This is a genomic window from Lutispora thermophila DSM 19022 (assembly GCF_900142105.1).
In the GTDB taxonomy this organism is placed as follows: Bacteria; Bacillota; Clostridia; order Lutisporales; family Lutisporaceae; genus Lutispora; species Lutispora thermophila.
The window spans coordinates 1-57,671 of the sequence record NZ_FQZS01000021.1; the positions used below are offsets into that span (position 1 = coordinate 1).

Genomic DNA, 57,671 nt, shown 5'->3' on the forward strand with positions numbered 1-57,671 from the left:
CAGAAGCTCTCCTGCTATTTTATACATATTGGGAATCATTAGGAGCAATCCTTGGCTTGCGGTATAGGTAGAGGATAGAGCTCCTGCTGTCAGTGCTCCGTGAACAGCACCGGCTGCACCGGCTTCAGATTGAAGCTCTGTTACCAATACTTCCTGACCGAATATATTCTTCTTTCCATTAGCCGCCCATTCATCTACATGTTCTGCCATGTCTGAAGATGGTGTAATGGGATATATTGCAGCTACATCTGTAAAAGCATAGGATGCATATGCTGCAGCGGTGTTACCATCCATTGTTTTCATTTTTCTTGCCATCTTTTATCCTCCAATTCTTTTGCTAAGTTAAAATAGGTAGGGGTAACCCTACCTATTTTATGATAATCAGTGTACAAGTATCCTTCAGAGCCATCTTTAGTTATCCCTTAGTTCTAATTATAGTTTTATTTTTCTTAGTGCCTGGTCTAGGTCGTTGATGATATCTGCAGCATCTTCCAAACCAATAGATAATCTAACAAGGCCATCTGTTATTCCCGCATTCAACCTTTCTTCCCTTGATAGTTGCTTATGCGTCATAGATGCAGGATGTTCTATTAATGTTTCAGCATCTCCCAAGCTAACAGCTAATGTACATACCATTACGTTATTCATCAGTTGACTTCCTGCTTCAACGCCACCCTTAACCTCAAAGCTTACGATGGAACCAAAATCATTCATTTGCTTTTTAGCCAATTCATGCTGTGGATGACTTTCTAAGCCTGGATAATGAACTGCTTCTATCATAGGATGTTTTTCCAAGAATTTTGCAACTTCAAATGCGGTGGCTGTTATTCTTCTCATTCTGACACCAAGAGTTTTCATGCCTCTGATTATTAACCAAGCATCAAACGGACTCATAGCTGCACCGGTAGTGTCCATTATCCCGTCAAATCTAACTTTATCCAATATAGCTTTTTTACCAATGATGATTCCGGCAATAACATCTCCATGACCGTTTATGAATTTTGTTGCGCTATGGATTACAATATCAGCACCTAATTTCAATGGTTTTTGTGAATATGGAGAAGCAAAGGTACTATCTACAAGCAATAGAGCGCCATATTCATGGGCAATTTTAGCTGCTTTCTCTATGTCAACCAATGAGAGTACCGGATTAGAAGGAGTCTCTATATATACAATCCTCGTTTCCTTTCTCATTGCTTTTCTTATGTTTTCAGTATTTGTTGCATCAACAAAAGTCGTTTCTATGCCAAATCTCTTACAATGATTTCTAAAGAAAGAAAAGGTTGAACCATAAATAGAATTTGCTGAAACAATATGATCTCCTTGACTACATAAAGTCAATATTGTAGTAGTTACTGCTCCTACACCTGATGAAAATGCCAGCGCTGCCTCTCCACCTTCAAGAATGGCCAATTTATTTTCAAGCTGTTCTTGTGTAGGACTGCCAATTCTTGTATATAGATAAGTACCAGGCTCACCTTTATTGGCAAATTTTTCAGCGGCCTCTTCTGCATTATTAAATACATAGGTAGATGTTTGATAGATGGGCGTTATTAGAGATCCTGTAACAGGATCAATAACATTACCTGCATGTACTATTTGAGTATCAAATCCCAATTTCTTGATGTTTTCCATTTGTGATTCCTCCCATATCTTATAAAATATTGTTATTAATTTGTAATTATTTCCTTGCTGCTTTCTTTCATTTTTCCAATGATTCCACCTGCTATAAATCCCATTATTGCCGGTAGTATCCAAGCAAACCCATATTGACTCAATGGAATGGCTCCGATTATTGTTGATAGAAATGGTATATTTACTACAGAATTAAATGCTTCGATTAAACTAACTATAAGTGTCAACAGTACACCGCCCTTATAGGAAGTTATATTAGGTATATATTTATGGAATAAGCCAACAAAGGCTAATACAATACATGTTGGATACAATCCCAAAAACAATGGTGTTGAAATAAATACTATTCTGTCCACGCCCAATAAGGCTATGGCAGCTCCTATAATGCAAAACAATAAGGCTGATTTTTTATAACTCAATTTCCCTTTTGTAAATGTATCAAAAAACTGTGCGATAGCTGTTATTTCTCCAATAGCAGTTGTTAAACAAGCAAGCGTAACTGCAATACCTAATGCAAATAGACCTGCATTTCCTAATAAACTGTTGACTATTGAAAGCAATAATTCAGACCTGTCAATATCTTTAGGATATATGCCACTAACTGTAGCGCCTTGATACAATAACCCGGAATAGATTATAAATAGTAGTATAAATGCTATACTTCCTGCAAAGGCTATCATCCTATTTCTTTCTTTATCTGAGCTATATCCTTTTCTGACAATATCTCCTATAAACACGCCTCCAACCATGAAGCTTACAAGCAAGTCGCCGGTTTGATATCCGCCTAAGAATGCATTTGCAAATGCACCATTTATTTCAGTATCAATTGGTTTTGCTATTGGAGCAATGACACCTTTAACAATAATAAATACAAGTATAATAACCAGTGCCGGTGTCAAAATGGATCCAACCTTATTTATTACATTGTTTTTATCATTTACAAAGTAGTATGTTAAAGCAAAATAGAGAATGATAAAGACCGGTGAAGGTATAGACTTAACTATTGCCTGTATGCCTAATTCATATGCAACTGCACCTGTTCTAGGTACTGCTATGAATCCTGCAAACAACATAATTATCAATAGCATTATTTCAGAAAACTTTGGATGCAACTTATTAGTCATCTCTTCTACAGATCCCCCTGCATAGGATATCGCATATACTGCTGATATTGGTAATACAACTCCTGAAGCAACAAAACCTATAATACCTTTGAGCCAATCTGTACCCGATTGCAACCCCAACAATGGCGGGAAGATCAAATTGCCTGCTCCGAAGAAGGTAGCAAAGAGGGCCAATCCAATGACCACACCGTCTTTAAAATTTTTCTTCATCCCAAATCACCTCTTAAAATATTTAATTTGATAAAAAAGATATTAAAAATTGCACCTCCTTTTTCTAATTGCTCTTTAAATTTCACACTTTCATAAATAGCAATTATCGCGCCAAAATTTAAAAAGCCAGTTAATTACCCGTTTAAGATAAATTAACTGGCTTTTTATGAGGTTTTAGTAAAATTACATTTTACTATTTAGTAAAATATTTTTTACTTTATTCTAATTTATACTTTTTAAGCTTAAAATTTAATAGTTGTTTGGATATGCCGAGATTCTTGGCTGCCTGTGCCTTTTTATTGCCGGTGCGGGCCAGCTCTTTTATAATAAGCTGCTTTTCGTATTCTTCAACCATATCATTAAGATTATTCTTAGTTTTTTCAGGGATTCTTATGTCTGAACCCATATAATTTCGTATTCTCTTTGGAATATCATTTAATGTTATTTCCGAAGATGTTACATTGTTGTAAGCATACTCAATCACATTTTTCAGTTCTCTTATGTTGCCGGGCCAATCATATTCAATGAATCTATCCAATACTTCCTGTTGTATGTCAGTAATGGTAAAATTCATTTTCCTATTGTAAAAATCTATAAAGTTTTTAACCAATAGATAGATATCTTCTTTTCTTTCCTTTAGAGGCGGTAAATCAATTTGTACCACACCAAGCCTATAAAACAAGTCCTCTCTAAGTCTGCCTTCCTGTACAAGTTTCTCCGGATCTTCATTGGTTGCAGCTATAACCCTGATGTCAATGGGAATATATTTGTTTCCGCCGATTTTCCTTATCATCTTCTCTTCTATTGCTTTTAACAACTTGCTCTGCAAGCTTATGTCCAAGGAATTAATCTCATCCAAAAACAAAGTTCCGCCGTTTGCCTCTTCAAACAATCCCACAGTATTATCTGACCCGGTAAAACTACCTTTAACGGTTCCAAACATCAAGCTCTCAAATATGGTCGCAGGTATGGCTCCGCAATTTATGGAAACATATTGCTTGTTATATCTGTCACTCAGGTTATGAATTGATTGGGCTACCATCTCTTTTCCGGTACCCGTTGCCCCATATATCAAAACGTAGGAATCCGTCTTTGAAATTCTTTTAATTTGCTCTTTAATCTTTATCATTTCTTGATTATTTGAAATAATATTCTCTATCGTATAGATTGTATTGTTCTTTCTAAAAATTCTATGGGGAGAATAATTCTGTATCAAGTTAATATCTTCTTTTCTAAAATAAAAACGGTTAAATTCAACAGCTCCCAAAACTTCTCCATTGCCATAGATAGGAAATACCGAGTTTAATGTATAAACAATCCTTCCGCCTTTAGTCTTATGTACCTGCTTATTGTTAAGTATTTCCTTTCCAGTCCTCAGCACCGTCATCAATGTGCTATTCTCATCGGTCAAATCGGCCCAAACAGAGGTTATTTTGCTGCCAACCATTTCTTCCGGATTAATTGATAACAGTTTAATCTGATTTAAATCTGCAAAATCATAAAATATGACAATACCTTGCTTATCAACAATAACTATATTGTCGTAATCTGCCAAGGTCTTAAATCTTTCAAAACCTATTCCGTTAAGCTCTTTTTTGTCATAATCAGTATCAATAATTCCCATATACATCTTCCTTATCTACTTGGTTTAATTATTAAGCTGGGTAATACGATTCCAATATGAAGAAATATTATATCAATAAGAGTATATAATATTTTACGAATAATTCCGCATAAGCTTCTTTATGAATTCTTATTTATATTTCTGTATATTTTTTATCATACCTTCCACTTGTTGTAAAACGTCAACAATCGCCAAATTCTTTTAATATTCTACAAATACACAATATTCTACCAAACGTGTTCTATATACCTTTATTTTACACAATATAGTTTTGGTGAAGTATCCACATCCCATGGTATATATGTAAAAATGCATAAAAAAACATGGTCCATAGGATTTTCCTCATCCATAATAAACCATGCCTGCTGTAACAACCTTATTGACTTTTATTCCATCGCCATCATTTATAACTGCCACCCGTCCAAATAATATGTTTCCTATCAATATTATGTCTATTTTAAAATCCTTTCCATGAAATACTTCTCGTTTATTAATGGATAATCTTTTTTAAACATGAACTATTTTATATCCACTCTTTATCATTTCTGTTTGGAGTTTCCTCCCACATGCAGTGCCAGATTATTTATCTAAGTCAATGAGTCTTATTCCGATAATTTCAGCTTTTACCACTTTTCTCGTAAAATTTCTTCACGCTTTTTCTGGAATTCCTCTTCAGTAATCAAACCCTCATCCTTAAGCCTAGCTAATTTCCTAAGCCTTATTTCGAAATCATCATTTACAGATGGTGACTGAATATTATTCTCTTCATTGAATCCATTATCTATATCTATCTCCCATGAGGCAACCCCTTTATCTGCAAAAAAGTTGTAGGCTTGATATACTGTTATAATAATTGCAATAATAGTCCAGAACACACCGAAGGCACCAAAATTGGAAATAGCTTCAAACAATCCAATAAACACAAAAATAATACCTGCTATCATGCCAAATAATGATGATGGCTTACTTGGTTTAACTCTTACTCTTTTGGGCATATATCCAACTCCTCAAAATTAAAATTCTAAGCTTACATCTATTGACAAACACTTCACTGTCATCATCAATTTTATAAAATCTTATGTCTCTACTGCTTTCTCTTGTTCCTTTTACTTTTTAGCAATACAATCTTATTTTATAGTAAATGAAATTTACCATATTTGGCAATACCTTTTATTTATTCATAATCCCCTATTATCTGGATTTTGTGCAAACACAAGAAGCAAATCGAATAAAATCACTTTAGTAAAAACTCCCTGATAATTATCATTTATCTATAATCCCCATAATAAAATCCGTATAAACTATGATGCTGTCAAATAGCGGTTTTCTCGCAAATGGCCTTGCTGTTTCTCTATTGTATCTTGGATAATATCCGTATTTTAACTTGTATCTTGCAATTAAATATACTTCCAACAATTCAGGGTCAAAGTTAATATTGGAACATATAAAAATTTTTAGATTTCTGCTTTTAATTATCTCATTATTCCATATCTCTGGAGTGTTGTTATAAACTTGTCCATAAGGATAATTTTCAGATAATTCAGGGACCAAGTGGTCAAACAATCTAGTAAACACATCATAATCTTTTTTATCGCACTTCCCAATATATAAAACATTACCTTCATAATCTGCAATAACATATACACCGTTATCATTGGTTATTTCGTCATAATTCTTATAATCTGAAAAACCTAACTGTTGTTCATAAATATATTTATATATAGCCCCTATCCACCTTCTTTTATTACCTTTCTCTAGTTCTCTACTAATATCACTCACATAATTCTTTATGTCTTTAAACTCTTTAATTTCCGAAATATATCCATATTCAAGATTCTTATTCCTATAAAAAATCTCTTCTAAAATATTCTTAATATATTCTATCTGCATAAAATCCCTCCTTATGAAACTTTTTTTACTAATAACTATATTATATATTAAATTCCTTTACTATTAGGTCTTTATAATTTAAAAAAGTTTTTTAGCCATTCTCACATTGATTCAATTAAGACTTATCCATCAATTACTTAAAATAAAGTTATTAATAGAACTGGGACAAAAATAATATTTTAGAGGTAAGGATGAAACAAGAAAAAAGCCCATATATACAAGATATTGAAGAGTAAAAAATGAATAAAAAAACAGGAGATTTATTAGAATTAAACCTCCTGTTTTGAAAAGCTTATATTTACTTATTGAAGAACTTTATTTTATGGTGACAACAAGTTATGTAATCCAAACAAACTCCTTTCCTTTTTCAAATAAACTCCTTTCACCAACACCCCTCAAACCCTTGAAAATACTGGCTTGTTATTCTCTTCCAATTTCCCATTTAATTCCTTTTTCCTTATTCCTTACTTCCTAAAGTCCTTTCATTCCTCAATTTTTAGGGCAAAAAATGAAAATAAAGTGCTTTTAGGATTGAGGGTTAAGGGGGAAGGGTTAAGGAGAGATTTTACCCATTTTTCATTCCATTTTCTTTTCCATTCAATCTTCTAATCCATTGATTTTTCTGGCTTTTAGCCTTATTCCTTGTTCCTTATCCCTTAAAACTTCTAAACAAAAAAAATGGCTTACAGGGCTTTTCTTCTCCCTAATAAACCATGTTTCCTGCAAGAACTTTATTTTCTTCCTATCGATAATTTGCAAAATGATAGGAGTTTATTTAGGTTATACATAGATACAGGGATAAGGGATAAGGGCTTAAGGAGCAATAGTCAATTTTGTAACTACATACATTAATAAGATAATTACTTTTTAATAAGTAGGCTTACCAATTAGACTTTTTGCACTATCACATAAATTATCATAATGCAATAAAAGAATTTTTTGCTTATCTGAATATCTTCGTCTTTCCTTATATGTTCTTTCATTGAACTCATCTCTTCTTCCAGCAATAACCACATAGTGTATTCTTGTTTTATCAAGGCTAATAAATTCATTAGGTAACTGTTCATTTGGATGCTTATATTTTTGAAAAGTTTCCCTGAGTGATATATAATTTGCCTCAAGCCATTCGTCCCAATCATTTATCTGTTTAATACCCTTTCTAAAGACATCGCCTATGCTTCCATCCTTTAAAGTAATCTTTCCATATGGGTTTTCTAATTCAACAAAAACAAACTCATATCCACCTGAATTTTTGCCTATAAGTAAATAATCTACTTTATATGAATTACCTAACATAAACTCTGGTATAATAAATGCATCATGATGTCCAAAATTATAATTTGATTTTAAAATTGAAGCAATTATAAAATAGGCTTTATTATCTTTAATAAATTTTGCAATATCTCTTTCGATAATATTATCATTATCCAAAAAATCACAGAAATTAGAAATAAGGGCTTTAAGCATATCCTCATCTTTTAAATCTTCTATATCCAAATAATTATTAGGAAATAAACTCAAATAATGTCTGACTGCTTTTGGATATTTTCTAAACATTGACTTTCTAAAATTCAACTTCCCACTAGATTTTACTACTTCTTTTTGCCTCAATACTTCCCATTCGTTTACTTCATCTTCGGTTAATTTAGTATAATCTCTATTGTAAATTCTCATAGTTATTCTCCTAATATAATTTTATATTATTTAATCATATGAAGTACTAATCTATTGTTATTTAAGTTTTTAACTTACTTAATTTCTAGATTAACATTATTTCTATCAACTTGAGTCTCTAAAACGTTATACATAAAAACAAGTGAAAACTTTACCCCATCTTTTTCAGTTAAAATATCTTTAAGAAAGATTTTTTTATTCATACTATATTCTGTAGGGAAATTAATACTTATGTACGTCATTCTTTTATATTTTTGTTCCCAAAACCTATATTTAAATTCTTCTCTAAATTCATATTTCGTTAGAAATCGGTCTATAAACTGTGGTTTATTAGAATACAAAGTAATTAGCGATTTCTTAACCCAAATATCATCCCATTTATCAAAGTATGGAAAATGCAATAATACGTTTCTAATAAATTTAAACAAGTCTTTACCTACATCACTAAAATTTGGTCTTTTTTGATTTTTGATAACCCATTGTATAGGTGGATATTTCAAAAGTTCAAAATACGTTGCAAAGATTTCTTTTATTTTAAAAAGTCGGTATTCATCTTCTTTAAACCAAAACTCATCATTCATCATTTCTTCAAATAAGTCATAAAACCTATTATATCCTATAGTTAAAAATTCTTTTTCATCTTCATTTGGATGTATTTTTACTTCCATTCATCTCCCTCCATATATAAAATGGATATTATAATTTTCTATCTTTCATCATCTGTTTAAACATCTTGCTATTTATAAACTCCTCTTTATTTTCTATTATATTTTTAGCAATTTTTTCTTTCTGATGTAAATTTAACTTCAACTGTGATTCATTCATTTCTTTTATCCATTCAAAGAACTCTTGTCCAACTATACTTTTGATATACTGATTTTTCGCTCTAATTATTCCTCTGCAATTAAATATTTCTGTATTTTCCCAATATTCTTCTCGGTGCATTCTGTAAATTGTAATTAGAATTATTCCCATAAGGTTTGATATACTCATATATGTTTTTCTTTTAGAATTATAAAATGTATAGCCCCCTTCACTTCTGCTAAAAGCAACATGGGGATTCTGTTCTTTGAACTCCTTATATGCCTCTTTAATATCACCAAAGAAAAATATATGATTTTTAATATTACCTATATCATTTCTTTTTTTCATAAGATAATCTCTCATAATCTTTTCACTATCTATAAGAACTTGCAAATCATCAATTTGAATATCTCCGGCCTTTACAAAATCAATTATATCTAAATATAAATTTCTCCAATTCACTGACGTAATAAAATAATGAAGCCATTCATCATATTCAAATTCTTCTTTATTTTCTTTTAAGTATGGATAAAAAACTTTACTTGCAAAAAGTGTTTCTGCACTATTAAATCTCTCTTCACACTCTTTACATAATAAATAGTGTTTCTCTCCATCTTGCACAACCTTATTAGGATTATCAGTTCTTCTAATATTTCCAACAGATGTTTTCTTTAAATATCTGATTACAAATTTAGGAATAATATGGCTTAACTGGAGTTCTCTTTCTCTATAACATAATGCACATTTACCTATCATCTCTCTCATTCCCTTAAAACTTTTTACATTAAAATAAAAGTTTTATTTAATTCATAACTATTTTATAGTAATACCTTTAGCGAGAACCCCAAGCAAAGTTCAGTCTTATTATACCAAGGTTTATAGAGAGTCCTACATATCTATGGAATTTAATAATATTAAATATACTATTTAATTTCATAAGACATCCCTCCTTTAAGCCTATACTAGAATTAACATGGTTCTCGCAAGGTCTATTAGAATCCTCGCTCAAGGTATTAGTTCTGTGTATTTACAAGTAGATTGTAACATATCTATGTAAAAATATTCGTCACTTATTCCTAATTTCCTTTATTTGCTATCAAATAAATCTATTATTTAATCCTATAAAAATAGTCACATTAAGGAATTTTATCCTTACAATGACTCTTTTCCTACCATTTAAAATTACAATCATATCCCTTCTTATTTAATACCTGTTCAATTTCTTTATAAATTTCTTTCATATACTTCGGTTTAATCCCTGCTGTTTCTGCTAAATTCCATAACGTAATCTCTTTTCCCTGCATTTCTAGTTCTTCTACAGCCCATTTAATTTTTCTTATATGGAATTCTTCTATACTTTCAACTACAGAATCTATATATTCCCTTGTCAACGAAAGTTTCTCTTTCTTCTTAGAAAGCCATCCACTAATCCCTAATTTGCTCGCTATAGTTGTCCAAGTTATCCTTTCAGGCTTGCCTTCTTTCATTTCTTTTATCACTTCCTTAACTTTTGGAAGCAATTCAGCATCTCTTTTAGCCCAATCAACAGTGTTTACTGATGTTTTTATCCTACGGTAGTTCCCTTCCAGCCATTTACCATCATATTTTTTTAGCCAGGCATACAATCCATCATTATTTCTTCTTATCTTATTACTACTTTTATCGGGATATTGGACGTGAAGTTGAAGCCATTTTCTCCTGAATTCTTCTCGTTTTATATTAAATTCTTCAGTATCAGTATATTTTTGGTGGAGATATTTTCCTCCACCATTATACTTCCAGAATGGCTCAATCCCTAACCTATCAATCGCTTTTCTTATTGTTTTCGTAGATGCTTTTAAAATATCTGCTATATCTCTTATAGATAATCCTGACTGGGCAAGTTCTATCAGTCTCTGGTCCCACAGTTCCTGATACGCATCAATATTATTCTCATCTTCATCATTAAAACCAAGTTTTGTATTAAACAAATCAGTAACTGAAATGCCAAGAAACCTCGCTAATAATAGATATCTTACTGTATAAGTTATTCTATTATTTTTTCGTACCATATCTGATAGCCAACCTCCACTATTATTTAATACAGGAGATTGAACAAGTTGTAAATATTCATGACCGTAAAAGTCCACAAAGTCTTGTTTTAACTTCTTTTGATGAATATAGTTGTTCATTCTTGCATAGCCTTTTTCAACCAACTTAACCCGAAACTGACTTCTAAACCATTCGGGCTCCTTAAATCCAAACTGATTGTTTAAAAGTATTTCTGCATCCTCTGCCATCCAAAGCATCTTCTTCATTAAATCATTTGAATAACTTATTTCTTTTTCTACTATACAGTTCCCATGAGATGCGCCAATATACCTTTGTCTGTTTCCTGCTCTAATAAGTTCTGTACTATTATAAAGGGGCATTTTATGTTTTGGACATACAAATACCCCTGTAATTTGATGGCTTCTGTGCCAGTATGGTTCCCCAAATGTTTCTATATCTTCTTTGAAACACTCAGGGCAAAATCTAAAATACTTATTTAAGGTAATGGAATTTGATATTAAACCTATTCTTATGTAGGAAACAGCACCCTCACCATTTCTCATTGTCTCTATTATTTTATCAGCCCGCTTTTGGGGAATAAATGCTGCAAGAAACGGAAATAAGGTATGCTTATAGATAAAGTATTCTGCTGTATACTTTGTATTTACAGGCATATTTCTGATTAACGCATCCAGTTGCGTAGGCAGTTCCATTGCTGCTATACAGTTCCTTGTTCCAAATAAATCCTCAAAATTATGTATCTCTCTTATATTCCCGCTTCTCATGCAGTAGCGTGCCAATGTACTGTATAAAAGTTCGTCTGGATATGGTGTAGGAAAAAAGTTCACCATACCACCTCCCTGGAAAAAATATCATCTTTAAAACTTATAATATATCCCGCTTCTTTTAAGGACTCATAGGCACTTTTATTATCCTTTTTCCCCTGTTCAACAATAGTCCGGATATCAAGCGGATTTGCCGTACTCTGTTTTTCCTTTCTTCCTTTTACCTTCCTTATTCCCTTTTTCTCTGGCTCTTCCTTCATGCCTTCATCTTTAAGCAGCGCCATCGCATCTTCCACCATGCTCTCTGCACTTACATCCTGATTTTGAGAAAGCATGGTATCAATTATTTTCTGTGCCTTCTTAGCATCCATTCCTAAATCAACAAGTTTTAATACGGCTTCCTTTTTCTCCTCCATGAGGTTTTCCTGCTTCATTTTGTTCTGTCTTTTCTTTATTTCCTTTGCCCGCAAATCCAGGTTAATAGATTCTTTGGTTCGGGTTAAAAAGTCATTGAAGTCAATACCTGTCATGCAGATATCCTCATATTTAGCAATTTCTCTGATGTTGCCAGTCTTTAAAGCAGTCAGCATTGGCTGTACTAATTTTAAGTTTTCCTTGGCCACCTTTCTAATAATATATGGAGTTATCTCTTCCTTTCCTGATGAAATGGCGTAGGCTTGAGTAATGGCATAGACTTTTTTTAATAAATCAGGTATCCCCTGTGTTTCTTCATATAAAATACTGCTTATTTCAGGAGTAAAGGGAGTTTCTTTCCTCGTCCACTGGTAGTGCCATATTGAACTTACTAATAAATCCCACACCTCATCTTTTTGAATCCTGTCGCATACCATATCGCCGCCAAGACCTGACCCTCTTCGTGCCTGTCTGAAATCCCCCTGAAGTACCTTAACTGCCTTTGGGGTTCCCACTAAAATAACTGGCACCCCTACATTATTTACAAGGTTCACAAAGAAATTCAGCATTTTTTCGCTTCCTCCCGATTTAGCCATGCTTAAATGCTGGATTTCATCTATCACTAATAAGCCTAAAGAGCAATTTCTTACTACCTGATTCATTACTGTCATCATTGCATCTGCTGTTGCCCTTGTTTTCATCATCTTTTGATAATAGTTGGTTCCCAACAGCCTGTCTATTTCTGAAAAAAATTCATACAGCAATCCCTTGATAGACCCGTCATGAGGACACTCTAATTTTACCCATACTACCTGATACGCTGAAAAAGGGATGCCTCTATACTCCGAATGAACAATAACTTGTGGATACATATTTAGTATACGCTTTAATGAAGATGTCTTCCCTAATCCTGATATGCCTATAAGAGTAAATCCAAAGGATGATGGATAAAATCCGTCATCATCCTTTGGATTTACAGGATTCGTTCCATAGTAGTCTCTGCAAAAGCCCTGAGCCAGTTTACTTTCAAACGGATTTCGGAAAACATACCCCTGACGCAGGGTACGTGATATCTTTCTTTCCAGTTCTATATTCATTGGTAAGGGCTGAAAGACTTGAAAGAGCCTGTCTACCATATAAATTCTGTAGTGGCTGTCCAACTTCCTTTCATTTTGGTGGTATTGAGGATAAAAAGCCAGTTTTTCTACCACTTTATGAGGAGAAAGAAGATTTGGAAGTGCTTCTATGAAAGGATTATCCTGATAATCTGGTATCACCTGTTCCTTATATTGTGCCTCTTCTGCCATGCTGCCATTAGGAATTATTATCTTCTTCACCCTTCAGCACCTCCTTCTGCCTTTTAAAAAGCAACTGCAGGGTATTAATCCCTTCTTCAAAGTCTTCTTCATTAAATACACTGCTGTCATAATCTCCTTCGTTATTTCCTAGTTTAAATGCTTCTTCCGCCCTTCTTGCTGTTTTTTCAATCTTCCTGTTTCCCCTTATGTTTTTTACCCTCTGCCTGTCGCTCTCTGCAGTACTTGTCTCTCTTTTATAATCTTCGTCAGCCTGTTTTACGATATCTTCTATTTCTGCAATCAGTTTTGTTTTTGCTTGTGCCACCGAATCCTTATTCTTCTCTTTCTGCATTCTTTCTACCGCTAACAAATACTCTATTTCCTCAATTGCTTTATCTTTATATCTGGTACTGCTCTCTGTTAAAAAACATTTCTCATATTCATTTGGATTATCTCCACAGACATAAATACAGTTCATATTGCGTGTGTCATAACTTATCTTTACTCTCCATCTTCCATTTGTCCGTGCATTTGCAAATACATCATTTTTTAGCATGTTCGAAGATGCATAATACATATCTTTATATTTTATTCCTTTTTCAGTAACTACCGCTGTATCAGAAGGCATAAGGGCCAATTTAACAATGTCCTCCGATATACTCCGCAGGGTTCCTCCCCTGTTTGCAATTCCCCAGTTCCAAAGTTCAATGGGAATGCAGGGGACATCATCCTCCACCATCATTTCGTCCCGCTTATAGTAATCTAAGTGATAATAGTTATTGTGGTATAAAATGCACTTTATCATAATCTGTGTAAACTGGTATAAATCAAGTTTTGCTTTCAATCGGTAGTCCTTGTCCCCTCTTTCCCTGCCGTCTAAATCTACAGCACCAGGTAAAAATGGTTTTACTCTCTCATTGGTAAGGCCAAAGAACCGTTCTACCGCTGATTTCAAGTCTGCACGGTATGGAGGTGTATTCTGCACTTTTATATTCAGCATGTTTATAAGGTTTTCAATGTTTCCTCCTTCCAGTTCTCCTCTATCAGCAATAATAGCCTCTGGTAAGTAGTGGACTGGCCAATCCTTCTCCTCTATTTCAATACCGTACTGTCTGCAATATTCTACTTTATTCATAGTTGCATTTAAAAGCGCCATCATGGCACCAGTATAGGAACCGCTCTCCAGTCCTATATAGATTCCGCATATCATACGGCTAAACTTGTCAATTACTGCATAAATGGCAGGTCTGCCTATGACCCAGTTTCTATTAAACCTTGATACTAAGTAGACATCACCTACCTGGCAGTCTATTTCAAAAGTTCCAGGCTGTATTACTCCGCTTAAAGCACTGCCCGTTATGGCTCTGTACTGCTTTAGAAATTTCTTGTTGCTATAGCGGCTGGTTATCTCTTTTTTAATACTGCGCTCCTTCTCAAACCAATATCTGAACTGACCAAAACTCGGAATCTCTGATTGAGGTTTTATGACAGGTATCTTTACACCGTTTTCTTCTTTAAAGCCATCTGAAAAATATTCTTTTCTCATCAGTTCATATGTCAGCGTAAGAGAGTTTTTTGCTGCAGTGTAATAATATTTATTAACAGCAATGCGGAAAATTCTTTTAATGTCCTCGGTTACATTTACCCCTTCTCCATTTATGTCCTGATACTTCCTTGGCCTGCCCCTTTTTGCATTTCCAGCCTTCCTCTCTTTACCTTTTCCCCCGCAGTTCCTATAGTCTGGTATTAAGGCATTAGGTGTTTTCCCTCTTTTCCAGTACCGCTTAAGATACTCAAACACCCACAATTCACTAATGTTATATGCTTTAGAAGCCTCACGAACTGCCTTCCTTCTGAAATGAGACTCAAAAATTTCTGGTTCGCAAGCCACCATATCCTTAATCACTTTCCAAGCATTGTCCCTCATCTTTTTATGTTTTTCTGGAATATCTTCTTCTTTTAATATAACTGCAAGCGTGTCATCTTTTTTAATGACTGCCCTTCCATCTATCAGTGCACTATCTATGTCTGCAGTACTGCGCAGATATGGGGCGCTGTTTTTATTAACATCAATAACATACACTAATTCTTCATCCATCCAAAGTACTCTTTCTATGCTGGTACTTTCACTTTCATCCTTCCATTCGATTAGCGAATTAACTGTATACTTTAGCAACCTCATGCCCTCCTTTACCGCTTATTTCAGGCAGGCGAAGTGAAGAATCACTCTCATTGAGATTGATAGGCTTATCCATATCGAGGGCTATCCTTTTTCCCGCAATTAAATGCTTAAACAGCAGTAACCCTGCCCCCGCATCCAAAGAATAGTCCTTTTCAAATTCTGATATAATTTTCCTGATATTCTGCTGATTATCTATAAGCCTATATAAAAGTGCGTCTAGTAATTCATCAAAATCATCTTTAGAAAGCCCGTTGCAGTCATCGGAAGTCATCGCCGAATGAATCCACTCTATATTTTTTGCCCTAACATCGTTGATGTCCTTATTTGTCACAATACCCCAGTTAATTCCTTTAGCAGTCCAGTATCTTCTTTCAATCTCCAGTTTTTCAATTGTAGTCTTTTTTGATAATTCCGATGCATATTTTATGCTTCTTGCAGCGAAATTCTTTTGTCCATCAGGATTTAACAGCGTAATTAAAAATGTTGTAGTTAATATGTAGGGTTCTTTTGTTTTCTTATCTATAAACTTATCCAGTTTTAAATCTGCCGTATCTTCCAGTACTGTTTCCAGGTCTAAAAGCGGATAATGTTCCCTAATATCTACTACCTTCTCTTCCCAGTCTAATAGATAAAAGTATTTCAATTGAGAGTCAGAGAAGAAGTGGTGTATTCGCTGTGTAGTCCACCCAAATATCCTTGTTGCTCTTCCCATCGAAGGATAATCTTGTATAGTAAGCCATGGCTTATATTCCTTCCCTTCTCCCTGCCCCCTTCCTTCTTTTATCCATCTGCTTAATTTATTTGTATCCCAACTCGTATTTCTTTTAGCCATGCAAACACCTCCGTAAGTTAGAGTTTAGAAATAAAAAATGCCACTGACTCCAGGACACCTTTTATTAGATGTCTGTGTCAATGGCACTTAGTCCATTTATGCTGTGTATTTTATTTTAACATAAAACAACTTTATTTTAAACGTAAAAATCTCACTTGAAATAATATATGCTATTTGGATAAATTCTGTATTATCTTAATATAAGGAGGTATTCAAAATGAGGCCTAGTGTTTTTAAAACTGTGAAATTGCTCATCTTTGGAAACATATTTTTAATACCTTTTTCTATAGTCGTAAAAAATATAGCCATTCGTTTTATTATCGGCTCATTATCAGGAATTTCATATATTGTGATTTTATCCTTTATCACCAAAACAGAGGCTATATTCAAAAAGAATAAATTAAAGTAACGTAAAAAGGCATTGGTAGGATTCCATTCCTAACAAAGCCTTTTATATTTTAATTGGAGGTATATCATTATTTATTAATTTAACAATTTTTTATGAAATTCCAGTATGCATCTAATTCTTCACTATCTAACTTGCCGTAAATATCCTCCATCTGTTCAAAGAACTCTTTGTATACCTTTAGAAAACGAAAATTTATCTTAGTTTTCAAATGTATTAAAGTATAGTTGCAAAATACTATGTCCCTAAGCACTAGAAACTCCGATAAACTTACTGATAATATAACTTCCTTCATACCATATGGTTCAGCCGATAAAATAAATAATTTTGTCATTATCATCTCTGTATTATTTATATTTTCACGTACTGCAAAATTATTTATAATTCCCTTTTCATCATTTAATATATCATAGTGCCTGCTTACTTGTTGTTTTTTGCAAGATAAAATTCCTCACTTTTGCAAATTTTTTTCCCCAGGCACCGGTGGGGAAATTTTATGTAAACCTAGTTGTTTCACATATCTGAATTTACGTGTACAACCTGGCTTCCCGCATTCTATTGCTTTGGCCGAAAAATAGCAGTATGTGGCAGTGATGTAGTATCCGGTCGATAATTGCGCCTGTCATCTGCTCATCATAAAATACATTTACCCATCTTGAAAACTCTATGTTGGTATTGATAATCACCGGCTTATTCTCGTAACGCTCGGATATTACTTCGAATAGGAGCTGTGCTCCTATCCGATCCAATGGAACATATCCCCACTCATCACAAATCAACAAGTCAGATTTATTAATTTTTTTTAGAAAACCAGATAATGTTCCGGCTCTCTTTTCTTCTGTAAGCTTGTTTACAAGCGCTGATGTCCTGAAAAATCTTACCTCATAACCATTCCTGCAGGCTTCTACACCTAAGGCTATGGAAAGATGCGTTTTACCGGTTCCTACGTTGCCATACATGACTATATTAGTCTTGTTTTTGATAAATTCACACTCTTTTAGGTATTCCGGAGTAATATCACTAGGGAGTGTTACCTCATCAAATCTGAAACTATCAAATGTCTTGATAGTATAAAAACCTGCCTTTTTCAGTAACTTAGAATTCCTCGTTTTCTCACGGTGTGTAATCTCCGATTGGAGAAGTTTAAGCAAATATTCCTGATGACTGTCTGCTTGTATTTTACTCGACATTTCTACAATATTTCGGCTTAAACGAAGTTCTTTGCAGCATGTAGCAATTTCTGATGTCAGCATCTTTCTGCACCTGCCTTTCTAAGGCTTTTATCATAGGTAAAAAGATTGGGCTCATATCTTTTTAACTTCGGTATATATTCCGGTAACTGTACAGGCTCAACCTGTAGTACTTTTTCGTGGAGCCAACTGTGTAAGTTTATTAGGCTGTCTAAATCAGTAGTGCCATAGGACAGAGCGGTACTTACAGTCTCAACTGCCTTTTCAAAGCCGCTTTTCTGTGTTAAATCAGCAATGGCTTTCAATACCTTCCCCTTTTCTTGTTTGCTTACACTTTCCATATATTCTTTTAAAGGCTGTGGAAGCATCTGATATATTCCCGTATATTTTAATGCACCTGGACGCCGTGCCAGCTGGTTAAGATAGGGCAACCACTGCATGCTTTGCTGTTTATGGTTACCGTACAGCCTTTTGTGACGTAATATCTCACGATAGTTTTCATCAAGTATTATTACATGAAAAGCAGTCAACTTAACCAATACGTGTTCGTTCGCATATTTAGGAGATACAGAGTATTCATGCAATCCATTGTTAAGAAAAAATTTGCCATATCCATTTGTTTTTACTGTTATGTATTTACTCGTGTCAAAGCCTGTTTTGGACAGTTCCAAAAGAGCTGCCACATCATCTCTGAAAAGTTCTTCTATGTTTTTTTCTTTACGGTAATGCTCCCTTTTAGCATCTTCTTCACAACGAACCAGAAGTTCTTTGTTGAATTCACTTAAACGCTCAAACCGTGGTACAGGCACCAGCATGTTTCGTCTATGATAGCCTACCTTGTTTTCTACATTGCCTTTTTCATGGCCGGCATCTACATTACAAAAAACTGCTTCAAATCCATAATGCTCCATAAATCGCAAAAAATCATCCGTTAAAGTTCGGCCACCACCTTTTATTACCTTGGTAACTATGGTGCTTGTATTATCAAACCATATCCTTGTGGGTACACCACCTATGTGCTCAAATATCGTTTTTAAACCTTCGAATAAGCATTCCTGGTTTTCACCTTTAAATAGCTGAGTGTACCCCTTATTACTATAGGGAAATGACAGGTTTAGATATTTACCATTATATAATTTGCCGTTTTCATAAAAATCAGCATCCCCGAAATCCACCTGTGCTTCTCCAGGTATATGTTCTAAAGGCAAAAAGCCTTTTCTTTCACTAAAGATTTCTTTTTTCTTTATAGCCACATACGCTGCTACAGTTCTATATGAACAGTTAAAATCATTTTTGTATTTCTCTACTAACCGGTCGTATACTCGTTTTGCTGTGTGCCTTTGTTTACGTCTGGCTTTTTTATCCTCATTAAGCCAGGCATCAATATCGGCTTTAAATGGTTCCAGTTTTGTAAAAGCGAGTCCTTTAGTTACTTTTGGCAGGCCTTTATTCCAGTTATCTTTATAGATATACTCTCTAATTGTTTTACGGTCATGGCCGGTTTCTCTTGCTATTTGGCTTATATTTTTTCCTTCCTCAAAATACATTTTTCTGATATTCTTAATTTGGGTCATTGATAGCATCCTCCAATCCTCCTTGTACACGTTTTTCGCTCATGTACAAGGATATTATTTTGGTGTGGTGCCTTCAATGGCCTTTTGCAATTATGGGGAATTTACTGTTGCAAAAGTGGGGAATTTTTGTTTGCGACTTTGTCCATTTTTATTATGCAACAAACACTTGTTGCGATAAAATCAGTAACAGTTTCTTTGGAATCTTAATCTCGATATCATTCTCACTAAATTTCTTATAAATTTCTTCAGATTTTGATAACATATTAAAAGCCCTCCTTATAATATAAAACTTAATTTAAAAAATTTAAAATAATATAAGGAGAGCCCCACTCTTTTTCAAGTTTTTATTTTTTTACTATCCTATTGTCATTAAGTATTGCCCATATATAAGCAGGTCCTCTTACTAAGTCATTAATTCTGCCAGGACCTTCAACAGGCATTATATTAAAAACCTTTTTGATGTCATTTTTAGATAATATATAATTGGTTCTATTCGTTACTATACCATTATTTATCACACTATATATAAACTCTTTTCCCGTCTTTGTTTTAAAGATTTGTCCTTCATTAGAAACAATTCTATTCCATATTTCATCAAATGAAATAATTTCCATAGTAAATCTCCTAACAATTTACCTTATTTTTTCGATAAATCCTTCAAGCAGTTCAATAATCTCTTTAAGTTTTCCTTCCTTTAATACTGCCAAATCGTTATTCCTAATTATGTACTGAAAAAGATTGTTTCCTTCTATATAAAACTTCTTAATATTTGCAATAATTTCATCTCTAACTTTAAGGTAATTATCAATCTTGTAATGGTTAGTGCACTCACATGATTCTGATAATTTCAACCATCTAGTCTTCAATGATTCTTCCTTTTTTTCCCTATCCCTCTCTTTCGCATCAGGGAATCCTTCTAAAAATCTTTTAGGTTGGAAACAACTTTCGAAATTATTCTTTTGATTTTTACCATTCATCGCTTCTTCCAACTGCTTCCTATACTGACATTCGTAACACTTTATTGCATACTCAAGTTCTATATTATCAGATGCAAATTCTGATAAAAATTTATTTTCAACAAAGTAATATTCAATTGAATGTTCATTTAAAACATAAATACTTTCTTTTAACTTTTCTTTTTTATATTCTAATTCTTTTTCTTCAAGGTTTGCATATTGAGGTTCATTTAATAACGTAAAGGCAACTTCCTCATATAGATTATCCTTTAATACCTCAGGTTTCTTTATATCTGCATCCCTTAAAATTAGCACAGGAACACTAAAGTTAGTGTTTATTAGCAGTTCAGCATTAGCATAAAACTTTAAATTTTCACACGAGTGTGCTTGTATAATATTTATTTTATCAATTATGCTTTCGTCTATTTTTCTAATTAATTCACTTATAACTTCTATATCATCTTTACCCTCTACAAAGATAATTCCCTTGCTATATAAAATATCGTCAGGCTTTATACCTAATTCATCTATTACTCTTTTCGGGCTTATTGGCAGTACTTTAGCCTCTCCGTTATTTTTTTCTACGATTTTTACGTTATTACTTGCTAATTTACTTACCGTTATTGGTGAGTGTGATGTAAAAATAACTTGGTTCTTTTCTGAAATCTTTAATAAAGTATCTATCATTCTTCTTTGAAGTTTAGGATGTAGGTAAACTTCTGGTTCTTCAATGAGTAAAATATACTGTGTATTTGACTGTGAAATTTGTACATATGTCTCAAGTATTGATAGTATTACCATACTCTGATAACCTGTCCCACAATTAAGTATATCATTCATTATTCCAGTAGTTGTATCTATAATAGTAGTAGTATATTGAGTCCCTTTAGATATATTAACAGAAGCATCTATAACTATTTTAAAATCTTTGCTACCAATTGCATCATTATAATAAGAAGTAATAGTTTCTGCTAAAGCATTGCATCTTTTTTTAGTTTCTTCAGATAATACATGATTTAATTCACTATATGTAAGAGGCTTATCATTTAAAATAATATCTGTTTTAGATTCATCATCTAACATCTGTATTAAATCTTTTAAATATGAATTATTTCCTGCTGTACTTTCATTTTTAGGGTCACGCAAAGCAGGTATTACTTTGATTTGAGGAAGTATTTTCTTTAAATCTGCTTCTTTTAATTCTTCATCATTTTTATTGTAATATTTTTTACTGATACTACTGCCTTTTTTAGCGACCATTTTTATATAGAGTTCTTCGTTATCTATTCCATATTTCTCTACCGCTTCATTTAACTCTTTTGTTTTAATTTCTATTAATTTCTCTTTCTGTTTCTCATACTTTTTTAAGTTAGCATCTGTATTTTCTTTAATGTATAAATCATACGCCTCATTTATCTTCTCATTTTGTTTGTCTATTTTATCCTTATAAATATTCGCCTCTAAATAGGATTCATCAACATTTTTAAACCATAATTCTATTACTATATCTTCCTTAGTACCTTTATGAAAATCTTCACCTGAAATTCCTTTTTTACTGGTTGGGAAAAATGCTTGTATTGAATCTAAAATTGCTGATTTTCCTGTATTATTTTGACCTATAAAAGCAAAAATATCTTCTTTTAAATCAATATCTCCTGAATCTAAGAAAGACTTGTAATTTTTAATATGTAATTTGCTTATGTACATACTTATCCCCCTTTACCCCTTAAAAATCAACTTGTTATAATTTCCTTTCCAAATAAAGTATATTATATATTTCCATATATTTCAACAAAACCTGTCGACAAAACTACTCTTTAGTAGCCAATATTCATTAATCCAATCTCTCACGACACCATTATAGGTTTTAAAAATCTAATTAACACTAAAAAAATTGGCTACAAAAAAATATATCTCATTTTTCAACCTTAACTTGAACCCATAGACCTTATTTTTCTATAATTTTTTGTAAATCACAGAAAGGAGTTTAATGAACATATGAAGGATATTTTTGATATCACTAATATAGAAGAGTTGCTTCAATCCTTTAGAAAACACCTATTAGAAAATGACAAAAGTGCAGGAACCTGTGAGACATACTGTATCAATGTTCGCCTTTTTGCAGAATATATTACGGAAACTTTTGCTGAAAACTTTGACCCACGGAAAATAAGCCCTTTGGATGTAAGAGAATATAGAAACTATCTGTTAAACGTTAAAAACCTGTCTGTCAATACAGTTAATAACCGCATTTCTACGCTAAATGAATTCTATAAATATCTCACCAATGAAAACATTGTATCTACAAATCCTGTAGAAAAAATAAGAAAGATAAGAATGCAGTCACCTCCTAAACGGGTTACAATTGACGACTTGATGTTTAAACGGCTGCGCAGGCAATTTGAGCACTATGGCAGAGAAGTAGAAAAAGTCATTTTCTTTTTGTTATTTTTAACAGGAGTCCGCGTATCGGAACTAATAAACATTAAAGTTGATGACATTGTGATTAACCCTCGCAGTGGTACACTAAAGGTCCAATCAGGTAAGGGTATGAAATATAGGGAGATACCACTTAACGCCACATGCAGGCAGGTTATAAGCGATTACATCGAATATCGTAAAGCCAAAGGCATCTACTCTCCATACCTGATTACCACAGAACGTTCTTCCAAGGCCTGCCGCAGCAGCATTAATAAAATTCTTAAAAAGCATGGAAAGAAAGCAGGCTTTCCTGAAATTAGCCCTCACGTGGCAAGAAGATATTTCTTAACAAAAGTTTTAGAAGTCTCAGATATCAGTACGGCTATGGAACTAGCAGGGCATAGTTCCGTACAAACTACAATTCAGTACATACCAAGTACTGAAAAACGCAAACAGGATGCCGTAACCAAAATAACGAATGATATTGATTAGTCACTTACTAATAACTTGCTACTCACAACCTTTTATAGAAGAGTGGTTGTCTTGAATCTGCCACTCTTTTAAATATTTTTAGTATTATATACTTTAGAAACAGTAATCCTATATTTTAATTGTACACCCTTCAGTCCTATCTATTAGAACTAAACGATGTAACCTCTAAACATTTACCATGTAACCAAAATTTTAACCCCTTATAACTATGCCAAACATAGTGATACCAAGGATGTAACCAAAGTAACTTTAATTTATACACTATCATATAAGAAATATTTATATATTTATTATTTATACTTTTACTGAATATCCAGACAAACTTTTATATTTTATTATATATAAAAATAATAGTTACAATAGTTACATTGTTGATATTACTAGGTTTAAGATAGTTACTTTTAAGTTACTTAATAGTTACAATCTCAGCAAAATGGTTACATCAGTATGTGTGAGTCTACTTTTTCACAGATTTGGAGTACTAAGTTTAGAGTATAATAAATATATAATTCTTTCTATGCTTTTAGTATCAAAGCATAGAAAAGAACCTCCACTGTTTAGGGGAGGCTCTTACACTTATTCTACCAGCGCAGAAATATCAAGAATCTCTTTTAACTTAGCAATATCAAGTGTATAGGCTTTTACTGGTTTATCAACACCCTTAGGTGTATTGAAACGTACTGTCTTATAATCAGAGAAATACTCTTTGGTTCGTAATTGCTTTCTGAACTGCGGAAGAGATAAAACTTCCACATCTAATACATTATGTTCTCTTACATACTTTGTAATTTTATCATATAAAGGACTAATATTCAGCGCCAACTCAGTACCCTGATTTATAACCTGATAATCACTACCCTTTACGAGTACCCCTGCTTCTTCCATACGGCAGATAACCTCTAGAACTCTCTCTATGCTTCCTTTAGCCTCATTTTGTCCATCCAGTAGATAATCATTCACGCCACTTATAACGGCATCAAATAGTTCTTTCATACTATATCCTACACTTTTCTCAAAATTCATGTTTAGTGAATCGTATACATCTTTGAGAAGAAGCAATCCCTGCATGCAATTTGCAATAGAATTCTTAACCCTTGATGGTAAACTTAAATTTATCTTGTCTTCGATTGCTCTATGCCTTCTTATCAAATCATTAGGCTCTATTTTTAATGCTTGGTTTAATAGACTTCTTCCAAGCATTCTTAGTTCTCTTGAACGCCGTTTTAGCATTTTAAATCGTCCTTGAATAACCTCATCCCTAATATTCGCTTTAGAGTACAAGACTTCCAGACTGCGTTCCTTTATAGCAGTTTCATCGAAGCCCATTTCCCCTACTATAATTATGGGTGCAAGAGGTTGATATTCATTAAGTACCAAATCAGGTCTGCCTCTATAGGCAGGAGTTCTGTCATAAGCATTTCTCAATAGGTCAGAAATTTCATCCATCCTGTTTTTATTTAATTTGGTAGGCTTATATTCAGTTATTATCATTGGGATAAGATTGCTGCTTGCTGACATTTTTGCATTTACAAATCTTGTTATCTGCCCGCTGCTTATAGTGCAATTTGTTGCAGCAAACATAGGCATAATAACATTTTCAACTGTTTCACTTTTCCCCGAACCTGATTCGCCCGTAATAATTAAGTAGTTATGCTTTATTCTCCCGCTTTGCCATAATTTTTCTTTCAAAAAACAACTTGCACAAAAACCGATAATAGTCGCTGTAATAGGAAGAATATTAAAATTAAAAAGAAGTTTTGATAATTGCGCTAATCCAATATTATCTATAGGCTGTACTTCAGCAAGTCCAGTGCCGATACACTTTGAGTTTTCCATGATTACAATATCATCAACAATATTGTCATTTTTATCAATGGCTTTTGTGTCTGATACAAAAATGTACTGTGACTCTTTTTTCACAATACCTATATAACTTACACCTGTCTTAACAGCATAAGGTTTCCTGGAGACGATATCCTTAATAATCTCAAGGTCGTGGTCATTTCCCTGGTATATAAGGTCTATGCTGTTGCGGTTAAGGGCACTCTTAAACTTACTAGTAGAAGAAAAATCACTGGTATATAAAATCTTTGTTATCAACTTGTTGCTAGTGGTATGAAATTCCACTTTAAACTGTGCTTCATTGTCCATTTGTACCATTTCAATTGGGATTATAATAAAATTAGTCAGTGTTACTTTATCTCCGTTTGCTTTTATTTTAATATATCGGTTATCCTGCTCAATAATGCTGCTGCCAACTCTGCTTAGCACCTCATCAATATAGATAACAGGTGCTTTTTCTTGATTTATAATACTGTTTTGTTTCATACAAATCTCTCCTTTGCCTTAATAATTAAGTTCTTTAACCTTTGCAAAGGCTTGTTTGTCCTGGACATTTTTAGTATAACACATAATTTTTTCAATCTTTTTTGAGGGCAAATCTAAGCCTTTTCAAAAGGCTGACATATTATGAAACAAAACAGTGTCAATTTCAAATTTTTATTTACTTTTTAATTGTTAGATTAAATTTTGTTGAGATTTATACATAAAAATAAAAAGGATAAGTTTTTTGAACCTATCCTATCTACATTTTATTTTCCTCTAAGTTATTTATCTTAAAACTATCTTCCTTTTAGCATAGACCTAATAGCATATATACTTACAATAGTCATACCTATTAATCCAGTTATTATAATGTATACCATGTATTACTTCCTCTCTTAACAAGTCAGGGGTATGAATTCTCTACCCCTGCTGCTTTATCATCCTCCACTCTCTTATGTTATCTATCATTAAATACATTGTAACTATTAAGAACGGTATAATGGCCAGTAACCTGTATTCATAAAACATTTTCTTATAAAAATAATAAAGCAAGAAAAAAACTATATATGCAACTGCTGTAGGTATAACCAGGTTAAAAATTATATTCATGCTCTTTTTCATTTATAATCAACTCCCTTCTTTTAAAATTATTGTAGCGCGCCCGTTAAAATTTGTCAGGTCCAAATTTATAAAATTTCATGCATTTGTAATAAAGTCTGCTAAAATTTTTGTCGCATGAAAAACACATATAGTCCTTATACCTTAAGCCTTTCCCAATCTTAACTAATATACATAATATTAATAAGATTCAGGGTATAAGGTGTTAAAAGGGAATAGGAGTAATAGGGCTTATAGGAGCAATGGTAATCTAATAGGATTTTCTTTATTCTAAGTTAATTACCATTTTCTTTAGTTCATCTATACTGCAAATGATGGTTACATTTTGAAGCCATTTCATTAAAATATTCTCATTATTTTGTTCAGCAATAGCATTGTAGACGTTATCAGGTAGGAGATTAAATTTCTCTAAGAGTATTATCATAATTGATTCTCGCATTCCCTCCTTGACTCCTTCATCCTTAATCCGTTCTCCTACCTCACTGCCCATCAGCCATTCCCTTAAGACATCAACCCCTTGTTTTGTAGTCCTCGATATAATTTCTGGCAGTACTGTTAAGTACGCCGTCCGTTCTTCATTGTCTTTTATCTTCTCTATAAGAGACATAACCTTCGGTAGTACTTTATCAAAAGGTACGGATTTCTTCATAAATGGAAGAAATACCAGATTTAATTTTTCTCTTTCATTTAGTAGACAGCCTGAACTAATTTTTCGGTTAATTTCCTCATATACTCTTTCTCCATCAAGTCCATATAAATCTACTACTTGAGTATTATAATGCACTGAACCAAAATTTCTCTCTATCTCACCACCTTGTTGTCTGCTCCCAAAGTTCAGAATTACTGTCCTTACCTGTAATCCACATCTTAAAATTATGCTCATGTCATAAACCAGCATACTTTGTAAGTCAGGCTTTATTTCATCATTGATAATTTCAACATGAAGTAGCGAATCATCTTCAAGCAGAAACATCAGTAATGGCAGTTTATAATTCTCTATTCGTTCCACTTCCACTATTTCCTTAACCCTTGCTAACTTTAATCCAATCCTTTCAAAGGATAAACCTTTAAAGATTCTATTAAAATATCCTTCAATAAAACTCTCTTGTTTAAAATTTACTCTCACATTTTTCACCTCCTGCCTTAAACTTTATCTTTCAAAATTTTTCTTGCAAAAAATAAAAAAAGCACATCCTCCTTAATTACTGCCAGTATAAACTACTTGGCTGTATAAAGAGAATATGCTCTCCGCCTGTGTCACTAACGCTATTGTAGCGCATATTAAAGAAGAACACAATTACATTCTAACAATTACTACTTCCATCTAACCTTATCCCTTTAACCCATATTCCTGTCTTCATATGCCTAAATATCCTTTCCAGCCATTTCTCTCAAATCTTATAAAAGCCTTTCTATACTGCTCTTCAAATGAGTCCTTAGTTGGATGAGTCAATTTGCTATTAATTTCATCAAAAATATTATCTGCTTCGTTTTTTGTAATCTCACCAAAATACACACATAAAGCCAAAATATTATTGTGTGTCAGGGTAATAAATTCATCCAGCCACTTAAATTCAGTATGATTATCTGATATTATTATTGGAATTCTCAACGCCTGGGCATATCCTGCGCATTCACTTTCTCCTGGACCGATTACCTTTTTCTTATCTTCGATGATGTCTCTAGCAAGTATGTTTATAGATATGTCTTTCTTCCTATCTACAATCTTAAATATACTCCCGTCCTTATGAATTGCTTCGTTAATCACACCATAATATCTTCCTGCATTTTTCTTTATTTCAATATCATATACAAATTGAGGAATGATGATTTCTTTAAATAATAGTTCTAAAATGTCCAACCTGTTAACCCTGGCTAAATTAATCAGGATATCGGCATCAGATATGGCTCCGATATATCTCATGTTAATAGTCCTCTTCCAAGGGATACTCATATCCGAATTGTTCAGGAGCCAGTCCGATAAATTCAAGGCTGGTTTTCATGTTCTTGTATGAGATATTCCCTCTTTCGTAGTTGGTTTTTACTAACTCGATATATTCTTTTGGTACATATGTTTCTTTTGATGGAGTTATCAAGTCTATACTGTAGCCTTCCCGTCTGGTTAAAGATTGGAGTTGTTCCGTATTTTCCAGTGAACAGATGTCTACCAGTTCCTCATACTTGTCAATAGAACATAAATTAAGTTGGATAAGCCTTTTTAACATAGCCTTATAACTTACTTTAAAATAATTGTGCATTCTAATGATATGCCTTGGCAAAATACTGTTTTTATCTACATTAACAATTTTATAAAATACTTCTTTTACATAGTCCTCAGGCATTAAAAATTCGGAAGCAAATACATCCGCTTTCGCATCTTCCTCTTTATGCTTTTCATCATTCAAAAGGATTTTTTCTTTTTTCAGGATGTCGGCATTATAAATAAGATGGTATAGTTCATGGGCACCAGTATAGCGCTCATGCCCCAAAGTAAAATTGCTGTTTAAATAGACAATAAACTGTCTCTCAAAATAGGTAGTAAACCCTGATAATTCATCTGTATCCAATGGTTTTCTTATTAAAAATGCAGCCTCTGATAAAATATCAAATATATCAGAAAGCCCTTTCCTTGCAAATTTTATTCTTACTTCTTCTGCTAAATCTTTGATTTGCAGTCTGAAGGATTCCTCTGGGAGATTCAAATTATTCTTTTGCAATTTTAACACTCCTCCCACAGTGGCTTTCTCTTTTGTAGTTTAAACTCTCCATTGTATATTTTCTTTTGGTAAACAAACATCTTTATCATATCCTGGAGTTTCTCAACTTCTTCAATCGTTTTTTCCGAAAAATTTTTCTTTCTGAATAGCGTAACTAAGTCATCGTCTTCTTCATCTTCAAAAAGAATGTTTATATCTATATTCAGAACTTTGCATATGGCATTTAACTCCACAGCCGATACAGTCCTGTTGCCGTTTTCTATTTTGCTCAATGTTTCCCTGCTCATGTTAATACCCTTTTCAGCAAGTCTTTCTGCTACCTCAATCTGGCTTAATCCCCTTGCCTCTCTAATAGCCTTTATTTTTAATCCAATGGGAATATCCTTTGACATCTTTAATCCCTCCTATTTGTAATATTATATTACATCAATATTAGTTTTGCGTCAATATTTTATGCATTTATGTAATATTTTATTACTTTTGCATAAAGTTATACTTAATTCGTTAAATAAAATTTTTGCACTGATTTTTTGATTTTCTATGAACTCACCTATATAATACCCGAAAATCTCTTGCGAGGAGTGGTTATAATGATAAACTTAGAAGTTTTTAGGCTGGAACTGAATTACCTGAAGCAGGTTGTGGGGAAGGAATTAGGGAATAAGGATGCAAGGAAGTTAAGTGAAGCAATCACTGCATTAGTCACTTGTTTCCTTAACCCTGCTACCTATTATTCATTATCCTTTCCTTACATCGAAGCAGTTGAACAGTATCTAAGTCAAATTCAGCAAAAAATAGAACTCCATGAATACAAACTGTTACTTAACAACATCTCTACAATAATAACTTTTATAGAAAAAGTAAAAACTGAAGTGCCAAAATGCTGCTAAATAATCAAGGCTTTGCAGGATATATAACTATATCCCTCAAAGCCTTATTCCTTTATCCTAATTTCTCTATAAACCTTGTCCCTTTTTTACAAATTCGAATAAATCAGTGTTATCCATCCTTCTAAAAGCAATAGCCTTTTCAATATTAGTTAAAACCACCTGATTTTCCTTAATTTCACCAACCAAAGTATACCGAAAATCATCATTGTATGCAGTGATAAACTCCTCTGTTCCTTTATCTACTTTTATAGACTGCAATTGTTCCATGATACTATCCCTATTTAATTCATATTTATCAATAAGAGCACCACATTCAATTAAAACCTTATTCATACTGCCATATCTCCTTTCCCATATATTACTTTTTATATTATATGAATTTACTATCTCTAAATCAATTGAAAAGCATCCTTGCAATCCCTTTGAAACTATACTTGTTCCTTATTCCTTTTACCCTTCAATATCCTTCATCTATAATATCAAATACCCCATTTTTATACTGATACACTTTATCCGAAATTCTGTTCGTGTCTGTGTCTATTGCCATTAATGACTTTATTATCGAAATATATTCAGGACGAAATTTGGCTATGATAAGTGTAGTTGAAGAAGGAATTGCAAAAAGATATTCCCGCCCTATCTTTTTGCATATCTGATTCTGTAGTGCAGTACTTAACAACAGGGTCGAATTATAGTCTGTAGAATACTTCAGGCAAAAAATATCAAGTGTCTTATCCAACTTTACCAATGGATTGGCCATCTTATTCAAGTTTTCCCACGCTGCCCTTTTCACCCTGTGAAACTCTACATCATCACTTTTCAGAATAAATCTAAAAATTTCCCCTTCATCTGATACATAAAATGTGTCTATATCAGCAAAGGCTTGCTCTCTATAAAACTCTAAATTCTTTTCCCCTTTCCCAAACTCCCTGCTTTTAAGCAATGGATACACATTATTATAATCTACTTTAAATTTGTATTGATTTAATATTTCTTTAGAAATCTTTATATATAATTTCTTTATACTTTCATAATCCGTAACCTGGTATTCTTTATACATGCTATTGATTGGCAATTCAACATGGGTTACTTCAGTGCCGAGTCGAATAAACCTATCTTCTACCCTCACTTCAGGAAATACTTTCTTAAAATCCTCTGAAATATTCTGTACGAATTCTTGAACCGTAAGCATTCTTTCATCCCCTTTAACTGCATTTTTTTACTCTACCCTCTAAATCCTAACAATAAAATAAAGTTCTCTTCCAAAGATAGCATCGCCCGTTAAATTTCATATCTGCCATTTCTGAAAATACAACATCATATCCTCCACCACATATTTATTATAAATAAGTGAAAAGGCACATCTCCCTTTCGTTTAATTCCAGTTGTGAAACTGGCCGTAAAGGAGATGTGCCTCCGTCAGTATCTTTTTTCTGTAAAATAACTATTCCACTACTATTGTACGGTATATTATTTTTTCTACTTGATTTGAAATATCATTCTTATCCAAATAATCTTCCACATCTTGAACTGTCCGAATACTCTCAGAAGCCTCTCTCAATATGCTTCTATCCATTGAAGGTATATAATGGCATATATCTTCTATAATGTCATCCATAAAAATATGTGTGCACTGTGTTTCTTCAGGCCCTAAGTACATTCCATGCCTAAAATATCCTTCTTTGTAAGGAACATTTCCTCTATAGTATAGTTTTCCTTTACCGTGGGCATGAAGTTCCTTTATTCCCCCTATATATTTTATATCTCCATTTTCATAAGGTATTACAACAGTTTTAATACTGCTTTTATAAAACTTATTATTAAACTCTCTACACAATCTGAAAAATTCTATCTGCTCGCGTGTTAATATAGTACCTACGCCATCCCTTTGTTTTACACAACCATCTGTTTGTACTTTATTAATTCCTATCACCTTGCCATCTTTTCCTTTTTTTTATCATATAAATTTCTCCTTCAAAATTATTATGTTTTTAACTAATATGGAATCAATACCCTCCATATGTAATCTGTTTAAAGGAAAGATGATTTCATATATAGGTCACTGACACAATGGATATAAATTGTCTCCAGTATGTCAAGACCATGAAAGATTTAATTGTCAAGGTTCTAGGTTCTTGTTATGAAATAATAAGAAAATATTACCACAACCTTCTATAATACGCAAGAGCCCAAAAATATTTATGATGTACTATTTTCTTTAACTTTTACACGCTTATCCCATAAATGAATACTCCTCTTTATCTACCCCGGTAAACTCTTCTTATTGTTAAATATATTATATAGTAGCAAAGCATTTTGCCATATTACATATTGCTTCATTAAATTTATATTTCCAACGCTCATTTGTATCCTCTTTACTGTTAAATGTAATTTCCTCCGCCTTTTCTTCAAAAAGCAGAGTTAACCTATAGTCACCATAATCACCTAAAGGACATTCATAAATAACATTCTTAATTTTATTCATATTAAGAAACTGCATAACTATTCTCTTTTCTTCATTAATCCAAACCTTAATAAATTTGTTGTTCTTTAAAATAAAATATAACTGTAAAATTTGTTCATCAACAAATAAGTATTTCGGATAAAAACATAGTATATCATTCTCATCAATTATTTGTGAAACTTTTTCAAACATTTCTGCATATTTACGGGTAGCATTATCCCAATAACGGTTCTTATAAAAGTAATCTTTAATTTCTTTATAATCTACATTCATCTTAAATCCCTCCTACGTATTATGACTTAGTAGCCTAAATATTGAACAATCTGTTTCCATATTTCAACAGCAATTCCATATGCATCGCTAGCATTATTTCTCGCCATAAAATTCATTGTCATTTTTAATTTTAAATCTTTAGTTTCAGTCACTTCACATTCAATTACATCATTAAATGAATTATCGCTGTCAATATTAAATCTCCCGTATGATAAATATATGTTTAGGCTCCTCCCGCCAAATAAATTTCCGAGCCAAATCTTCACTGCATATTTTTCCATGCCGTTAATATAGAATCTCATAATAGTCTTTTGACTGTGTATAATATCTTTTTCATAGTCAAAATTACTATTTTTTTGTCTAGTTTGCTCTGCAAAGTCAGATAAGTGTGATAATATTTCAGAATAACTGCGTTTCATAAACTTATTTTTATCCAAATCCGTTATCTCTTTAAAATTAGGTATTATATTAGAAGTTTCGTTCGTTATCCTATCATAAGTAATTCTTTTTGGCTCTAATTTAGGTTTCACACCTACTTTTGGCACATCAATTATATCAACCTGGAAAATTCTATGTAGTAATTCATTAAACTTAATATCAAATTGTCCATCATCTGAAAAATCAATGAAATAAAAGCCTTCTAAATAAAATGGGATGGCTTTTCTATAATTCCCTTTATGCCTCATTATTAATATTATTTTATCTGGGTTATCATTTATATATCGTATTAATAAATTTGTTTCATATCCCACTCCACCTTGAAAAGTATCTGCCTTCTTAGCGTAGTTTTCAGTAAGAATAAGTATAATATTATCACTATCTTTTATTTTTTCTATCATCATTCTATTTAAGTTGACAGTTTTACTTTGCGCTTCAAATTTATCAATCGTTGCATCAACGCCATTTTCCCTTAGTTTAGCCGCTAGGAATGCTACCCAGTTTTCGTGTTCCTCACTATCCCAACTATAACTAATAAATACCGTAGGATGTACTTTGGACATTTTTATCCCCTCTCATTATACTATTGCTTTTCAAAACTTCACTTAAAACATAGTTGTTGAATTATGGTTTTAAAAGCATTATTAATAATCGGTTAACACTGTTACTTGATTCCAAACACTCCCTAGTTCTCCATTATTCTGTCATATCTTTCCGTCTTCAACTGCTTTAATATAGTATACCTTATTTTACATCAAACCCCTGCTTTCTTAATCTTCTTACCATTTCTTCTTTTCCAGCGCAGTGAAGCATCTCTTCCCAAGTCTTAAATTTTGTTTTCTCACGAACCACTTTATCAAGTTCTTCTTGAGAAAGATTATTATAATCCTCTTGAGTGTTTACTTCAAATCCTCCAAATTTAAAGAATTCCTCTATACTACTGAAATCAGTATACTTTCTCATGAAATCCTTATTGAATAATTCATTGAAACTTGCATATCCATCTGCTTTTTTTAGTTTCTTTTCAAGTTCTTTTAATTGTTTCTTAATACTGTTCATAGGGCCCCCTCCCCGTTTAATAATATATTTTTAACATCTTAATTTGATTTTCTTTTACAAATTCCTTTGTTTTCTCAATGTCGTAAATATAATCAAACAACTGTTTTCTTCTTAATTCCTGCGGTAAATACCTTTGAAATTTTGATGTAGCAATATCAGGTACTCTTTCAATTAATTCTTTTATTTTTTCTTTATCAAAATAATCTGGATTAGTCCTAATCTTGTTTATTTCTTCCGATATAATATCTAAATTGATTTTAAATTCTTTATCCCTGCATCTAAGTTTAAATCCCTTCCAATTTACTCCTACGATATCATAAAAACTATTAATTAAAGATAATGCTGTTGCCAACGTATAATTTACTCTATTCCCGGCATATGTATAAAAAATATAATCATCTTTATTTTCTTCAATAATTATTTTATCTTTTTCTAATCCGAAACTTCTTGCTTCATAACGAATTTCATTTAACAAATCAAGTTCTGTCTTATTTAAAAAATTGAATGCCTCATTGGACGTTAATACATTTAAATACTCTTGAGCCAATTCAAATGATACAAAACCACCCTCAGACATCCATTTAGGGGGGCGTGCATATTCGGCTTCAGTAACATGTATAATATATCTATCATAGTCAATTTTATCTGTTTGCCAGCATCTACCCGCAAGCACGAACTGAAAATTATCTCCTAATGCATTTACAAACCATCTTTCTAAACTTCCTATGGGACGATTCTTATATTTAACTGTAAACTCTTTATTGGTATCAAAAGAAGAGTACAGGGTTATAAAATTCCTTCCACCAAATTTCTTTTCAGTTTCAGCATCAATATATATCTTTCCTCTTTCAAACATCAAATACTTGTTCTCCAGCATATACTTAACTAAAGACATAAAATCTTCTTGAGTTATTTCAGAAAATGAATAAACATTCTTGAATAATTTATAAATGGATTCTAAGTCAGTTCCTAAAGTTGATAAAGTAATTGCTAATATTTGTTGAAACAATATATCATAAGCCTTTTTTACAAGAAAAACATCTTCTACCCATCCTCTAATTGCTAAGTTCAATATTGCAATAGATAAAACAAGTTTTTCCTTATTGGTAGGGAAAAAAACAAAATGAGCAATACTGTTTTCTCTTCGTCCCGTTCTACCAAGTCTCTGCAAGAAAGAAGATACGGAATTTGGTGAATCTAATTGCAAAACTATATCAAGGTCTCCAATATCTATACCAAGTTCCAGTGTGCTTGTTGCTATTATAGCAGTATTATTGCCTAACTTAAATTTTTCTTCTGCAATTTCTCTAAAATATTTATTAATAGATGAATGATGCACGTGACAATCTATACCACTTCTTTCAATAAGCAGTTTTAATTCTTCTGCTGCTGTTCTGCTGTTTGAAAAGAACAGTGCTTTTTTCCCAAAAATCCTTTTCGCAATCTCTTTCTGAAAATCATCTTTTGTCTCATCCACATACTTGATTTCAATTTTTTTAGGTTTCTTTTCTCTTGGAGGACTAATTACTATTCCTTCCCGACTACTGCTTCCCTGCATCCACTTTAAAATTTCATGCGGATTTCCTACTGTTGCTGAAAGACCTATTCGTTGTATATCGAATTTTGAAAATGATTGTATTCTTTCAACTACAGCCATAAGATGTATACCTCTTTCACTATCCGCAAATGCATGTATTTCATCTATTACTATAAATCTTATATTTTCAAATAGTTTCTTTTTATCAATTTTCTGGCTCATTAAAATTACTTCAAGGGACTCGGGGGTAATCATTAAAATTTGAGAAGGATTCTTATAGAACTTTTTCTTTTCGCTACTTTCTACATCCCCATGCCACTTAAAAACACCTGAATATACAAAAGAAGAAAGTTTTTTAAGCCTTTCTTCCTGATTATTTAATAGTGCTTTTATTGGTGATACATAAATTATGGATATAGGTTCTAAATTCTCTGTATATACTACATTTAATACAGGTAAAAAAGCGGCTTCTGTTTTGCCTCCGGCAGTGGGTGCAAGAATAATGGCATTTTTACCACTTATAATTTCAGGGAAACTCAACTCTTGCACCGGCGTTAGATTTCTCCACCCCAATTTTGTTACAATACCATTTTTAATTGGCTCACATAAGAGATTAAAGTTACTCATATTCCTACCACCTAAAAGTTAACTATGTGTGCAGTTTCCTTTTCTACTTCAACTGCTTTATTTATTAATTCATCATTAAATTTAAACTGCTCTTCAGGTATATAGTCATCATACATCTGTGCCTTGTCTAATATATCAACAAAAACCCTTAAATAACCTCTTGGACCTACCCTGATTTCTCCTCCAAAACCTGAAGTCACTTCCTTGACAAGTTTCTCAATAAAATGTTCCGTAATTTTTAAGTCTGGGCTCCAATTATAAACTTGTCCATGTATCTGCTTTACTTTTTTAGATACCTGAATTAATTTATCGTTATTAAATTTCTCAAGATAAATTAATGGTTGTCTTAAATTCCTATGTTTATCATCTTTTTCCACTTTTACTCTTTGATAAATAGGTTCATAACTCTTAAAACCTTTCTCACTTTCCATCAACTCGTCAGTACCAGTATATAGAAAATAACAATTTGGAAATCCATTTCTATCTGTTTCATCAATGAAAAGCCTTAAATTTTCATATGCCTGGTCTCTCATATCTTTTCGTGGAAGTTTTTGCACTGTTTCAACTTCATCCAATATTATCACAAGACCTTCATAACCTGTGCTTTTTATCATATGAAGCAATGCTCTAAAAAACTCAAATGAGTTTTCCCTTTTTACAGAACCAGTTACACCAAGTTTTCTCTTTATTTCTATACCTATATTCTCACCTTTTAACCACCCTACTGCAGCCTGTGCTAATATAGTGTCGCCTTTATATTTAGCATCATAAAATGCCCGTATGGCATTAGCAAATGAAGATGCTATTGAACCTACAACGAGCAACTCCTCATTTATCTTTTTATTCATAGCCTTTTTAAACTCTTCCTCATTATCCTCAGGTGATATTCCTTCAATTGCTGAAACTTTATCCTCCAAGTCTAAAAGCCATTCTTCAAGGATTACAGAAAAAGCAGGTATTTTCTTATTATCTGCTACTCTTAATCCACCCATTATTTTTCTATATAATTCCTCAAAGTTATGTAATGGGGCTTCAGATGATATAACAACAGAAGATACAACAAAATTCTTGCTAAATGCCATTTCTCTTACTGCTGTACTAAAAAATGTTTTACCTGAACCATAATCACCTATAATAAATTTAAATGCACTTTTATCTTTTCTTACATATTCCAACTGACTTTCAATCTCTTTTAATTCATCATCAATACCAACAGCAATATATTCTGTTCCTTCCGCTGGAACTGTACCATTTCGAAGTGCATTTATTATATCTTTAAGAACTTCACTCATTCCATCCACCTCCAAAGAGATTTTCAGTATTAATTTTATAAACAATAAACTCTCCTGCCGACGTTGTATCTATTATATTAATTCCTGCCCCCTGCAATTTCCTAATAAATCTTCTCAACATACCATCAATCAATCCTGCATTCCCAAATTGATTCTTAAATATTTTTTCAATATCCTTTGTATTAAGAGTATTAAATCTGTATAAATTAGTTAAAAATACATGCTCTTTATCACTAATTTTGAATGGCAATTTCAGTTTCTTGCCATCATAAAAGATTATTGTTTCTCCGGTGCTATCTATTGTTTTAGTTACTGTATACGAAGTAAACTTACTACTTGATAACGGTCTAGCGTATATAAATGGAACAATTACTTCTTCAATACTGCACCCACCATGACTGTAAAAATCCCTTTCTCCTCCACCAAGGTAATATCCTCTGTTAGTATAAGATAATATATAGTTATCAAGTACTATACCATCTTCAAGTTCTACATAGTTTTCTGATTCTAAAAATCTTGGTTTCACAGTTGTTAAGCCAACAACATCTTTAAGATTTATATATTCATCTACACGCATCATGCCGTGGTCTGATGTTATTACTATACTTGCATTATCAGGTATCTTGTTAATAAGTGTCTTTATGCTATTTTCAAAAACTTTTTCCTGCTTAGCATAAAACATATACAAATCCTCTGTAGCCCTATGCCCGTCTTTATCAAACATATTATATATAAATATATTAATCTTTTTATCTAGGAGCAAGTTACCTTCAATATCATCCTGCTTCAAATAGGATTCAGATTTAGTCACAAACGTTACATTTTCTTTATTATTGTCTAAAATACTCTTGTATATGGCTTCCCTAGATATCGCTGTAATAGACGGCAAAAGTGAGAAAGAAGATTTAATACTTGTTTCACGGTTTAACAAAATATCTTTAAAATACTTATAAACTACATTAACCCATGCGTCATATCTCATTCCATCAAAAATAATGATAAATATCTTATCGTCATTCAAATCTATTATCTTTTCAATATCGTTACTTAATATCGGTCTCGATGGACCATAATCAGATGATGTCCACGACTTATAATTTTTGATATAAAATTCCGCAAAAGTTTTTCTAAACTTGTTTAAAATATTGCTAATTCTTCTATCTAAAGCAGCATATCTACCCTTCTCTATTATATTCCATTCATCAGAAAATCTAATTTTACTTAATAGATACTGTAAATTTGATAATTTATCTCTATATAAGTCCACCCAATCCGTATATAGATTTAAACCAGTTATTTTTACAGAATCTTTTTCAATTAATTCTACAAGGTACATAAGTTCAAAAAAATCATTAAAAAAACTCTTTACCTTATTTGTATTTTCAGTAGCATAAGGTATATCTTTTAGTGTTTCTTTTACTTCCTGAAGATTCTCCAAACTGTATTTATAGACTTTTTTTAGTCCTTCAATATTAAAGTCCTTTAGTACATTTCTAATCCCGTCTAAAACGCAAATATAAGAAGTAATATTTTCTTTAATAAATTGTATATGGTTCTGTTCTACAGAATACAAGTTTATTCCTGAATCCAATATCCATTTTTCTGCTTTATCTTTCATAGAGACAAATAATTTCTTGTCTTTCTTTTCAATAATCTTAACCTGCGTAACCAAGTACTTATAATACCTTTCAAATGCTTCCACTTTGAGAAATTCTATTCCTATAGCCTTTTTTACATTGTCACTATTTAATTTGTTGAAAAAATCTAATATGTAGCAAGTCCACATCAGTTTCTCAAACTCGTTAAATATCCCTTGTTTTATCACGCTGTGCATGAGTTCCCCGCCATTGTCATAAAAGACTTTACAAAGCAGTTCATTTATATCTGTTTCACAATTTTTTTGATTAATTTTACCGTGCAATTCTAATACATTTTTATAAAATATGTAACAGTCAGCATCTCCATCAATCAATGTAGCATCCATGTCAAATAAGGCAGATAGGACTATCCTATCCACCTCCTCCATGTTAATTATTTTTTTCTTAAATTTCTTTCTATAGTGGATAAGTTCATTAAAGATATTTCTCACATCAGAAACATTGTAGTTATTAATTCTTTCATGCCATAATAAGTCTTCTTCTACATTATCTAAAACATCTTTTATATCTATATTATTTACTCTTCCACCATCTGCTCTCTTAATAAAGTCTTGGAGTTTCTCAAGTAATCCTTCATTTTTTAGGGCAAATATATATCTATCCTCACATTTATGTTTTATATGTTCGTAATAGGCTCTAAAAATTACATTTTCTTCAACAGAGACTAATTTATATGGATAGATATAAACATTAATCTCATCACAGCCATCCAAAACACCATTTTTATCAAGAAACATCATAAAGGGCTTTGAAAATGTAGTCTTTTTTTCTATAAACTTACTAAGATAATACTTATAACTATCCTCCATAATAGCCCTCCTTTATACATATGCCTATTTCAAATCAGTTAACTTAATGTAATGAGTATCACTAATTTGGTCACTACCATTAATGTATTTAATAAATTTATCTATTAACTCACTTTTTGGCATAGGCTTGTCCTTGAATATTTCAATAAATTTATTAATATCCCTTATAACAATATCAACATTAACAGTTAATGCTTCATTTATAAAATCAATTATATCAGGGTTGGCTCTGATAAAGGCTTTATAATTTGCAACCTTATCTTCGTCAAGAGGTATCATATACATTTTTTCTACTTTCTCTACCATATCCAGTTTCTTACCTATTTGTTTCAAATAATTTATATGCTTATAAATCTTCTGTTTGTTAAATTCATTATTTAAGGAATCAATATATCCATTAATGGCATCAGATATTCCCTTAATAAATTTTGATTTATTTTCAACATATTTCTTTGAGCCTAATTTAAATCTGCACTCACAGGCTCCTTCGCCTTTTTCTAATATGGCTAAAGGTGACCTATGACACACTTTCTCTAATTCTCTATTTATATCGTCTGTTATATTTACAAAATCATAATCCATATTTATGTTATTAATTTGGCTTATCATGCCAAGGAATTTATAATTATCATCCTCAAATATAGATTCCAATTCTTTAAATTCAGGCTTTTCATTTTGTTCAAGATGCTCAATAACATATCGTTTGTTATATTCTTTTCTAAAATCCTCATAGGACTTGATAACAACTTCACTCGCGTCCGTAAAAATGAAGTCGTCACCATTCTTTAATTTTTTTACAATGGCATTATAACTATCCTTTAAAGTTTTATAAGAATCCTCCTCTGGAATAAACAAGTTTTCATTTTTTAACTCTATATTAATCTTACGAAGTTTTAATGGATAACTGTTAAATTCACCCGGGTTTACCCAGTTTAAGATTCTTTGATAATCATTATACAAAATCTCAACAACATCTTTTCCATCCTTCTTTTCAAGTAAGTGTTTATTGAACTCGCAAAAGTACTCTAGTCCATCCTTTGAATTATTCTCTTCTGAAAGCGAATCCAACATAATAGTAAATTGATTTATTACCTCATAAGTTTTTTCAAAGTCATTTTCTTCAATTTGCATATTCTTAATAAATTCATGTAACTCTAGTTTTATTTTCTCAATATTCTCAAGAGTCTTTTTCTTAAAACTAAGCATATCTTCCCATAATTCTTCTTGGGCTGCTAAATCTTCCTTTTCAAAGTTTCTATTTAAAAATAATTTTGAAAATTTCATTAATCCTTCATAATATTTGCTTTCTACAAACTGTCCTAATCTAAATTTTTGTACAGAACTATTAAAAGGTAATTTGATTTGGCTTACGTTTAACCTTTCATCACCTTTTATAGGAATCAAATAACCTTTTTTAATCATTAACGCAAAAATTATCTCTACTGTATTTTTATCCGGACCAAAAGTTGATTTTCTAACTTTTTCATACAATTCTTTATAAGATATTTCGCCTTTTCTGTTTACTTCATCAATAATGAATTTTATCAATTTATTGCTTTTGCTATCTAAAGAATATTTAATATCATTACCAGCATAACTAACATCGCCGAATTTTTTGATTATATTATTGATTATTTTGGAATCTGTAGGGGTTAAGGATAACCTATCTTTATTACCAAATAAGAATTCTTTTATAAATTTATTACTGCTGACATCAGACAAATTTATATCCTCATCCGGCTTAATAAATTGATTATCCTTATAAACATCTTTTAACACTTTACTAACGGCAGCCTGAATGATTCTTGAAAAAGATTCCTTGCTAAAAGCAGCAATGTTTACATCTATTTTCCCATCTACATTATAGAATGAACCATTTAAATATAAGTTCTTAAGAATCTCTCTAACTTCATCTTCTTCCTTATAAATCATTTCTTCAACTTTTTCTTTTAATTGTAATGCATCAGGAGATGCAGATATTTCATACTCTCGCTTATAATCCTTTAATACTTCAAGATGGGCATAGTATTCCTTTAAAATATTTAATTGTTCTTTACCCTCTTCACTTTCAAGAATATCCGAAGGCAACCAATAAAGAATACATTTCGTTATACGTTTTTCCAATTCTTTTGTATAACTATCTTTATGGTTTGCAAAAAGTGCAAACGTAATCTGGCCATCTTCACCTAAACCTTGCAATTCTTTATCAATCGTCCTTTTTTGTTCATCAATTTCAAAAAATGTTCCTATATTTATATAGTAATCTATTTCAGATTGCTTAAGATTATTAAGGGCACTCCTTACATTGTCTTTTGTTTCACTCCTTGTAAGGTTATATACCTTAACAATTCCTTTTCTGCTGCTTTCATTCCATTTTATGTTTAGTTCTGCAGGCTCTCTAAAAGAATTCAATAAAACAGGCTCTACATTAAGTACATTTATTAAATCATCAACAATAGAATATACATTATTGCCTTCAAGTTTATCCAACACTTTCTTTGTATCCTGTCGAATTTTTGAGCCTATTCCAAGGTCTTTATTAATGAAATAGATGTTTTCACTTTCACCTTTATCACTTTCTTGCTTTTCAATATATTTACCTTGTTCATAAATCTTTGAAAGGATTGCATCTACTTTTAATTCTGCAAATTCTCCCTTCATTTTGGGATATTGAATCATATTGGTAAGGTCTCTTACTGTATAATTCTGCTCTATATCATTAATTTTCAATATGGTCATTACATTAATTAATTTCACCGCAATTTCTTTATCTTCCGGGTTATTATTAAAAATAACATCCAGTTGACCCTTTCCTCTTCCTTCTCCTCCCATAAAATAATTATAGATATCGTCGAAATAAATTCTTTTATCTGATAATTCTTTTATTCTATCTTTAAAGTGCTGCAAAATTCTGTCTGGGGTTACTAAGGTAAAACAATCTTCATCCATAATACCCTTTATATTTCCACCTTCCTCGATGTTACCCCTAACTTGACTTAAAACAAAGTCAACAATAGACCTCTGCCTTGACAAAAAGCGTAGTGATTTTGATAATACCTCCAATGTTTCAGGATGTAGTGGATATATTTTCATAAACTTATTTTTATCAGCCTTATTAAACGCACTGTATTTATCTTCAAGAGAATAAAATATTTCTTCTATCTTCTTCGGATTCTTTTTAATAATAAGCCTTTGGTCAATAATATCCTCAATGTCTTCCACTGTTAACTTGAACCTGTTCTCAGAAGGAAATCTATCCTTCATTAGGTCATAAACTCCTGGAACCCTTACTTCATTAACATCCTCCAAAAATGCTCCTACTATCCATGCGGGTATTATTTTATCTGTTTCTCTCTTTTCTGCATTTTCTAAAAATACTTTTAAGAAAAGTGCGTCATTTCTTGCATTAATACCCCTATCATGCAAATATTCAGATAACTCATCAATTAGAATAAGTACACCATCATACCCCTCTTCGTATAACCATTTAAAGAGGTAATCCTGTTTGTCTTTTCTTCCCCTATCTGGATTGAAAAATCTTATGTCATATTTTGTTATAAATCTTTTAATAATTTTAGTTAACGCTCTTCCCCCAAGATTAGCCTTCAAATCAGCCCAACTTGCAAACTTACCTTTAGAGTCAATTCTTGCAAATTCATCTACTTTCTCTTTATATCTTGTATTTGACACAACTGCCTCTTCAAATTGTTCGATGTAGTAACTTTCATCAGTAAATGGAAACCCTGAAATATTTTCAGCGGTCCTATAAAACATATCTTCAAGAGAAGTATTGGGTCCTCCTTCTTCTGCAATAATTGGAACCACAAAAATCTTTTTATTCCTGAAATGTTCCTTTGCATCGTCTATTGCTTTACTTTTATTTTTCATCAAATCGAAAAACTCGTTATTACTCATTAGTAAACCAAGAACAGACATGAAATGAGATTTACCACATCCAGGAAGACCTGAAATCAAAAATCCATGTCCCCTGTCCTTGAAATGAGTAATTTTATAAAAAAATCTGCTGATATTTTCTTCTACATTGTTTGTAATAACATAACCTTTTAATAAAGATTCAATTTTATTTCTATCTGCATCTTTAGAAATATTTTCTGTCAATTTTACAATAGTATCTATTCTTGGAACTTCAACAATATCCCTAATTTTCATTATCCCCCATCCTCCTTCAAATGACCTCTACATAATCATAGGCTTTAACGGGCAGCATATATCTGTATTCATTAGGAACTACAACAATAACTGTATACTTTTTTAAGGTCACTCTATCTAGAATCTTTATCCATTCAGTATTTTTCTCTGACAGCAGAAATTCCAAATGGTCAAGTACATATAGATTATTAGAACTCTCTATAAACTTTTCTTTTATAAGTTCTTCAATAAAGTCTTGTGCATCCTCGGAAAATTCTTCTGGATATACTTCATATGTAGATATAGGTCCTTCAAGTATCTTCTGTTGTAAATATAATCCAACATCAATGTAGTACTTACTATAATCATTTCCATATTTACTTTTTAGAAAATTTATCACTGCTTGTGTTTTTCCGCTCATATGTTCACCAAATAAGAACAATAACTTTCTTTTATCCATACTCCTTATTTTCTTTTCAATCTCTTCTTGAATCATTTAACCACCTTCTCAACTAACTGTTCAAGGTTTTCATAACTAAATTGGTATTGGGAATTATCTCCCATTACATAATTTTCAATATATCCTTCATCCATCATCCACTTTAGATATTTATTAATCAAAGGTTCACCCATTAAAAAATATTTAAATACTTCTGCATTGAATAGTACGTCTGCTCTCGGCATCTTATTATCTCTGATTTTTCTAAACTCATAGTATAAACAAAAAACAAGCGCTTCGTTAGTAGGCCTAATGTTCCAATTCAACTTATACCTTTTTTCATTAGAAACTTTATCATTAACTGCATTTAACACCCCAAAATCCTTTAGTATGTTAACGACAACATTAAAAGTTTTTTCAACTGAACTATCCTTTGCATCAGGCATTCTTATTCTGAAGTACTCAAGTAAATCCTTGCTTGAAATCTCACCCGGCAGGTCTCCTTTAGCAAATGATTTTACACATTCGCCGACACAAATATGTTTTATACAGGTAATATAATAAAGGACTTCTTTTTTAGACTGGTAATTAGTTATTTCATTTATAAACTTCAGTAAAGGAGTATAAATTATATCGTTTCCTTCAGTTTCAATAAAACGCTCAAAGAATCTCCTCCTGTACTTCAGTGACGCCTTTTCTCCAAAGGGCATCACTGATTCAACATACTGCCTTACTGACTCTTTATTTCTATCCTGCTCTATAAACCTTATACAATCTAGTGTCTCTTCTACCGGCACCCTTTCTGATAAAGGTAAGAACTTTTGTAAAGCATTCATCTTTATCACCTTCAATCCATTGTAAGTAAACTATTTTCTAAAAGCCTTCTTAATCTGACTATTAAAAATCTCTATATAATCTTCTTTATCTTTAATATTAAGTCCTTCAAATAATTTCAATATATCTCTTGCTTTCTTCTCGTTTGGATTAATTTCTGTATATTCTTTTATAGCATCAATAAAATATTCTTTATGAATCTCATCATCCCATTCGGATAAACCATAGTAATTATTGTCATAGTATTTCACAAGTTCCTTTGGTTCTTTGTCTGCATTTATATTTTTAATATAACTACTCCACGTATCAGCAAATTTATTTAATGCTTCTTTCACTATGTCTTTTGATTTTTTAGTAGGATTATCTTTTCTCATAATGTTCATAAGTTCTTCAAAGTTGCCATACAGGGTTTTAAGAGCATCTCTAATTTCCATAATATTCATATATTTTTTTGCACTAGTCAAAATTTCTATAGTGCCTTTTTTTAAATGCTCATTAATTGCATTAAATAGTTGTAAAAAGTTATAAAACTTCCACGGTTCATTTGTAGCATATTCTTTAATATATTTTTGACGTAAAGTAACAAGGTCAGAATATTTAACTTCATACATATCTGCTATATGTTCAAGAGACTTATTATTAACAACATGCTCTTCTATAAACCTATCGACTGTAATTACTTTTTCCAATTTTTCCTTATTTGTTCTATAGGTAATATCAGGTTTTTCGCATAAAAATTTTTCAATAATTTCTATTTCATCTTCCTCCATACTATATATTCTATATATAGCATCATTTAAGTATTTTTCAGTTTCTTTTATTTCTACTTTAATTTCTTCAATTTCTTCTAACGCCTTTATATAGTTGGACACCACATCTGTAGTTAAATTAAACTTTATACTGTTTATTTTTTGATTTAATTCTATTATTTTTTTAACTTTCTCATTTATTATTGGCAATTCATTTGAATTAATTAAAGGTATGGGCAATTCCTTTAATACAACTGGTTTCACTTCTGCATATAATTTATTGTTTTCCTGAACTATTAATTTATAGTATGCATTCATTAGGTTAGAATTCAAAATTGCTGTTATATACTCTTCAGAGTAAATCATTTTGACATCTTCTTTTAAAACAATGTCTATAATACTATTTAAGTTATAATAATTATCTTCGTCTATTGTTGCTATTAGACTATCACCAGTCTGTCTGCAAAGAATTTTCTTAGTCTCAAATTGTTCTGGACTTCTTGGCCAATGTAATTCAAACCATCTAATAATTCCTTTTTTTGCTTCTCTTCTGCTACTTAACTGAACCTTATATTTTTCAAGATGCTTGAGAGTTTTTTCACAATTTGCAACATCCGTATCTTTATTTATATATAAAACATATTTATCCGCATATGATATTGAATATTTATTTATATTACTTCCAACTAATACCTTTCTCAATAACCTTTTATCCAACTCTTCGATTTGATTTAAATTAACTACAAATGCCTTATCATTTCCGCTTGCTATTCCTACAGCGACATATTTACATATATCATCAAGTTTCTTATGATTAGATTTTATTTTAAGAATCAAATTAATTAAATCTTCTCTAATTAATAAAAATTTATACTGGTCTAGTTTTAAAAAAACACTTTGTTTAGTCTTTAAACTTAATTTATCAATGTTATCTATCTTTATTTTCTTCTCATAGTTATTAGCACAGTCACTAACATCTAAAAGATGTATTTCATTATTCAAATCAATCAAATTCTCTATAATTAATATCATTGTAGGATAAGAATTATCTTCGAATACATTTTCCCCCAAATATATTATTGTTTTGATGGCAAAACTATCTAATAGATATTTTCTACATTTTGTATACTCATATTGAGTCAATAAAGAATTAGGAATGATTATTCCTAATTTTCCTTTTAGTTCTTTACTTGCTCGTGAAATAAAATAATTATAAACATCAATTGTTCTCATATGAACATCACTATATGTATTCATATAATATTTCTTAAGTGAATCATCACTTAGTTTCGAACCATATGGCGGATTCCCAACTACATAATCATATTTTTTAGACCAAAATTCACAAAGTCTTACTAATTCTTCTGCCTTATCCCAACTCAATATATCTTGCCTTTGTATTCCAGCAATATCTTTATAATTTATCGTATAATAGAGTTTATTATGGTCTTCTAACTGCTGTTTTAAATCCTGCCAATCATAATCTTCTTCCCATTTAATTAAACTGTCGCATTCCATAATATTTAGTTCATCTGTGAAGTTATCAAGGTCTTTTAGCAGCAGATTAATGGTAGTTAACTGCACTGCAAAACTATCTATGTCCGCTCCAAAAATACAATGCTTTAGGATATGGTAATGAATTCTATCCTTTACCCAGTATTCCTTACCTTTCATTTTTTTATTTTTATAGACATAATCTACATCAGCATATTTTTCTCTTAACTTATCAATGCTTTCCTCAAACTTCTTCCTCAATATGTCATACGCCATAATTAGAAAATGCCCGCTGCCACATGCAGGGTCTAACACAGAAACAAAAGGATTTTCTATCACATCTGCTTCTGCAACTGTATTGTTTAAAATATATTCAATAACAAAATCGGGAGTATAAAATTGCCCAATTGCCTTACGGGTTTCCCTGTCCATAAATTTTTCATAAACATCACCTAGTATGTTCCCTTCCGCAGGAACATTAAAGTCAAATTTCGATGTATCGAGTTTTTCTATAATTTTTGCAACATTTTCCTCATAACTATAAATCGGTGTTTTTTTATACTCCTTGCTATCCAGCATAAATTTTAATTCGAGTTCCTGTTTAGTAGGATTTAACTTTTCGTATTTATCCTCTTTAAAAAGGGCAATATTTTTAAATGACTCCTTCATATCAGCAAAAGCAAACTTTAGCAGTTCTCCAAAAGTATAGTTGGAAATCAGGCTTATCCACCTATCTCTGCCCCTTGCAGATAATTTCTTGCCTATATTAGGGTCTTTTGGCTCTCCCATAATAAAATCTTCTTCGGGATTAAACATAAATCCTTTGTCTTCACATATCCTTATAAATAGCACTTTGTTTATAAGCGTATAAGAAGTCCTATGACAAAAATTCTCATTCCACTTTTCTTTGTCATCATTCTCTATACCATTTTCTCTATACTCTTTTTCAATAAAATTTCTAAAATCTTCGTTATTTTCATATTTATATGTAAAAAGTTCCTTGTATACAGAAACCATATCTCTGTGAATCTGTTTTAACTCATCTATTAAAGCATCCTTATTAAATCTAACTGTTTCACCCATTTGAGTTCTACCTCCTTACCGTATTCCAAGGTTGTTTAACAAAAAGTCAATTGCAGGTGAAGGCAATAAATATTTCTGGAGATTCTCCCTTTCTTCAGAAGGATAGATAGTTTCAACAACAGTTATAGCCGTATTGGGGTCCAGAGTTTTAAAATCATAATCCTTTAATAATTCCAAATAGTTATTCTCTCTATTATGAGAAGGATTGAAAACGCTTTTTAATCTTGAGTAATAATCATCATATGCTGTTTCTGCAAATGCCTCTCCTATCCCCTTTTCCCGTCTTAAATCATCACATGCAAATTGAAATAATTTTACATAATCGTTTCTGAAGTTTTTGCTCATCTCTCTCCACTTTGATATACCTTCAGCATTAAGTTTAGAATTTATTTTTGGGTTTGTGTCTTCAATTAAACGAATCAAAATATACTTTAAAACAATATGTACAGCAATCTTTAATTCTATAAAACCTTTTATCTTATCTTTACTAACTCTTCCACGATATTCATTTAGAAATAACACATTTTCTGCGCTACCTGTTATTGAGCCTTTGATAGATTTTAAGATATTTTCTTTAAAACTCGTTAGAGTTTGTATAAATTTATCTTTATTAGCACTTATATCCATAAAAACCCTCCTGCCCAAATTTAAATGTTAAAACTTTATAGTTTTGCATATATCTTTTATCGACTATTATAACTATCTCAATTATATAATAAAAATTCGACAATAATAAATAGAATCCTTTTTTGATTTAGTAAAATATGCAAAAGACACATACTATAAAAGCATGTGTCTTTTGCATATTAACCTTTCATAATAGAAATGTTATTCAGCAATCTCTTATGAAAGCACATTATTATTTGTTTACTTAACTTACAAGATGCTCACCTGTATACTGACCGTTCTTTTGTCCAAACATTTTAAATCCTGCTGTAATTGAATTGCAATTGATAAAGACAATTTCTATTTTATTTTTGCGAACTGCATTTATAGTCTTATAAAACATTGCATGTGAGTTATATGCAGTGTTAAAGTATATTTTGTCAGCATTTTCTAATATTTTTGTATCATAGTTTAACTGTTCTACTTCTATGAATTTAAAGTGAGGCACAATTTTACGCATATGCTGTTGCCATTGCGGAGTTCCGCCAATAATTACTCCTCTAGTTCCAGTTAATGCGTCATTAGTTATCTGCTCTTCATTAACGTATCGGCTTTCATCAATTAAATTTTCTATAGTCATTTTCAGTAATTGAATTTCTTCTTTATTTTCCTCTAACAATTGGTCTTTTCCTTTAATAATCTCATTGTATTGTTTCTTAATATCGATGATTTCTTTTTCTTTTTCTCTTACTGTATCCAAACTTATAATTTTAAGTTTTTCTCTTAATTGGTTATTTTCTCTTTCTAATTTTTCAACCTGCTCTTTTAGACAATATATTTGCGTTGTAAGTTTTTCAAGTTCAATGTCCTTTTCTATGCTGCTTTTATATAATCGCACATAGGTACTGTCCAATGCACTATATTTATTAATTAAGACCTGAAACATTCTACTAAATATAATATAGTCGAACATATTTTCTTTTTCATGAACATTATTCAAAATGTCATCTATTGATAAATCAGAGGCATCAAGATAACTTGCCAAAAGTTCCCTATCTTTTTCCTCAATCTTGTAACTCTGTCCAAAATCCCATAAATCTATAGAATAATAACTCATTAAATACAAAAGCCCTTTGCAAAAATTACTATTTTTATCTAAATTAATTCTTTTTTGCAATGTATTGTCTCTGTTGACTTCGCCTGAGACTAATTGAAACTCCTTATCAAGTGATTGAAAGAATTTTTCTTTTATCATAATATTCCATGCTAATGATAGTCTATTATTGTATGCATCTATTTCACGTTTGCTTTCATCTCTCTTATGAGTCATGTCCTTATTAAACATATCTAGCATTTGTTTTATAATATAGATTGTATAACCTTCAGACAGATTATCCAGACCATAATCTTTTATTTGCTTTATTTCTTCATAAACTACACAATCGGTATTTTTAACATAATCATATAATCTGGGCCATCCTGACTTGAGAATTTTTCTCATAAAGTTGTTTCCATTTTTAGATAGAAAAATGCCTGTTAATTTAATGCCATACTCTTTCATATCTTCTGGTATAATTTTATGCCTATTATTGTTAAAGAAATCGCTATTGAGAATCAGTTCATCATATTCTCTTTTATTATTTTCATATTCTTCATCTATTAATGGATAAAGCGATTTGTTACTTAATATTGCTATAAGTAAACAACCATAGTCTTTAGACATCACATTCTTTTTTGTATTAATCATAATCATTCTCCTCTCTTCAATATAGCCTAATATTTATTTAAATGGACATTTTCTAAAGAAGATTTCAGTAGTCGGAATTTATTTAGTGTTTCTCCATACGTTGCTTTTTTATAAATTAGTTGTATAAATTTCGGGAGTATCAGGCTTTTAAACCTGATACCTCCCTACTTCCTTGGAGATGCAATTCACTCTCCTATTTAATGCCTTTTTCTTTTTCTATTTTTATTGTATAATTGGTCATAGATGGTTTTATAAAGTACATTTTTGTTTTCAGAAGAAGCATTTTAATGAATGCTGCTTCTATTTTTTTGAGATTCCTATTTTATTTTCCATATAAACTTGTTTCCACTATTAACTAACTATATTTTCTATTAGTCTAAGCGCTGCGCAGAAATGTAAATTGCACCTGCGAGTTCTTCTCCCAACACATTTGCAAAATGTCTTCCAATTGCTTCTGTAAGTTCAATTTTCTCTAACCATTTGCATGCATCGCATGGCTCTAAAGGAATAATATCTTCTTGCCCTTCATATTCTGTATATCTGCCACCAATATAGTGCAAAAACATTTCTCCATTCTCAGTTCTATATAGCCTTTCAAGTTGATAATAGTCGTCGCCTTTTTCATGTCCATTCCAATATTCTCTTATCAATTGGGCAGTCTCAGTATCATATACTTTATTGTTGATAATCTTTTTCATATTTCATCTCTCCTTTATTTTTGATATTATTAATAAGCAGGTTGTTTTTTGATTTCACATCTCAAAGGTTATTGGGCAAAATGTCTCTTTTTTTGATGGTGCTCTAATATTTATCATAAAATCCCCCTTAATTACCTCATATAGTTAAAACAAAATATATTTCTAAAGCCAGAAGGTTCAAATTTTCAAATTTTTTGAACCATTTAACCCCTACATATAAAGCATAGCATATAAAAATTTGGATTCTTGTTGCAGGCCTTCCCCCTCACATTTATAGTATTACACATAAAAAATTTGAAGTTTTCTCTGTACCTTTACACTATTGAGCATAGCATATTGTAAATTTGAAAATTTTTACTCCTTCTCTACATTTATAGTATAACTCATAATAAATTTGGGATTTTTTCAAACGTCACCCCCTCTATAATTGAGTATAACACGTGTAAAAATATGTAAAATTGTAAACATCGATTTGCCATAGAACCAAATCTCTTATATCTTGCACCCATCTCACCTTTAATTGGCAATAAAAAAACTGCCTACTTTTTTGTAGACAGTTTAACGAAAGAGGCATTGATGATAAAACCTTTACTTGACCGATGCATTTTATATATAATTATCTCTCTATGCAAAGTATATTTTGTGCTCTGTACTTTTACCTCAATCTCGTATCTTTTATTCTTAATCCCTTAACCCACAAATATGTATATTAATGAGTTAGAGTAAAGGCTTATGGATTAAGAGGTTTAATGAATTATAATGCGACAAAAATATAATTATGTACTAAATAACAACTTTATAATTAATTCTGCAGCCCTTTCCATTAACAATCAAAAAGGCTAACAGATTAGCATACTCCAACTACCCGTCAGCCTGGTCAAAAAATGTATATTATTCAGTCTTTTCGTTTAATAGTTTTTTGAACATTCTTTCTATCTTGTTTATAAACTTCTGCCTGCTCTCACTTGTATTAATAATAGAATATCCTCTTTCCTTTCCTCCCTTAATTATTTCAGCATACCATACTTTAGAAGATTTTAGCAGGTCGAGTTTATTAATTAGTGGTAGATACTCTTTCCAATTCTCCTTATCCCGTAACACCTTGCTTATGGCTACGTATCCGTAAAACATGAAATTTTCCCCTATTAACGATGTTTCTTTACTTTGTGCTCTCTTTTCGTAATTGTGCAACTCGGGAATGAGGTTTATTAGTTCATTAAAAAATTCTGACAGATATTTTGCAAGTTCCATTGCCTGAACCCTTGTTTCCAAATCCTTATAAACTAAATCTATAGCATTTACAAGAGTGGCAAAAGTAACAATATGCCTCTCATCTTTTTTGGGAATTGAATTTCTCACTACTTCCACTCTACCAGCCAGGTCGCTGTTTTTCATAAGTTCTCTAACTATAATGTTTGCAAGGCCGGTTTGATTAAAATATTCCGCACGGCTTGAACTGATTTTGAGCCCAAGAGAAAACTGATGGAATTGCTGTTGTGCGGTCTGGACATTATAGTGGGTAACTTTTACAGGGAATTTTAGTTCGGTTAAATCGAAGAATGTATCCCCTTTTTCGTTTCCTTCAAGAATCATGCTTAAAGCCCTAATTCTGTGCTGCCCATCTGCAATGTTTATTTCGCCATCTACAGCAAGATTACCCTCATCATCAAGTTCGACTTTTTCATTGCCATCTTCAAGAACATTTAATGTAATCATATCCGTAAAATATTGGCCTGAAAGCATAGAAGTATAGATTTTTTTCACATTGGCTTTATTGTACACAGCAACCTCAACTTCACTATTGTCCTTTCCCCTTTTTACCTTTGTTCCTCTTTGTATTTCTGGATTATAAGTTATTACCCCATCCCTCCACATCTCTGCTAATTCCTGTCCATCAATTACTGTCTGGTATTCCTTTTCGCCTACTTGAGTCACATTCCTAAACACATACTCTGCCATACGAACTTTCCTCCCTCGTTTATATAAATATAAGAATACAGCAATCTTTTCCATACAGAAATTATTAACAGCATTTTCTGCTTGTATTCTATCAAATGAAGGCTTAAGGCACAAGGAAAAAAATAATTGTGTAATATGTAGGATTTACTTTAACCCCTTAATCCTTTTTCAGTTATTACTATAATATCATTGCAGAACAAAAAATCAAAGGAAGAAAACAAGTATTTTGACGTTTGTCTATATCAATAATAACTAAAGCAAATTTTCTAAGCATAGGATGCTGCAGTATTCCACACATTAAATGTTCCCAATAGTTTCTATTGTACAGACTAGTCAATGGGTCTCTGTAAGCAAATTTATATAAATCTTCTTGTGGTTGAATAAGAATTAAATAGCATTCTGTTTTATCTAAGACAAACTTATCAACAGTGATACTACTATTCCTAACATTGAAATTGAAAGTATGTTCAACCGGCAGATAGTCTAAAATACTGAAATCCCTCAGCCACTTTTTAGTAATGTCCTTATCAATATTGCTATAGTAAATCATGCCTTGCCGGTTTATCAATATGCATATTGTTTTGCCGTCTTTTACATACCTTTTCATAATATATTCTCCTATAAGCCCATGCAATGTGCTTTATTAGAACATAAAAGTCTAAATGTTCGGTTAAACTTAGATTGTTCTAATAAAACACAAAGGTGATATACACGAAATTAGTACTCGATAATGATAACCGAAACATCATCGGGCCTCGGTTAAAAGTTGCAAGACTAAGAAGCAATCTAACCCAACAACAGTTATCAGCCAAGTTGGAGACTATAGCCGTGTATATAGACAGAGCCAGCATCTCCAAAATCGAGCAGCAGAAACGCATTGTGACAGACTACGAGTTGCTTGCCCTGTGTCAAATCCTCAAAGTCAGTCCTGGTTGGCTGTTAGGGTTAGAAAAATAATTTTTGTTCTAATAAAGAACATTATAATATATATCCTTATTTTTGTAAATTCAACAGCCCCTTTTTCCTTCTCTTACACCCTATACCTTATATGCGTTCAAATGCACACAACTTGTTTGTTATATATTTAACCATATTTTTCAGAGTGCAAACAAAAACACACCTCTCCTCTGCGTTATGCAGTATAAGAGAAGTGTGTCCCTTTCGGCTGTATGCCATCATATTACCATATTTTAGTTATGAGTACAAGAATTAATATTATTTTCCCTTTGCAATCAATGTCCACCGAATGGCAGTCTTACTAATTGGCTGTATATCATTTCCTGCTGTGTTTACTTTAACGTAATATGGCCTCAAATTAAACCTATACCCTTTACTCACCAGATATTCAACCGCTTGTATAAGGGCTTTCACTGTCATATATGTTGCCTTTATTCCTATTGCATCAATATGGACAATGCCATCCTCAACTACGTATTTATTAATTGTATCAGCAATAGCGTTTATATTACCATTTCCTGAAACCTTTAATACCTGTATACCCAATATAAAATCCCTCCTTAATGTTTCAAGCATTATAGGAAGGAATTTTATATTATTTCAAGTTTAAATAACAAATAAGTAAAACTGTTAACTTTTGCAAACAGTTAAACTTTGTTTGTTGCTTCTTATAAACAGTTGAATTTTGTTGTTTTTCCTTATAAACAGTGGTGCAAATGTGTTTGCCAAATCCAGTCATATTTGCACCACTGTTTGATAAGGAGTAACAATTAATTTTACCTTTTACTATAATATTTAAAAAATACTTTATTAATAAAAATATGTATCATAGTTTAACTGTTTGTAAGAGTCAACAATGAATGAAATATTTGTAATAAAAATATATACACAGTTCAACTGTTTATAAGGATTTAACAATCCCTTTATATTTCTATATATATTATACTGGCCTCAAATTTAAAAACGTGACACTTTTTTAGAAAATTTTTTAAAATTTTTTTGATTTTATTCTACAGCACTTTTCAGTCCTGTATCATAATCTTTCACAACGATTTTCTTCTTGTTATATCTTATAGTCTGGAGTTGTGCAGTTTTATATGCTTTGTCGACCTGCTCTTTTGTGGCTTCTCCTGCATCCTTTGCTCCTTCAAGAACCATTTTATAGATATTTTTAAATCCTAATTCCTGAAGATTCTTTACATTATTCTCAAAACCTTTTAATCCAGCCTCATCATTGTCAACAAGTAGATATATCTTAATTTTTTCTCTTACATTCTCATACAACTGGTAAAGTTGATATAGTTGTCCCTTACTGAGGGAATGGCCGAACATCCCAACCGTATTTTTATAGCCATGCTTGAGAACCATTTTCATTACATCAAAGGGTCCTTCAACAATAAAAACTTCTTCTTTACTGCTATTAACTAACCGATTGGCATTATATAAAACACATCCTGACCTAAATCCTTGAAAATTATAGTACTTTTTATATTTACAGTTTTGTTTTTCAATCTCTTTTATCTGCTCTTCTCTGCTAAGGCCTTGTAATCCCAGCCTTCTAGCCCAATAATCGTAATGTTCTTCTTCGCTGTATTTATTTCTTCCCACAACCCCGACAATCTTTTCGTCCAAATCTCTCACTAGAAAACATATTCTGTTTCTGAATTCATTAGTACAGTCCCTTCCAGCAAAATATATTTCCATCTCTTCAGCATCTTTCACTGTAAATCCTCGTTCATAAAACTCAGGAGGATATACTCCTTTATTAAAACCAAAACCTTGAAGACTAATCTCCGGCAGAATTCTCTTCTCAAGCACAATTTCTTCCTCAGCATTTACAAATTCTTTTTTTATTTCTGCAACATTTTTATGCTCAACATTTGAAACTGTAATCCCTAAAACACCTGATATCCATTCCAGTGCTTCAGTAAAACTATAGTTTTTCTTTTCACATACAAATTTAATAAAGTTTTCCCTTTTCCCACATTTAAAACAGCCAACAAAATAAGAATTGTCATTACCTTTCTTTAAAATTGCATGCTGATACCTTTTACTATGCATATCACATCCCCAGGGGCAGTGCTCAAACTTCCCATTTTCTATTACATATCCCATGTTCCTAATTACATACTCTATATCTAATTGACTGCTAGCATCTATCCTCTGTTTTAACTCATTATAGTATGCATATGTCTGCTGTTGATAGTTATTATATTCACCATTCATCTTTTCTGGATGATATTTAAGATACGTTTTAACAACTATTCTAATTTCTTCATTATCGTTATGGGTAAGATAATTTTCCAAATAACTTCTATTTATTTCATCAATCTGCTTCAGCGTTAGTCCCTTATATTTCCCAAATCTAACAATATAATCACCCGCATATGTTTTAAAGCATTCTGCTATTTCTTCTTTTACTGTATCGTTTGTGCTTCTTTTGTACTGTCCCCATAGATATTGTAATCCAGAAAAGTTGGCATGTATGGTTTCCATATTCATAACTTCCACCATACCCATCCCCTTTACCTTACCAAACGAAAAAGTTTTGTTTTCCATATACATCGCCTCCGTCTTAATTTGGAGGCATTATATTAGGCGTCTCGTTAGGTTTCAAATTTTCATCTTATTTTTTTAAAATTTTTGCCTGAAAATTTGATTTTCTTCCTGCCACGGCTAAAATGTCAAAAACAGTCGTGGAGGATGA

General features: G+C 31.7%; 48 protein-coding genes. 4 read left to right on the forward strand and 44 right to left on the reverse strand.

Features of this window, described 5'->3' with window-relative positions:
* From BUB48_RS13700 to BUB48_RS13760, 13 genes are all read right to left on the reverse strand, one after another.
* Positions 1 to 315, reverse strand: a 315-nt coding sequence (locus BUB48_RS13700) for a hypothetical protein (protein WP_139249998.1), incomplete at its 3' end; no start/stop codon positions are given.
* A 117-nt stretch (positions 316 to 432) separates the two neighbouring features.
* On the reverse strand, positions 433 to 1,635 hold the full coding sequence (locus BUB48_RS13705) for a trans-sulfuration enzyme family protein (RefSeq protein WP_073026795.1): 1,203 nt from the start codon (positions 1,633 to 1,635) through the stop codon (positions 433 to 435).
* 35 nt (positions 1,636 to 1,670) lie between these two features.
* Positions 1,671 to 2,969 (reverse strand): branched-chain amino acid transport system II carrier protein, encoded by a 1,299-nt coding sequence (gene brnQ / locus BUB48_RS13710; RefSeq protein ID WP_073026796.1) that lies wholly within the window; start codon positions 2,967 to 2,969, stop codon positions 1,671 to 1,673.
* Between the two features lie 217 nt (positions 2,970 to 3,186).
* Entirely contained in the window at positions 3,187 to 4,593 is a 1,407-nt protein-coding gene (locus BUB48_RS13715) for a sigma-54 interaction domain-containing protein (RefSeq protein WP_175548429.1), read from the reverse strand.
* A 623-nt stretch (positions 4,594 to 5,216) separates the two neighbouring features.
* Positions 5,217 to 5,588 carry an SHOCT domain-containing protein gene (locus tag BUB48_RS13720; RefSeq protein WP_073026797.1) on the reverse strand — a complete coding sequence of 124 codons (372 nt, stop codon included), beginning with the start codon at positions 5,586 to 5,588 and terminating at the stop codon, positions 5,217 to 5,219.
* A gap of 268 nt (positions 5,589 to 5,856) precedes the next feature.
* The gene (locus tag BUB48_RS13725) at positions 5,857 to 6,483 is read right to left on the reverse strand and encodes a hypothetical protein (RefSeq protein WP_073026798.1); all 627 of its coding nucleotides are present in this window, start codon (positions 6,481 to 6,483) and stop codon (positions 5,857 to 5,859) included.
* Positions 6,484 to 7,350: 867 nt separating this feature from the next.
* The gene (locus BUB48_RS13730) at positions 7,351 to 8,157 is read right to left on the reverse strand and encodes a Shedu anti-phage system protein SduA domain-containing protein (RefSeq protein WP_069195164.1); all 807 of its coding nucleotides are present in this window, start codon (positions 8,155 to 8,157) and stop codon (positions 7,351 to 7,353) included.
* A gap of 74 nt (positions 8,158 to 8,231) precedes the next feature.
* Positions 8,232 to 8,825 (reverse strand): hypothetical protein, encoded by a 594-nt coding sequence (locus BUB48_RS13735; protein ID WP_073026799.1) that lies wholly within the window; start codon positions 8,823 to 8,825, stop codon positions 8,232 to 8,234.
* A gap of 28 nt (positions 8,826 to 8,853) precedes the next feature.
* A complete protein-coding gene (locus BUB48_RS13740; protein WP_175548430.1) occupies positions 8,854 to 9,717 on the reverse strand; it encodes a hypothetical protein in 864 nt (287 codons plus the stop codon).
* 413 nt (positions 9,718 to 10,130) lie between these two features.
* The gene (locus tag BUB48_RS13745) at positions 10,131 to 11,843 is read right to left on the reverse strand and encodes a TnsD family Tn7-like transposition protein (protein WP_073026801.1); all 1,713 of its coding nucleotides are present in this window, start codon (positions 11,841 to 11,843) and stop codon (positions 10,131 to 10,133) included.
* The gene (locus BUB48_RS13750) at positions 11,837 to 13,528 is read right to left on the reverse strand and encodes an ATP-binding protein (protein ID WP_242944226.1); all 1,692 of its coding nucleotides are present in this window, start codon (positions 13,526 to 13,528) and stop codon (positions 11,837 to 11,839) included. The genes BUB48_RS13745 and BUB48_RS13750 overlap by 7 nt, the downstream gene beginning before the upstream one ends.
* Complete coding sequence (locus BUB48_RS13755) at positions 13,506 to 15,665, reverse strand: Mu transposase C-terminal domain-containing protein (protein WP_084524653.1); 2,160 nt, start codon at positions 15,663 to 15,665, stop codon at positions 13,506 to 13,508. Before BUB48_RS13755 ends, BUB48_RS13750 begins: the two co-directional genes overlap by 23 nt.
* Complete coding sequence (locus BUB48_RS13760) at positions 15,646 to 16,503, reverse strand: heteromeric transposase endonuclease subunit TnsA (protein ID WP_073026803.1); 858 nt, start codon at positions 16,501 to 16,503, stop codon at positions 15,646 to 15,648. The genes BUB48_RS13755 and BUB48_RS13760 overlap by 20 nt, the downstream gene beginning before the upstream one ends.
* Positions 16,504 to 16,720: 217 nt before the next feature.
* On the opposite strand from BUB48_RS13760, the gene BUB48_RS13765 reads away from it, so the two are divergent.
* The gene (locus tag BUB48_RS13765) at positions 16,721 to 16,912 is read left to right on the forward strand and encodes a ribonuclease BN (protein ID WP_073026804.1); all 192 of its coding nucleotides are present in this window, start codon (positions 16,721 to 16,723) and stop codon (positions 16,910 to 16,912) included.
* Positions 16,913 to 16,991: 79 nt separating this feature from the next.
* On the opposite strand, the gene BUB48_RS13770 is transcribed toward BUB48_RS13765, so the two are convergent.
* From BUB48_RS13770 to BUB48_RS13790, 5 genes are all read right to left on the reverse strand, one after another.
* The gene (locus tag BUB48_RS13770) at positions 16,992 to 17,243 is read right to left on the reverse strand and encodes a hypothetical protein (protein WP_242944227.1); all 252 of its coding nucleotides are present in this window, start codon (positions 17,241 to 17,243) and stop codon (positions 16,992 to 16,994) included.
* A gap of 193 nt (positions 17,244 to 17,436) precedes the next feature.
* Complete coding sequence (istB, locus tag BUB48_RS13775; protein ID WP_073026806.1) at positions 17,437 to 18,162, reverse strand: IS21-like element helper ATPase IstB; 726 nt, start codon at positions 18,160 to 18,162, stop codon at positions 17,437 to 17,439.
* Positions 18,156 to 19,673, reverse strand: a complete 1,518-nt coding sequence (gene istA / locus BUB48_RS13780) for an IS21 family transposase (RefSeq protein WP_084524657.1) — start codon at positions 19,671 to 19,673, stop codon at positions 18,156 to 18,158. The genes istB and istA overlap by 7 nt, the downstream gene beginning before the upstream one ends.
* 344 nt (positions 19,674 to 20,017) lie before the next feature.
* Positions 20,018 to 20,287, reverse strand: a complete 270-nt coding sequence (locus tag BUB48_RS13785; protein WP_073026808.1) for a hypothetical protein — start codon at positions 20,285 to 20,287, stop codon at positions 20,018 to 20,020.
* Positions 20,288 to 20,305: 18 nt separating this feature from the next.
* Complete coding sequence (locus tag BUB48_RS13790) at positions 20,306 to 22,336, reverse strand: ATP-dependent nuclease (RefSeq protein ID WP_073026809.1); 2,031 nt, start codon at positions 22,334 to 22,336, stop codon at positions 20,306 to 20,308.
* 291 nt (positions 22,337 to 22,627) lie between these two features.
* Here BUB48_RS13790 and BUB48_RS13795 point away from each other — a divergent pair, with 291 nt between their 5' ends.
* Positions 22,628 to 23,542 carry a tyrosine-type recombinase/integrase gene (locus BUB48_RS13795; RefSeq protein WP_073026810.1) on the forward strand — a complete coding sequence of 305 codons (915 nt, stop codon included), beginning with the start codon at positions 22,628 to 22,630 and terminating at the stop codon, positions 23,540 to 23,542.
* A gap of 576 nt (positions 23,543 to 24,118) precedes the next feature.
* Here the strand turns inward: BUB48_RS13795 and BUB48_RS13800 are convergent.
* The 6 genes from BUB48_RS13800 to BUB48_RS13825 form a co-directional block, all read right to left on the reverse strand.
* Positions 24,119 to 25,870, reverse strand: coding sequence for a hypothetical protein (locus BUB48_RS13800; protein ID WP_073026811.1), 1,752 nt, complete (start codon positions 25,868 to 25,870; stop codon positions 24,119 to 24,121).
* 417 nt (positions 25,871 to 26,287) lie between these two features.
* Positions 26,288 to 26,488 (reverse strand): hypothetical protein, encoded by a 201-nt coding sequence (locus BUB48_RS13805; RefSeq protein WP_073026812.1) that lies wholly within the window; start codon positions 26,486 to 26,488, stop codon positions 26,288 to 26,290.
* A gap of 262 nt (positions 26,489 to 26,750) precedes the next feature.
* Positions 26,751 to 27,611: a hypothetical protein gene (locus BUB48_RS13810; protein WP_073026813.1), complete on the reverse strand. Its 861-nt coding sequence runs from the start codon at positions 27,609 to 27,611 to the stop codon at positions 26,751 to 26,753.
* A gap of 231 nt (positions 27,612 to 27,842) precedes the next feature.
* Positions 27,843 to 28,409: a hypothetical protein gene (locus tag BUB48_RS13815; RefSeq protein WP_073026814.1), complete on the reverse strand. Its 567-nt coding sequence runs from the start codon at positions 28,407 to 28,409 to the stop codon at positions 27,843 to 27,845.
* Between the two features lies 1 nt (position 28,410).
* On the reverse strand, positions 28,411 to 29,202 hold the full coding sequence (locus tag BUB48_RS13820; protein WP_073026815.1) for an ImmA/IrrE family metallo-endopeptidase: 792 nt from the start codon (positions 29,200 to 29,202) through the stop codon (positions 28,411 to 28,413).
* A 2-nt stretch (positions 29,203 to 29,204) separates the two neighbouring features.
* The gene (locus tag BUB48_RS13825) at positions 29,205 to 29,594 is read right to left on the reverse strand and encodes a helix-turn-helix domain-containing protein (RefSeq protein ID WP_073026816.1); all 390 of its coding nucleotides are present in this window, start codon (positions 29,592 to 29,594) and stop codon (positions 29,205 to 29,207) included.
* A gap of 198 nt (positions 29,595 to 29,792) precedes the next feature.
* Here BUB48_RS13825 and BUB48_RS13830 point away from each other — a divergent pair, with 198 nt between their 5' ends.
* On the forward strand, positions 29,793 to 30,092 hold the full coding sequence (locus tag BUB48_RS13830; protein WP_073026817.1) for a hypothetical protein: 300 nt from the start codon (positions 29,793 to 29,795) through the stop codon (positions 30,090 to 30,092).
* A gap of 66 nt (positions 30,093 to 30,158) precedes the next feature.
* On the opposite strand, the gene BUB48_RS13835 is transcribed toward BUB48_RS13830, so the two are convergent.
* The 18 genes from BUB48_RS13835 to BUB48_RS13920 form a co-directional block, all read right to left on the reverse strand.
* Positions 30,159 to 30,425: a hypothetical protein gene (locus BUB48_RS13835; RefSeq protein WP_014253637.1), complete on the reverse strand. Its 267-nt coding sequence runs from the start codon at positions 30,423 to 30,425 to the stop codon at positions 30,159 to 30,161.
* A gap of 124 nt (positions 30,426 to 30,549) precedes the next feature.
* A complete protein-coding gene (locus tag BUB48_RS13840; protein WP_073026818.1) occupies positions 30,550 to 31,284 on the reverse strand; it encodes a DUF1444 family protein in 735 nt (244 codons plus the stop codon).
* Between the two features lie 252 nt (positions 31,285 to 31,536).
* Positions 31,537 to 32,025 (reverse strand): hypothetical protein, encoded by a 489-nt coding sequence (locus tag BUB48_RS13845; protein WP_073026819.1) that lies wholly within the window; start codon positions 32,023 to 32,025, stop codon positions 31,537 to 31,539.
* A gap of 363 nt (positions 32,026 to 32,388) precedes the next feature.
* The gene (locus BUB48_RS13850; RefSeq protein WP_011837990.1) at positions 32,389 to 32,829 is read right to left on the reverse strand and encodes a DUF3908 family protein; all 441 of its coding nucleotides are present in this window, start codon (positions 32,827 to 32,829) and stop codon (positions 32,389 to 32,391) included.
* A 26-nt stretch (positions 32,830 to 32,855) separates the two neighbouring features.
* The gene (locus tag BUB48_RS13855; RefSeq protein WP_073026820.1) at positions 32,856 to 33,830 is read right to left on the reverse strand and encodes a toll/interleukin-1 receptor domain-containing protein; all 975 of its coding nucleotides are present in this window, start codon (positions 33,828 to 33,830) and stop codon (positions 32,856 to 32,858) included.
* Between the two features lie 181 nt (positions 33,831 to 34,011).
* Positions 34,012 to 34,326: a hypothetical protein gene (locus BUB48_RS13860; protein WP_073026821.1), complete on the reverse strand. Its 315-nt coding sequence runs from the start codon at positions 34,324 to 34,326 to the stop codon at positions 34,012 to 34,014.
* Positions 34,327 to 34,342: 16 nt separating this feature from the next.
* The gene (locus BUB48_RS13865) at positions 34,343 to 36,490 is read right to left on the reverse strand and encodes a DEAD/DEAH box helicase (protein WP_073026822.1); all 2,148 of its coding nucleotides are present in this window, start codon (positions 36,488 to 36,490) and stop codon (positions 34,343 to 34,345) included.
* Between the two features lie 11 nt (positions 36,491 to 36,501).
* Positions 36,502 to 37,782 (reverse strand): BREX system ATP-binding protein BrxD, encoded by a 1,281-nt coding sequence (brxD, locus tag BUB48_RS13870; RefSeq protein ID WP_073026823.1) that lies wholly within the window; start codon positions 37,780 to 37,782, stop codon positions 36,502 to 36,504.
* Positions 37,775 to 40,249 (reverse strand): PglZ domain-containing protein, encoded by a 2,475-nt coding sequence (locus tag BUB48_RS13875; protein ID WP_073026824.1) that lies wholly within the window; start codon positions 40,247 to 40,249, stop codon positions 37,775 to 37,777. The genes brxD and BUB48_RS13875 overlap by 8 nt, the downstream gene beginning before the upstream one ends.
* A 24-nt stretch (positions 40,250 to 40,273) precedes the next feature.
* A complete protein-coding gene (locus tag BUB48_RS13880; RefSeq protein WP_073026825.1) occupies positions 40,274 to 44,419 on the reverse strand; it encodes a hypothetical protein in 4,146 nt (1,381 codons plus the stop codon).
* Positions 44,420 to 44,435: 16 nt separating this feature from the next.
* Entirely contained in the window at positions 44,436 to 44,894 is a 459-nt protein-coding gene (locus tag BUB48_RS13885) for a hypothetical protein (RefSeq protein ID WP_073026826.1), read from the reverse strand.
* Entirely contained in the window at positions 44,891 to 45,673 is a 783-nt protein-coding gene (locus tag BUB48_RS13890) for a hypothetical protein (protein ID WP_073026827.1), read from the reverse strand. The genes BUB48_RS13885 and BUB48_RS13890 overlap by 4 nt, the downstream gene beginning before the upstream one ends.
* 30 nt (positions 45,674 to 45,703) lie before the next feature.
* Positions 45,704 to 48,997 carry an N-6 DNA methylase gene (locus BUB48_RS13895; protein WP_073026828.1) on the reverse strand — a complete coding sequence of 1,098 codons (3,294 nt, stop codon included), beginning with the start codon at positions 48,995 to 48,997 and terminating at the stop codon, positions 45,704 to 45,706.
* A 15-nt stretch (positions 48,998 to 49,012) separates the two neighbouring features.
* Positions 49,013 to 49,624, reverse strand: a complete 612-nt coding sequence (locus tag BUB48_RS13900) for a hypothetical protein (protein ID WP_073026829.1) — start codon at positions 49,622 to 49,624, stop codon at positions 49,013 to 49,015.
* A gap of 244 nt (positions 49,625 to 49,868) precedes the next feature.
* Complete coding sequence (locus BUB48_RS13905; protein ID WP_073026830.1) at positions 49,869 to 51,350, reverse strand: hypothetical protein; 1,482 nt, start codon at positions 51,348 to 51,350, stop codon at positions 49,869 to 49,871.
* 371 nt (positions 51,351 to 51,721) lie between these two features.
* On the reverse strand, positions 51,722 to 52,048 hold the full coding sequence (locus BUB48_RS13910; protein ID WP_073026831.1) for a hypothetical protein: 327 nt from the start codon (positions 52,046 to 52,048) through the stop codon (positions 51,722 to 51,724).
* Between the two features lie 891 nt (positions 52,049 to 52,939).
* Positions 52,940 to 54,007 carry a DNA sulfur modification protein DndB gene (locus BUB48_RS13915; RefSeq protein WP_073026832.1) on the reverse strand — a complete coding sequence of 356 codons (1,068 nt, stop codon included), beginning with the start codon at positions 54,005 to 54,007 and terminating at the stop codon, positions 52,940 to 52,942.
* A 178-nt stretch (positions 54,008 to 54,185) separates the two neighbouring features.
* Entirely contained in the window at positions 54,186 to 54,614 is a 429-nt protein-coding gene (locus tag BUB48_RS13920; protein ID WP_073026833.1) for a hypothetical protein, read from the reverse strand.
* Positions 54,615 to 54,709: 95 nt separating this feature from the next.
* Between BUB48_RS13920 and BUB48_RS19190 the strand changes: the two genes are divergently transcribed.
* Positions 54,710 to 54,964, forward strand: coding sequence for a helix-turn-helix domain-containing protein (locus BUB48_RS19190; RefSeq protein WP_073026834.1), 255 nt, complete (start codon positions 54,710 to 54,712; stop codon positions 54,962 to 54,964).
* Between the two features lie 258 nt (positions 54,965 to 55,222).
* Here BUB48_RS19190 and BUB48_RS13930 read toward each other — a convergent pair whose 3' ends face one another.
* A complete protein-coding gene (locus BUB48_RS13930; protein WP_073026835.1) occupies positions 55,223 to 55,510 on the reverse strand; it encodes a stage V sporulation protein S in 288 nt (95 codons plus the stop codon).
* A 459-nt stretch (positions 55,511 to 55,969) separates the two neighbouring features.
* Entirely contained in the window at positions 55,970 to 57,523 is a 1,554-nt protein-coding gene (locus BUB48_RS13935) for a toprim domain-containing protein (RefSeq protein WP_073026836.1), read from the reverse strand.
* Between the last annotated feature and the right edge of the window lie 148 nt (positions 57,524 to 57,671).

What these genes read in the sequence shown, in the direction of transcription:
- BUB48_RS13705 (WP_073026795.1), bottom strand. Translation starts at nt 1,635, where the DNA reads ATGGAAAACATCAAGAAATTGGGATTTGATACTCAAATAGTACATGCA.
- brnQ (WP_073026796.1), bottom strand. Translation starts at nt 2,969, where the DNA reads ATGAAGAAAAATTTTAAAGACGGTGTGGTCATTGGATTGGCCCTCTTT.
- BUB48_RS13715 (WP_175548429.1), bottom strand. Translation starts at nt 4,593, where the DNA reads ATGGGAATTATTGATACTGATTATGACAAAAAAGAGCTTAACGGAATA.
- BUB48_RS13720 (WP_073026797.1), bottom strand. Translation starts at nt 5,588, where the DNA reads ATGCCCAAAAGAGTAAGAGTTAAACCAAGTAAGCCATCATCATTATTT.
- BUB48_RS13725 (WP_073026798.1), bottom strand. Translation starts at nt 6,483, where the DNA reads ATGCAGATAGAATATATTAAGAATATTTTAGAAGAGATTTTTTATAGG.
- BUB48_RS13730 (WP_069195164.1), bottom strand. Translation starts at nt 8,157, where the DNA reads ATGAGAATTTACAATAGAGATTATACTAAATTAACCGAAGATGAAGTA.
- BUB48_RS13735 (WP_073026799.1), bottom strand. Translation starts at nt 8,825, where the DNA reads ATGGAAGTAAAAATACATCCAAATGAAGATGAAAAAGAATTTTTAACT.
- BUB48_RS13740 (WP_175548430.1), bottom strand. Translation starts at nt 9,717, where the DNA reads ATGATAGGTAAATGTGCATTATGTTATAGAGAAAGAGAACTCCAGTTA.
- BUB48_RS13745 (WP_073026801.1), bottom strand. Translation starts at nt 11,843, where the DNA reads ATGGTGAACTTTTTTCCTACACCATATCCAGACGAACTTTTATACAGT.
- BUB48_RS13760 (WP_073026803.1), bottom strand. Translation starts at nt 16,503, where the DNA reads ATGGCTAAAAGAAATACGAGTTGGGATACAAATAAATTAAGCAGATGG.
- BUB48_RS13765 (WP_073026804.1), top strand. Translation starts at nt 16,721, where the DNA reads ATGAGGCCTAGTGTTTTTAAAACTGTGAAATTGCTCATCTTTGGAAAC.
- BUB48_RS13770 (WP_242944227.1), bottom strand. Translation starts at nt 17,243, where the DNA reads ATGACAAAATTATTTATTTTATCGGCTGAACCATATGGTATGAAGGAA.
- istB (WP_073026806.1), bottom strand. Translation starts at nt 18,162, where the DNA reads ATGCTGACATCAGAAATTGCTACATGCTGCAAAGAACTTCGTTTAAGC.
- istA (WP_084524657.1), bottom strand. Translation starts at nt 19,673, where the DNA reads ATGACCCAAATTAAGAATATCAGAAAAATGTATTTTGAGGAAGGAAAA.
- BUB48_RS13785 (WP_073026808.1), bottom strand. Translation starts at nt 20,287, where the DNA reads ATGGAAATTATTTCATTTGATGAAATATGGAATAGAATTGTTTCTAAT.
- BUB48_RS13790 (WP_073026809.1), bottom strand. Translation starts at nt 22,336, where the DNA reads ATGTACATAAGCAAATTACATATTAAAAATTACAAGTCTTTCTTAGAT.
- BUB48_RS13795 (WP_073026810.1), top strand. Translation starts at nt 22,628, where the DNA reads ATGAAGGATATTTTTGATATCACTAATATAGAAGAGTTGCTTCAATCC.
- BUB48_RS13800 (WP_073026811.1), bottom strand. Translation starts at nt 25,870, where the DNA reads ATGAAACAAAACAGTATTATAAATCAAGAAAAAGCACCTGTTATCTAT.
- BUB48_RS13805 (WP_073026812.1), bottom strand. Translation starts at nt 26,488, where the DNA reads ATGAAAAAGAGCATGAATATAATTTTTAACCTGGTTATACCTACAGCA.
- BUB48_RS13815 (WP_073026814.1), bottom strand. Translation starts at nt 28,409, where the DNA reads ATGAGATATATCGGAGCCATATCTGATGCCGATATCCTGATTAATTTA.
- BUB48_RS13825 (WP_073026816.1), bottom strand. Translation starts at nt 29,594, where the DNA reads ATGTCAAAGGATATTCCCATTGGATTAAAAATAAAGGCTATTAGAGAG.
- BUB48_RS13830 (WP_073026817.1), top strand. Translation starts at nt 29,793, where the DNA reads ATGATAAACTTAGAAGTTTTTAGGCTGGAACTGAATTACCTGAAGCAG.
- BUB48_RS13835 (WP_014253637.1), bottom strand. Translation starts at nt 30,425, where the DNA reads ATGAATAAGGTTTTAATTGAATGTGGTGCTCTTATTGATAAATATGAA.
- BUB48_RS13840 (WP_073026818.1), bottom strand. Translation starts at nt 31,284, where the DNA reads ATGCTTACGGTTCAAGAATTCGTACAGAATATTTCAGAGGATTTTAAG.
- BUB48_RS13850 (WP_011837990.1), bottom strand. Translation starts at nt 32,829, where the DNA reads ATGAATGTAGATTATAAAGAAATTAAAGATTACTTTTATAAGAACCGT.
- BUB48_RS13855 (WP_073026820.1), bottom strand. Translation starts at nt 33,830, where the DNA reads ATGTCCAAAGTACATCCTACGGTATTTATTAGTTATAGTTGGGATAGT.
- BUB48_RS13860 (WP_073026821.1), bottom strand. Translation starts at nt 34,326, where the DNA reads ATGAACAGTATTAAGAAACAATTAAAAGAACTTGAAAAGAAACTAAAA.
- BUB48_RS13865 (WP_073026822.1), bottom strand. Translation starts at nt 36,490, where the DNA reads ATGAGTAACTTTAATCTCTTATGTGAGCCAATTAAAAATGGTATTGTA.
- brxD (WP_073026823.1), bottom strand. Translation starts at nt 37,782, where the DNA reads ATGAGTGAAGTTCTTAAAGATATAATAAATGCACTTCGAAATGGTACA.
- BUB48_RS13875 (WP_073026824.1), bottom strand. Translation starts at nt 40,249, where the DNA reads ATGGAGGATAGTTATAAGTATTATCTTAGTAAGTTTATAGAAAAAAAG.
- BUB48_RS13880 (WP_073026825.1), bottom strand. Translation starts at nt 44,419, where the DNA reads ATGAAAATTAGGGATATTGTTGAAGTTCCAAGAATAGATACTATTGTA.
- BUB48_RS13885 (WP_073026826.1), bottom strand. Translation starts at nt 44,894, where the DNA reads ATGATTCAAGAAGAGATTGAAAAGAAAATAAGGAGTATGGATAAAAGA.
- BUB48_RS13890 (WP_073026827.1), bottom strand. Translation starts at nt 45,673, where the DNA reads ATGAATGCTTTACAAAAGTTCTTACCTTTATCAGAAAGGGTGCCGGTA.
- BUB48_RS13895 (WP_073026828.1), bottom strand. Translation starts at nt 48,997, where the DNA reads ATGGGTGAAACAGTTAGATTTAATAAGGATGCTTTAATAGATGAGTTA.
- BUB48_RS13900 (WP_073026829.1), bottom strand. Translation starts at nt 49,624, where the DNA reads ATGGATATAAGTGCTAATAAAGATAAATTTATACAAACTCTAACGAGT.
- BUB48_RS13905 (WP_073026830.1), bottom strand. Translation starts at nt 51,350, where the DNA reads ATGATTAATACAAAAAAGAATGTGATGTCTAAAGACTATGGTTGTTTA.
- BUB48_RS13910 (WP_073026831.1), bottom strand. Translation starts at nt 52,048, where the DNA reads ATGAAAAAGATTATCAACAATAAAGTATATGATACTGAGACTGCCCAA.
- BUB48_RS13915 (WP_073026832.1), bottom strand. Translation starts at nt 54,007, where the DNA reads ATGGCAGAGTATGTGTTTAGGAATGTGACTCAAGTAGGCGAAAAGGAA.
- BUB48_RS13920 (WP_073026833.1), bottom strand. Translation starts at nt 54,614, where the DNA reads ATGAAAAGGTATGTAAAAGACGGCAAAACAATATGCATATTGATAAAC.
- BUB48_RS13935 (WP_073026836.1), bottom strand. Translation starts at nt 57,523, where the DNA reads ATGGAAAACAAAACTTTTTCGTTTGGTAAGGTAAAGGGGATGGGTATG.